A 57,671-nucleotide genomic window follows, 5' to 3' on the forward strand; every position below is an offset into this window, starting at 1 on the left:
CACCCGGCTCCCGCCCCGCGAGCACCGCCTGGCGCCCCGGAGCAAGACCGACAGGTACTCGACGCACCTGCAGGTCGCCATCGACGCCAGCAGCCGCCTGGTCCGGCCCGGGCGACCCGCCGGCCACCCGGACCACCGTCGCGACGACGTGGTCGGGGACCGGCATGTGCAGGCCGCGCGCCAGGTCGGTCGCGCTGTCGTCGCCGGCCAGCAGCATCACCGTCAGCAGCCGCACCTGGGCGGCGGTCGCCAGCGTGCGCCGCTGCCCCTCGATCCAGCCCCGGGTGTACGCGCCCTGGGCGGCCAGTCCCGCGGGAGCCAGCCAGGCGAGCGTGTGCATCGTCGCGGCGATGTCGTTCGGGCCGGCCGCCTCGTACACCTCGCGCAGCGTCAGCCGGGTGTGCACGAGCAGCACCTGCCGCTGCGCGGTCAGGGTGAGTCCCTTCTCGCCGCGCTGGCGGCCCATCGCGGCCATCAGGTCCAGATCCTGCACGTGGAACGGCGCGCTGTCCGCCGCGAGGTCGACTGTGCGCTGACGTAGGAAGACCGCGAAATCGAGCATCTCCGACCGCACCTGCGGCATGGCCGCGAGGTTGCGGTATTCCAGCAGTTCCTCCTGGTAGGCGTCCACCGCCCGGTGGGCGTTGTCGGCCACTCGCTGCCGCCAGAGGCTGAACAGACCGCCCATGCCGGTCAACGGTAATCGATGCGTTCCGGCCACGCCGCCCGGTTGACGCGGACCGGACAGCCTTGCGGACATTCGCAAGAACCGGGGTACGCCGGCGACCCGGTTCTCGCTCTGTCACGAAGACCCGGCCACCGGCACCCTGGAACGCTTCGCCATGGACGTCGGACGACGGCCCGGCCTACTCGGGCGCGACCAGGCACGCGCCCCGGCATCCGCAGATCGCACAGCAATCGAGAGGTGGTTCTGGTTATGACATGGCGTAGTCGGCCCTCCGCCGGAGCACGATCCGGCATTCTCCGCGCATCCAGTCTGCTGTTGGCCGCGACGGCGATGCTCGCCGCGTTCATGGCCGCACCGTCCGCGGCGGTCGCGGCACCCGCGCCGAGCGGCGACGCGGCTGTCGCCGCCATCGGAGCCGAGCGGGCATCGGCGAGCTCCGCCGGCACGTTGAGCGTCACGACGTCGACGGCGGCCGCCGCCTCACCGGCGAAGGGCGGCGGTTTCTCGGTGATGTCGGGCTCCTGCCCGTATGCCGGGCAGTACGTCGACCCGTGGCTGATCGTGTTCCAGGGCTGCACCCTCACCGGCCAGCCGACGACCGCGGTCAGCGCCCGGTGCTCCAACGGGGCCACCCTGGGCCCCGTGCACGTGCCGCCCGGCGTCTACGACATCTATGTCGACTGCTACCCGGCGTTCTTCAGCTCGCTCGCGTTCATCTGATCGGCCCACCCGGCACGGATCCCGTTGCGGGATCCGTGCCGGCGGTGCCGGTCTCAGGGCAGCGCGTCCAGGTGCGGGCCGACCGTGTTGGCGAAGCGGTTGCCGTTCGTCACGTCCCAGTTGACCGACCAGATCATCGCGCCGCAGGACCGACAACGGTCGGCCGCGTCCGTCGACCGCGAGGTGGGTCTTCGTGCTCGGCCCGCCCGCGGGATCGACCGATGCCCTAAAGGGCCGGGTGGACTCGGCCTGCGTGTTGGGGCTCAGCACATTGTCCAGTCCTCGACAGCCAGGACCAGTTCTTCAGCGCGGGCAGCCGAGATGCTGTGCCGTTCGGCGATATCCGCGAGCACTGCTTCTTCGCTGACGTCGACGTTGTCCTCGGTTGCCTGGTTGAACTCGGCGTTGAGCACATAGGCCTGCTCCGTCGGCACCTGGCACTCATCAGGCTGCGACAGCTTGTCGCGAACGACGGCCTGATGCAGCCGGTAGCCCCGCCAGGACGCGGGGTCGCCATCGGCGGCGTCCGTCCAGCGCCCCTCGGGCGCCCATTCGAACACCGCGTAGCTGGGCACCACCTCACGTCGGTCGTACGTGACAACGATTGACAACGCCTGCCACCCCTGCCCGCGATGGCTCTCCACGACGTGCGTCGCCACGTCGACGACCTGCTGACTGTCGACGGGAAAGACGCGTAATTCAACCCGCAGGACTAGACGGCGAGCGCCGGATCCAGAGCTGACGTCCCGACGCTCGAAGGCGTCGTAGGCAGGTAGGCGTTTTCCGGGCGTCGGTGGGCGAGTCGGCTGTGCGGGGGGCGTGGCAGGTTGGCTAGGTAGAGCGGTGGTGCGAGCCGGCTCAGGTGTTCGGGTAGTTGGTGACGGCGTCGGTCCGGCGGCAGAGACGGTCGGAGCGGATTGAGAAGGTGACGCCTCGCCGATGATCAAACCGACAGCGGCAAGAGCGCCCACACCGACACAGCACATGAAGAGTCCACCAACGACTACCACTGACAGGACGATTCCCACCCTCACGCCCGCCCGAAGCTGGGCCCCCGGGACCACCGGCTGCACCGAGGGCCGCCCAGCAGACGGCGACGCGTCGACTCCGGGCGGGTGCTGAGCGGATGGCTCCGACGAATCGGGTGTCTGCTGCACGGCGTCTCCAGTGAGAGGGCGTATGACCATTGTCGTGACCGCCGCAGCCACTTACGCTCCGCCGAACAGTGAGACAGTCAACCCAGCCGAACGACTCACTGGTCGTCGAACGTCTACCACGATAAGGCTCCACCATCTCGAAACCTGCGACTTCTACAGCTGCCGGTGCCGCGCCTCCAGGCTCCTCCGTATCGGCTACCGTGACCGCGGGGTGTGTTGCCAGGCCAGCCCTCGTGGGAACGAGGCGATTTGAACCCACGAGAACCTCATGTAGAGCCTCGTTCAAGGCTTGTCACAACCCCTTGTTACCGACCGCAGCGGGGAGGGTAAACGGGGGCAGGCCGACAGCCCGCCAGAATCCCGCCGCACCCCATTCCCCCACCATGGGACCTACGGTCAACAAGAACGACCCATCGCGGCCCGCCTACCGTAGCGGTGGGGCGGCACGATCTATCGCCCCACGATCGTCGATGCGCTTCCCAACGTCGGCAAGACCTGGAACAGCGTAGGGTCGGCGTGCAGTGAAGGACTTCGCGCCCGCCGCGGGTCTTCCGTCACCTGCACGCCGCGATCAGGCGAGTACCACGCTGCACGTTCACCGACCTGCTCTAGGAGGTTGATCATGTCCAAGGACTCGACGAGCAAGGCGAACGTCAAGAAGAAGGGCAAGACGATCAAGGAGAAGCAGACTGCGAAGCGCCTGAAGCGCGACGAGCAGAACGGGCAATCCTCAAACATCGTGCCCACCGGGCGCTGACGCCGGCAGCGTCGCTCAATTCTCCGAACGCGGCGATGAAGGTGGGGCCTGACAATCGTCGGGTCCCCACCTGCCGCTGCCGCCGTAGAGCTGCGGGCCAGTCGCAGAATCCAGAGGATCCGGCGGGCGCGCCGGGACGCCATCCGAGGACCAGCAGACCAGCGATGATGAGCTACGCCCAGTTCCGAGATAAGAGCCGCAGGCAACACCGCTGCGGTGGAGCTGGCTGACGCAGCGAGCACGAGGTCCCCAACGCCCACCGACGCCGCTCCCGCTCGCGTTGGGCACCTCAAGAATCCGCTGCGGCCTGGTGCTGCGGCGCGAGCATTCTGCCGATCATCTTCCCGTCACAGGCGGATACGAACAGCCCGATCATGAGACCGACATCAGGCTGGGCCACCACCACCGGACCAGCGCCACGCCGCGGCCGCACCCTGGTGGTCCCCGGCGCCGCCGTCGGCGAGACCGTTGACCTCCGCGGGCTACCTGGCCACGATCATTCGTACCACCACCGCGTACGCCGACAGACCGCACCGAATCGCCTACCCGTCAGCTGGACATGCGACGCTCAAGGGCCGCGACCAACGGGCCATGCCGCGTGGCCCCCGGCCAGTACCGCCAAAGCCCGCACAATTCCTGGCATGACAGCACGACATCCCCCAACCCCACACCCCTTGTGCCCGGAGGAACGCAGACCATGGACCACGCATCTCAGCTCATCCAGGAGCGGAGTGCCCCGCCGGCCACGCTGGTGATCTTCGGCGCCTCCGGTGACCTGACCCGACGGAAGCTACTGCCCGCAATCGAGAGCCTGGCTCGGCACGAGCGGCTCCCGGACCAGTTCGCGCTGGTCGGCGTCGCGCGCACGTCGATGACCGACGAACAGTTCGCCGAGAGCGCCCTGGGCGAACGCACCCTCGCCAGCAAGCGCCAACTCCAGGGCGGCGTGCGGTACGTGGCCGGTGGCTACGACGACCCGGAGACCTACAAGCGGCTCGTGGAGACCCTCGACGAGTTGGACGCACAGCGGGGCACGTCCGGCAACCGTCTCTTCTACCTGTCCACCCCGGCCGGGGCCTTCGAGCCGGTGATCAACGGACTGGCCGGTGTCGGGCTCAACCAGCCACGCGAGGGCTCCTTCTCCCGCCTGGTCATCGAGAAGCCGTACGGGCGCGACCTGGTCACGGCCCGCGAGCTCGACGGCGTTGTACACAGCGCGTTCGACGAGCACCAGGTCTTTCGCATCGATCACTACCTGGGCAAGGACACCGTCCAGAATGTGCTGGCGCTGCGCTTCGCGAACTCGATCTTCCAACCCATCTGGGATCGCTCCTGGGTCGACCACGTGCAGATCACCGTCGCCGAGACCCTCGGCGTCGGCAGCCGCGGCGGCTTCTACGAGGAAGCCGGCGCGATGCGGGACATCGTGCAGAACCACGTGCTTCAGGTTCTCGCGCTGGCATTGATGGAGCCACCGGCCTCCTTCGAGGCTGAGGGCCTGCGCAACGAGAAGGTGAAGCTGCTGCAGGCGATCCGGCTCCCCACCGACCGGGACATCGCCGAGGCCGCGGTCCGGGGACAGTACACCCGGGGCGGCACCCGTGAGGAGCTGATGGCCGGCTACCGCGAGGAGGCCGGCGTCGACCCCCTGTCGCGGACCGAGACCTACGCCGCGATGCGGCTCAACGTCGACAACTGGCGCTGGGCCGGGGTGCCGTTCTACGTACGCACCGGCAAGCGCCTGCCGGCCCGGCTCACCGAGGTGGCACTGCAGTTCCAGCGGCCGCCGCACCTGCCGATCCCGACCGACCAGCTCACCGGCCTCGATGCTGACGCGCTGATCCTGCGGATCCAGCCCAACGAGGGCATCTCGCTGCGCTTCGGTGCCAAAGTGCCGGGCCACTCCTTCCGGGTCCGCACCGCCACGATGGAGTTCTCCTACGACCAGACGTTCGTCGAGGAGTCCCCGGAGGCGTACGAGCGTCTGCTCCTGGACGCGCTGATCGGTGACGCGTCGCTGTTCATCCGCAGCGACGAGGTGCAGCAGTGCTGGCGGATCGTCGACCCGATCATCGACAACTGGGAGAAGGACAACTCGCCGATCCCCACCTACGAGGCCGCCTCCTGGGGCCCGACCGACGCCGATCGGCTCATCGGCCGGCACGGCCGCAAGTGGCGCAACTCCGCGTGATGCTGCCACAACGAGTGTGACCGCGCTGCTGAGCCCGATCGCTTGGTCTCACCATCGACGCGCAGCGTGGTCCACTCAGTGGGCGGGTCATCGAAGCCATGGCCGGGCAGCTCGGCGAGGAGTTCCCGAAATCAAGGACCGAGGTTAGTCGACAGATCTACGGACCTGACTCGGTCGTCCTTAGGATCCGGTTCTGCGTCTGGCCGTCCCGACGCTCAGGCTGGGAACTCGCGCGCAGGTAGCTGAGGACGGCCAGGGTCTTGGGGTGTTCCGGGCCGAGCACCCGGGTCCAGCCGGCGTGCACGTGCCGGAACGCCGTCTGCGCCTCCACGTAACGGCCCTGGTCGGCCAGCACCCTGGCGAGGGCGCTGTGGGTGCTGAGGGCGTCGGGATGGTTCGCGCCGAGCAGCCGCGTGCGGGTGGCCAGCAGGTCACGCAGTTCCGCCTCGGCCGCGCTGAATTGGCCCCACCTGAGCAGCACCACCGCAATGCTGTGGCGGGTACTCAGCGTCTCGCGGTGCTCGGCTCCCAGGGTCCGCGCCCGGATGGCCAGCACGGCACGGAACTCCGCAACAGCCTCGTCGTGTCGTCCCTGCTCGTCCACCGCGATGGCGAGGTTGCTGCGAACGATCAGGGTGCTGGGATGCTCGACGCCGAGCGACCGGGTGTGGGCAGCGAGCACCTCGCGCAGTTCCGCCTCCGCCTCGCTGTGCCGCCCCTGCACGCTGAGCACGACGGCGAGGCTGTTGCGCACCTTCACGGTGTCCGGATGCGCCGCGCCCGACAATCGCGTCCACTCGGCAAGCAGTTCGCGGAACTCCGCCTCCGCCGCGTCGTAGTTCCCCTGCTTTTCCAACACCACCGCGAGGTTGCCGCGAACGGCCAGGGTCTGGGGATGTGCCGCACCAAACAGCCCGGTACGGATCGCCAGCAGCCTGCGGAAGACGGCCTCGGCCTCACCGAGGCGTCCCTGCTCGCGCAGCACGACCGCGAGATTGTTGCAGGTGGTGAGGGTGTCGTCGTGTTCCAAGCCGAGCACCCGGGTCTGCGCGGCAAGCAGCTCGCGGAACTCCGCCTCCGCCTGGTCGTAGCGGCCCTGCCCGTTCAGCACGACTGCCAGGCTCAGCCGGGTGTTCAGGGTGTCGCGGTGCTCGGGGCCGAGGCGTTGCATTCGTGCGGCCAGAACCGCACGGAGCTGGGCTTCCGCCTCGTCACGACCCGCCTGCATGTCCAGCACCACGCCCAACCGGTTGCGGGTGTCCAGGGTGTCGGGATGCTCGGAGCCGAGCAGCCGCGACCGCGCGTCGAGGACCCCGCGCAACTCCACCTCGGCTTCGCCGAACCGGCCCTGCTCGCGTAGCGCGGCCGCGAGGCGTTGCCGAACGGCCTGGGTGTCGAGATCGTCCGGGTCCACGTCGGGGTGCGAGACGTACCGCCGCAGGAGCGCAACGTCGCAGAGGGCCAACCGGCTGGTCCGCGCATCCTGCGGGATGGCCTCATTCAACTGCCGCAGCTGTGTCGGGCTGAACCGATCCGCGTGCCGGTCCAGGCAGGACGCGATCGCCTCGTCGACCGGTAGCTCCGCGGTGGCAACGACCCTGATCGCGGCGGCGATCATTCGTGGCGGGTCGCGGTCGAGTACCGCACCGAGCGCCACGATGGCGTCTGGGCTGTGTGCCGCGGCTCTGGCCAGGGTGCCCAGGGCGCGTTGGGTTCGAACCTCGTCCCCGGCGGTGGCGTTGGCCAACGCCTGGGCGAACATCGGGCTGTGGGCGACGGCGCTGACCGCGTAGCGTTCCAGCAATACCGCCGGCAGCCGCGGAGACAGCCAGTCCGGCACTTGCTGCGGGTAGAGCCCTCGGAGCCAGTCGGCCAGCTGGCCCGCCCGCTCGGGGCCGATACCACCTGCTGGGGACCATATCCGGCTGAGCAGTCTGCGGGCGGCATCCTCATTGGCGGCACCGACCAGCACGGCGAGCAGCAGCGCCTGCTCAAGGACGATGCTGGGCAGGTCTTGGAGGTGCGCCTGCCGGGCGGACTCCTGCCAACGCCGCCGCTCGGCGGTGAAGATGTTGGCCACTACGGTGGCGGTGTCGACCGTGCCACCGACATCGGTTCGCGCGGCGAGCGCGGCAGCGGCGTGCAGCAGCGTGATCGACGGAGGCGGGTCACTCGGCTTCAACGTCACGGAGGGAACCGACGCCGACTCCTTCGAGAAGCACAGCAGGGCACGCGTGAACGCTTGCTGCTGGCTCTTCGCGTCGCCCACGATCGCCGGTACCGTCACCTGCGGCCGGTACGGCAGTCCCGCCACCACTCGGGCCGGCTGGCGGGCGCGCACGGCGGCCCACCACGGGTGGTTCACCCTACTGACAACAACCAACCGGATGTCGCTGTCGACGGCCTCAGCCCACGCCTCCAGGGTCGCGGGAAGGTCGTCGCAGGTGTCGGCGTCGTCGACCACGAGCACCACTCGTCGCCGCAGCGCTGCCGCCGCGGACACCGCCGCCGCACCCCTGCCGGGCACCGCCCATGCGCACGGGAGCGCGAGCCGCTCAGCCACCTCGACCAGCAGCCGGCTCTTGCCGGCGCCAGGTGCTCCGTCGACGTAGAGCACGGACGCGCGGGCCGGTGAGTCGGCGAGGGCCCACCGCACCACCTGGCGGGCCGCCGGGTCGTGCAGCACGCTGAAGGGCACGGCCCGCCGGCCCGGTAGCAGCATCGTCAGCAAGCCGACATCGTCACCTTCCTGCCAAGGGTGGCTGCCAGGCGCCGCAGTGGTGGCCGCTCGCCAGGCGTCCTCACGGGCGCGCTGGTCAGTGCGCTGCTGCCACCACACCCCGCCGTAGAGGCCCGCGGCACCGGACGCCACGCCCAGACCGGCCGCGAAGTACCAGGTGACGAAGTTGGCTAGTGCCGCAGTCATCCCGGCAGTTAGCAACAGGGCGGCGCCTGCGACGCTGGCAGCACGTATCCGGAGCCGATTCGCCCAGCGGCCATCCGCCACGGTCGCCTCCTTTCCCGGTGACGTCCATGGTCACTGTGCGTTGCAGACCATCTTCGCCGGATCGTTTGATCGGTTGGAATCGAGCATCCCTATCGCTACAAGTGGGCGGGGACGCCGATTGGGGAGAACGGTCCGGCGGTTGTTCAGCTGACCTAAAAGTTGTTACCGTCGGCCGTCATCCCGACCTTGTCATTAACCGCCAGAAGTGACGCTGAGCTGCACAGACCCGTCGGCAGTCGTCCGCGGCCGGAATGCTGCCCGCACCCGGCAGCACTCGATCAGCAACAAGTCTGGACCGCCCGCACGGTTGCGCGGCTGCGACCTGCTCGCGGGGTGTGAACGGGGAGGCCGCCGGCCGCCACCAAGAGGCGCGCGGCCGCTTCGCCATCTGCAGACCCACCCGAGCAGCCTGAGCAACAAGGTCTGGCATCCTTACCCTCGCTGCAGGAAAGCCAACACTATTCGACTGCTCGTGAACTCCGATATGTCCATAAGTCTCCAGCCCTGCATCGCCAGCAACTCAGCGGCAGCAATGGCGTGTGTCACCTTCTGTACGCCGATACCTCGATCCGACATCACTGCCAGGTAGCGATGGGGATAGCCGCGCAGGTCGACCCGGTGCTCCAGGACACCAGAGGCACTGACCATACGGGAATGGACGATCTGCTCGGGACTTTCGTACGCCGACATGGTCACCACGGTAGAAGCCCGAGCAGGGACGATGGTTGGTCGCGGCTGTGGCTATCCTCTACGTGATGGCAACGTTACCCCGAGCCCTGGGGCGGGCGGCCGCGGTTCTGACGGTCCTCGCTGCTGCAGCCGCCTGCGACGGCACCGTGGACGGTGGTCCGGTCAAGACCGAAGGGCCTCCTCCGGGGACCGCCACTCCCGCCGTGACTCAATCGCTGGTACCTGCTCGCAGCTTCAACGCGACTGGTCTGCGTCTGTGCGAGCACCGCGAGATGCTTCCGCTCGCCGCACTGTCCCTCACAGTGCGGCGAGAAGATCCCACTCCGCCGCTAACGGCGCCGGGGGCTGCCTGTCTGTTCGAAATGGAGACGGCGGACGGCCACGAGGCAAATTTTCGGGTCGAGGCATCGACACCGGCGTCAGCCGAAGAGGCGGTGCAGCTGTACGGCACCGCCCGCCAAGGCGCCAGCATGCGGCGTGAGGGCGGGCTGGAAGGAATCGGCGACGAGGCGGAGGCATACACCCGGCAATCACAGCCCGGATTCAAGTATGCGGAGCACATGGCACAGGCTCGGGAGAACAACCTGGTCGTGCAGGTCTGGCTCGCCGTCGGCGGTGACGAGTTCGTCCCCACGAAGCTTCTGGCCCAGGCGACGGTGAAGGCGCTCCGACGCACACTCGCCCTGGTGCCGACCGCCTGATGCTGCCTGACTACATCATCCAGTGACCATCTGCGGCCACTTGCCACCCGGAAGCTTCGAGCGATCGGTGATCTGTCCCGCGACGTCGCGCATCATTCCTGCGGCGTCAAACTGACGCTGCGCGACCGTGAGCAAGTGGTTGAATGTTCCCTCCACAATGTCGCCAACCGATTCCGCCAGCAGATCCATCGCCCAGGGTATGGTGACCACGCCTGCCACGTCCGCCAGCCCCTGAGCGATTCTGCCGAGCACATCCGTGACGACTTGCGCAAGCCCGATGGCGTAGTCGACGTTGGCTGTGACGACATCGAACAGCCACTTGCTGATGAACTCGGCCCTGCTCGTCACTTCGTCCACGGCTGCCCGCTGGATCGCTGCCCCGGCGTTGTAGGCGTTCGCCGCATCCCCCATCCACTTGGCAAAGTTCCTGTTGTCCGGCTGGACGGTCGCGACCGAGAGATCCGAAATCGGCCGCTTCACCTCGGCGAGCCAGCCGAAGCTGGCCTGTATCAGGGACAGCACCGGAACTTGATGCTCCAAGGCGTACTCCACCTTGCCGATGAGCTGCTCAAGGGCAGCCCGGAGGGTTCCCAGATCCCGCTTGACCATGAAGATCGCCGCTGGTCCGAGCAGCCAGGCCGACTGCTTCACCTCCCCGACAAGCTCGTTGAATTTCGCGATCAGAAGATCCACTGCGGGCTCGATCACCTCGAACGCACCGATGAACATACCGCGCTGCACAAGAATCGATTGCTCTAGTTCTTCCGTAGGTGTCACTAGCAGTGCCCTCCCCCGACGATCTACGACCCAGGCCTATGCCCGATAGATGGCGTTCAAGTCGAGGTCGACGACGGCATCCGCCCGGTCATATGCATTGGCCACCCTGTCAAGCGCCCCAGCAATCTGCTCGAACTCCACGACCGCTCCGGAAATCACATCCAGCATGAACGAGTGGAAGCTGTCGTATGACGTGGAGTGGATGGCCATGTTGGCGTCGCCGATGAAGAAAGCCGTCGGAGCAAGCTCAAGCTGACTCGCCGCCTGCCGCACGTCCGCCATCCGGTCCGACAGCCTGCGCCATCTGACCCCCTCGTCTCGGAGAGCCTCGGTGAGGACCTCGATATCAGGCATGGCCACCCTCCGTCCCTGCATCAGCGCGCAGCCCGGCTTGCTCGAATGCGCCAAGAGCATCGGTGCGCATTCGGTCCGCATCCGCCCTGGCGATCCGTGCGACCTCACCGGTGATACCGATAAGCCCGTTTCCCAGGAGTCGCAACGTCACGTAGCCGTGCGGACCTGACACCGCACGTTCCTCCCGGTCCGCGGAGCTTTCCCGCTCGCTCAGTCGACGGAACTCAGCTCCGATGGCGTCGAGTCGCGCCCACCGGACTCGACGCCACTCGTCATCACCAAGCTCGGGCTCCGGCAGGGTCAAGAAAGTTGGTGACCTGTCAGCCGAACCAGGCATCCTGCGCGCCGCAGCCAGCGCACCGGCCTCAACCGACTTCCGCACGGCGTCGGTGTAAGCCTCAAACAGCGCCAACGCAAATTCGCTGACTGCGAGGCGCTCACGCCAACGACGGCTGATGTCGAGGCTCGTGACCCGCCCGCGGGCGTCGACGACGATCCACACGGAGTCGGACTGGTCCGCGCCCTGATGCTGAGAATCTTCGTGGGGCCCATCGCCTGGCTGGTGGGGCAGCTGTTGGACACGCCCCCGCAGATCCTCCAGATCCCCCAGAAAATCCAGGCTCACCAGCGTCAACCGATCCCCAGAGCTCGTGCGTTTCCGCATCGCGCCCCCCAACGTGTCAGGCAGATGTTCCCCGCTGCTGCTGGCTTGTGTGAAGACAGGACCACCGTACGTGAACCATGAAACCGTTGGGGGGCAAGCCCCTCCCCGAGACCGCAATCCGACGCTGAGGTCACCTCGGTTCCATTAAGGACCACACGCCGCTGTTCGGCTCGTTCGGCTGGCACCCTTGGCCTGATGACCTCTGGAGGACACAATGCCTCCCGTGAACAGGCAGAACCTAACGACGGAAAAGGTACACACGTGGCCTCGCGCCTTGGCCGTGGCCGCGCTCCTAACCTCCACTCTTACCGCTGGTTGGTCGCACCTCGCGCTGGGCAACGTTTCAGGCGTTTGGGTGGGGTGGCTTCCGGCCGTTATCACAGCGATCCCCCTGTTCACTGTGCGTCGTAAACCGTTCGAATACGCCTGCCTGGCAGCTGGAGTCCTGGTGCTTTGCCTGGCGGTCGTGGGCGCATCCCTCGTGATGCTCGTCCCGGCCGCCCTGATTTTCTTGGCTGCGGTTGCGGATCCGGGGCGGGCGCCGCGGCGGGCACGTGCGTCGGTGCTCGTCGGCGTGTTGCTGGCAATCGTTGCAGGCGTGGCGCTGGCCGGGCGAATCTACCCGGCGCTGACGTCCCCGCCAGTTGGGTTCATTGTCCACACCAGTTCCGAGTTCACGGTGACCGAGCCGACGTTCGAACGCGTCGTCCAACCTGCCGCTACCGGCTATGGCGTGGAAGGTGGCGTACGCGTCGACGCGGCGGACGACGATGAAGGCCCCACCATCACCATCCAATTCCGCTCCAACCTTCCCGCAGACGGGCAGGAGCGGCTCCGGCGACACCTGGCGGAGGTGCCAGGTGTGACAAAGGTCTGCTCGTGGTACCGAGACAACCACCTACGCTCCCGGTGCTAGCTACGGCCAACGCACACGCTTGTGACTCGCACTGGGCCCGGGTTGTCTGGGACTCCGCAAACGCCGTAGGGCTCAGGAGCAACAACGACGTAGCCGACCAACGTCACGTCGCTGATCTCCTCGTCGGGCAGTCGCCAGACCGTCCAGCCTCCCCGGACGGGGACAAGGTGAAGCGCCCGGACGAACGACCTTGGCCCCGTCCGGGGAAGCTGGTAGCCCTTGTGGTGCCCGATGAGGTGATCCGCCCCGGCTGATCTCTGAGGAGGGTCGTGGTTCGGGGCGGAGCCCCGTGGTCTTCTCATCGTCTCGCCTTCCAAGCGTGGCCGACCGACCCGGCCGATGCCGGCCGGACGTCGCCAGCAGGCTGGGGCCGGGCCGGCGTGGCCCGCTTGCGGACCGCCTTGATACAGCAAGAGGAGGATATGGCGATCAACCGCACCGGTCGCTGAAGCTTGACTGACGGTCAAGCAGCGCCAGGCCAACTCCAACTGACTGATCTTGGTCCCCAAAACGGCGAAAGGGACGATCCGATTTCCGGATCAGCCCTCTGGCCTGCGTCGGGACGGCCGGATTCGAACCGACGACCCCTTGTTACCGTCTGTAACCATCAGGGCCTTGTCATTGATTATCAGAAATGGGCACTGAACTGCACAGACACGAACAAGCAGTGGTCACGTCTTATCACTGGTTGTCAACCTCAGCCGGGGGTTTTCGGGGGGTAAATGGGGGGCCTACCCAGGACGCGGCCAGGTCTTAACGCACCCGCTTCCTCTGCCGCCGGAGGCCTGCGCGTCTCACGGTGTGCGTACTGACCGAACCTGCGGCAGCCCATCCTCGGCCAGTTCGACCGTCACCGAAACCTCATGCGACGGTGGCCTGCAACCGACGCGGATGCTCATCCGGTGCGGCGGTAATGTCGGCGCCGAGCACGGCGGTGGCCGCCTTGCTGGTGCGCTGCGCGAACGACACGGCGACCTGGCAGTTGTCCCGGATCTTTGTGGGGATCGCGTCCCCGGTGGCCTTCTGCGTGGCGAGGACGACCTGGATGCCGACGTTGCGGCCCTTGCGGATCAGCTCCTCCACCAGCCGGGCGGTCTGCCGGGCCAGCGCGTCCAGACGCTTGGACTCGGCATCGGTGCCCTTGGTCTCGTTGAGGAACGTGTGCGCCTCATCGATCACCACGACCACCAGCGGCCAGGCCGGCGAGGGGCCGAGGTGCCACAGGTTCTTCACCCCGAGCACCGCCCGGATCGCCGGCTGGCGAGCCACCATCAGCTCCCGCACCCGCGCCAGGTGATCGCGCACCAGCTCCGGCTCGTCTTTGGCGTGCAGCCAGGCACGAGCGAACAGGTCGTCGTAGTCCGGACCGCCCTTGCCGTCGATGAGCACGAACTACACCGCCGGACTCGGTGCGAGTTGGCAGTCCGGGCATTGATGAACGAGGTCTTGCCGTAGCCGGTCAGCCCGGCGACCACTGCCCCGGAGACTCCAGCGCTTCGGATGGTCGCGAACGGCCGTCGGCGTCGATCCCGGCTACCCATACCGCCGGAGCAGCCGGCGGCGTCGCCTGGCAGGTCCACTGTGTTTGGTTGGTGAGTGGGTCGGTCAGCAGTGCCCGCAGCCGTACCAGCCCGGGACGGACCTGTTCGGCCCGCACCAGCGGCACGCGCCACAGGTGCGGACTGCCTTCCGGTCGGTCAACGGAGAGTCAGACCGCGCCAGGCCGGTTCACCCGTACATCAGGCGGCGGGCGCTCATCGTCCCGTGGGGGCCTCACTCGCTGCATTCTTCGCCGTTCAGATGCCCCGAACTCTAAGAAGTTTTTCCTAGCGTCCGCCAAGCTAACTTTGTTCGGGGCCCCCCGTAACTCGCTCGCATCGTGATCATCTTGGCCGTCATCATCCCAACCGCAGACCGGACAGACTTCATGCCAGCCACGAGATAGGAGAGTCAGATAACCACAGCATGGACATGCATGCCGCACACCAGGCTTTTCGTCGATTCGGACATTCCTAAACTGAGACATGTCACCACCAGGCCCGTTCACCACGAGCTTTACCTCTCCAGACCCGGTTGGCGCCCCCAATATGCGGCCGGGCCACCATGTGCGTCTGTGATGTCAAAATAGTTAATAATCTTTCCGGTTCTGCGATCCTTGACACCGAATTCGTTCGTCTCCGGGTCCCACCGGTAGACCTTGCCCTCAATCATGGCATCCTTTTCCCGGACGCTTGAGCGGCATGGACCACACATCAAGTCCTTGGAACCTTGATCGTAGTCCCCCTTGGTGTAGTGCCCGAGATTCTCACCATGATCGATATAATGCCGATCTAGGCTGGCCGGGCTGGTCCAGTCGCAGTTGTGTACCAGTACCGGGGTGTTGCCGGCGAGAACATAGTACGTGTGGATGTCGGAAATGGTGAGGTTGTGCATGTACTGGGCGCCAGTGTAGTTACGGACGCTCGCGATTCGCACCTCACCCCCAGCACTCGAGCGCAGCCGCTCACCCGCCACAAGCTCAGCAGCGTCGACCCAGTAGCCACGGGAGACGGACCAGATCGGGTGCTCCCACGTGGTCTCGACATCAGCCATCGCACCAGTGGGCAGCAGCACGACGAGAGTCGTGAGCTGCGAGTCGCGATTCAAATGCACATGAGTCACCGCTTTGGCTGCAGTAACACCAGTGTGGGGGTCGGTCGCCTGCACCAGGTCACCGGCCTGGACTTCACCAATCTTCTCTGTCGTACCATCCGCCATGAGTACCGGCGTGTCCCGACTAAAGCTGTTGCCAACCTTGCACGCCTCGACCACGTCATCGGCTGCCTTCGAGGCACCAGAAAGAAGATCGGCACCTTCGCCGACAAGTTTTGCGGCCTTGCCCACCGGAATTGCTCCGGCGAGATCGAGAACCAGCCCGACGTAGTCGCCGTTGTCAAGTTTTTCCTTGGCGAGAGCAAGGGAGTACGGAATCCCGATGCCAGGAATCCAGCTCATCCACTCGTAGAACTTGAGCTTCGATTCCTTGGCCCGGGCGTCCCGCATAGCGCACTCGCCCTCGACCTCACACATGAAGGCGGCAAGCGACTCCTGGAGTTCAGCCGGAGTGAAGTCGGAAATGTGACACCTGTAATAGCGGTAGCCGCCGAAGCCGCCGTACGTGTCGCAGTCACCGATGTAGCGAACCGTGAAATTGATGTAGGCTTTTCGCCGCTTCTTGACTTCCTCATCACGATCCGGTTGGCCGGCTTTCGAGCCACCGCCACCACCACCACCACCACCGGAACCCGAGCCTCCGTCGTTCCGCTTTACGTCGTCCGGACTTGCCCGACCGGCCCAGACGTCATCCTGGATCAGCCCGGTCGGGTCGCTGAACGTGATCGGCGAGTTGCCGGCGTACGCGTAGCCGTGCCACTGCTGCGGTTGGCTCTGGTCCATCAACGGGTCGACCGACACGAACCTGCCGAGCGTCGGGTCGTACTCCCGTGCCCCGATGTGGGTCAGCCCGGTCGAGTCGATGTCGCCACCGACGAAGCCCTTGCCGTTGGGCCAGGCCGCCTGGTCCCCGCGCGGTGCGCCGTACGGGGTCTGGCGGCGGGTCGTGACCGCCTGGGTCGCCGCGTTCACGCTGATCTGCTGGGTGCCCTGATGGTCGCTGAACAGCCACTGCAGTCCACCGCCGCCCGAACGGCTGGCGATCGACTTGCCGGCGAAGGAGTAGTAGCGGATGGCGGTGTTCTGCGCGGCGCCGAGGTCTCGCCGGATCTCCATTCCGGGCAGGTAGAGGGTGGTGCCGGTGGCGTCCCGGCGGAGGATCCGCTGGCCCTCGGCGTTGTAGACGTGACTGGCCAGGGTGGCGCCGCTTTCGGTGACGCTGGTCAGTCGACCCTCGGCATCCCAGGCCAACGTCTGGTCGGCGGCCACACCCGGCCGGGTGACGGTCTCGCCGGTGGCGTTGTAGCCGTACGACTTGGTCACCGGCGCCTGTCCGGGTGCCTCGGTCCGGACGGACGTCACCGTGTGTGGCCGTACGGAGTTCGCGCCGCTGGCGGGCACCGTGTACGTGTTCGTGGTGTTGCCCGTCGAGCCGTGGCTGGTCTGGGTCAGCCGGTTGCCGATCCGGTCGAACGTCCAGTCGGTCCAGTAGGGGTCGGGTCCGCCCAGGTTCCCCGCCGACGGATCGGTAGCGCACTCCACGCCGGCGCGGGGTGTCCAGGCCGAGGTCAGGCGGCGCAGCCCGTCGTACCGGAAGCACTGGCTCTCGGCCTGCCCGACCCCCGGCTTGTCGACGAGCTGCAGGATGTTGCCGGCGGCGTCGTAGGAGTAGGTGCGGTCGGAGATGGTGCCGGCCGAGGTCTCCGGCTTGATCGTCGTCTGTCGGATCCGGCGGGTGTCCGTCTCGTAGACGTTGTTGTCCTCGACGTACGTCCCACCGGCGGTTTTCCGGGTCAGGACGGTGGGCTCGCCGTACACGGTGTACTGCTGCCCGACGACGTACGACCCGACCGTCGGCAGGTTCGTGGTCAGCGTCTGCGGCAGTCCGGTCGTACCGTCGTAGCCGGTGCTCACCGTCTCCTCGGCGAGGCCCCCGGCACCGGGGTACGTGATCGAGACTCGTGTTCCGTCGGTAGGGGCGAACCCGTACGAGTAGGTCCACTCCTGTCCCAGTCCGGTCACCGTGCTCGGGATGACGTACTGGTCTCCGACCACCTGGTAACGGGTGTTGAAGTTGATCGCCCGCCAGGTGTACGCGTTGGTCGAGCCGGCCGGCTCGTACCGGGTCGACTGGGTCAGTTGTCCGCGTACGGTGACGCCGGTGAAGAGCTGGTCGTACTTCCACTCGGCCCGCAGCTTGCCCGGTGAGACCGCATCGTCGTACTGGCCGGTCCGGCGGCCCATCGCGTCGTAGGTGTAGACGAGCACCTCACCACGGGCGTCAACGCTCTTCTCCAGGTCGCCGTAGAGGGTGTAGGTCGAGAAGCTGGTGCCCTTGTCCGGGTCGCGGGACTCGATCTGTCGACCCCTGATGTCGTACTTGTAGGTCCACTCGTTGCCGGCCGGGTCGGTGATCTTCGTGAGCTGGTTCTTCCGGTTGTACGTGTACCTGACCGCGTCGTACGCGCCAGCGACGCCCGCCGCAGTGGTGTGCTGGCGTACCTCGACGTCGCGGCCCTTGAGGTCGAGGAACTTGGTGGTGGGGACGTCACCGGGGGCCGGGGTGCGGGCGATGCTGTCACCCCGGTAGGACGTGCTGGTCCGCCACTTCTCCACCAGGTTCGTCACACCGTCCCCGGCGAGCGAGACCTCCGCGATCGGGCGGCTGGCGTCGTCGTACTCGGTGCGGGCGACCGCCGGTACCGACCACTCGGGCTCCCACCACAGGGTCCCCGAGGCCGTGCCCGGCTCGGCGTGCGCCCCGTACGCGGCGGCGGTCCGCCCCCAACGGTCGTAGATGGTGTCGGTGACGAGACGACCGCCGCCGATCCCGGAGGACTGGGTCTGCCGGGGCCGCAACATCGCGTCGTAGATCTGGTACGTCGTCTGGTAGTTGCCGGCGGAGTTCAGGGTCTCGGTCTTGACCGACGAGTAGTCGGACCGGGTTGGTGAATAGGTGTACACGTAGCGGGCGGACGGCTTCTGCGGGTTGTCCGCCTTCGGCCAGCCCACCTTCCAGACCTGGGTCGTCCGTCCCAGGCCGTCCAGGGTCACCTCGGCCACGCGGGAGTTCACGTCGGTGGTCTTCCAGGCCGTCCCCCAGTACGGCGAGACCTCCTCGTGACTCGTCCAGTTGAACCCGCTCTTGATGGTCTTGCTGACCCTGGTCACCGGCCCGCCCGCGGCCGGCGTGTACGCGGTCGCGGTGGTCACCGACCGTGCGTCGGTCGTGGTGACCGCCCGTCCGAATGCGTCGTAGGTAGCCTGGCCCTCCGTCTGGAAAACCGTGCCGGTCGTGGCCGTCCAGTCGCGCAGTTGTTCGGTCCGGGAGATGGAGCCGTAGGTCGGCGCGGTGTCCGCGCTGGCCGCACCGTCATAGCTGTAACGGGCGTCGGCAACGACGTCGTCGGCGCTGACCGGTGCCGTCCCACAGGGCAGGGCGTTCGTGGTGATCCGCTTCAACAGCCCGGTCTGGTTCCTGCCCAGGTTGCGGTTGTAGGTCTGGGTGACACACTGCTCGTCACCGACCACGTTGACGTCGCCGTCGTCCTGGGTCCAGTCGAGGGTGCCGTGGGTGTCGTCGAACGCCGACGTGGTGCGGGTGACCCGCCAGCCGGCCGCACCGTCCACGCCGAGCGCGGTCGCGGAATAGGTCAGCCGGGTGTTCGTGAAGCGGGCCGTGACCAGGTCATTGTTGATCGTGCGACTGGCGGTCGGCGGGGACTGCCAGGGCACGTTCACGGTTCTGCTGACCGGCTTGTCGAGGTCGCCGTTGTAGACGGTCTCCTCACGCACCGACCCGGTGCAGTCCTCGTCGTGAACGGTCTCGTTGCCCAGCGAGGCGCCGACGGTGACCTGTCTGGTGCCGCCCGTGGGACTGGAGCGGTCACCGTGCATTCCGCGCAGATACTTGGTGACGGTCAGGGTCTTCCGGCCCTCGGTGTCGCCGACCCGGGTGGTGACCTCCGAATAGCCCCGGAACTGGTTCCAGGTCTTGTACTTCGGCTTGATCAGACCGTCGTCGTCCGAGTAGTGCCAGGCCGGGTTGCCGCCGTACGAGTAGGTGGTGAACTTCGGCGGTGCCTGGTGTCCACCGGCGAGTTGCACGTCCGACTCGGACACGTGGCGTACCACGTACTTGTGCCACCACTCCGTCAGCAGCGCGTCCTCGGCACCGTTGGGGTCGGGTCCGATGACCGGATAGCAGAGCTTGGTGTTGGTGTGCGCTGCACTCGGAACGTTGTCCTTGTGGCATTCCGGCAGGCTGTAGGTGACCTGGATCTTGGCGCCCGTCTCGGCGACGATGTTGGCGATCCGCTGCCAGTTGTTCGTCGTGTTCGAGTCGGTGAGGACCCGGTTCGGCATCGCGGTCGGCTCGAACGTGATCGGCGGCAGGGTGACGGCCGTGCCGACGTGACCGGTGTGCGCGATGGACGAGAGCCACAACCCCGCGTTGGTGCCGTCGCCGGGTGACGGGAACGTGTGGGTGAGGGTCCAGGAGTCGACGTCCTGCCAGTCCGGGGTCGCCTTCGTCGTGTCCCAGACCCGGGTCGTGACCTTCGCGAGTCGTTTCGTGGTCCAGAAGGTCGGGGAGAAGTTGTCGCCGCACTCCGACCCGGTGCACTCCTGGTCCCATGGCACGTCCGGCCAGTTCCTCGCGTTGTGGGTGCCGCAGCTCGACGTGACACACCGGTCGGCCGGGGTGAACAGGACCTGGGCGATCGGGGTGATCGACCGGTCGCTGGCGCCGCGGTCCCAGGTGCCGTAGTCGATCCGGCGGATCATCCCGCCCCGCACGTAGGAGACGTCGGACGCCGCGGTCAGGTTCTGCGCGTACTTGTTGTCCTCCCTGTCGTACCAGTACGACATCGTGTTGCCGCGCGGGTCGACGACGTAGTCGAGGTTCCATCGCCAGGCCTGGGTGCAGTCCGAGTCGAGAAATTCGCTGGCGTGGCAGGGCTCGTTGTCGTGGTTGCCGAACACGGGTGCGGTCCAGGTCGAGTTGGTGCCGCTGCTCTGGCCGGGCAGGCTGTTCAACCCGAAGTAGTACTGGACCCCGTCGGTGGTGGTGACCCGCCAGTGCTCGCCGTTGTTGTCGCCGTTCGTGGCGTTCGCCAGCTTCTCGACCTTCGCGCCCTGCTCGCTGCGCGAATGCCAGCCCTTGCCGTTCTGGAACACCAGTTCCGTACCGGTGCCGTTCAGGGTCATGGTGGCGTTGTCGGAGCGCCAGCAGAGATCGCCGGTCTTCTTCTCGTTGTTCGCGCCGGGGGTCTTGTCGTCGCTGCACGACACATAGCTGCGCTCGATGTAGCCGGGCCAGTAGTCGAAACCCTCGCCGACGAACGACGGCTGGTTGTTCGTGGCGGCCGACCGTCCGTCGACGCTCGCCGACGAATAGGCCAACGAGACCGTCGGACTGGGACCATTCAGCCCCGGCGGGGTCCGCATCGGGTACGCCCAGGAGAACCCGCCGGTGGAGCCGCCGCCGGTCCAGGTGGCCGACGCTGACAGCGAGGTGGCGGTGAAGTCGCCCGCCGACCCCTTGGCGTCGGCGGCCAGCGCGACCACGCTGCCGCCGGCCGTCGACACGTCAGCCGACACACGACCGGTCACGGTGTCGTTCCGGGAAGGCAGTGGGCTGGCCTGGCAGCCCGCAGCCTCCGGTGTGCTCAGGGCACAGGGCGGTAGCTGCCACAGCCGCAGACGGTCAGCCCAGCTACCTCCGTACGCGTGGCGGAATTCGTTGTAGTCGACGGACAGGTTGGCCTTCGCCGGCCCGGCAGTCCGTTGCGCACCGCTCACCTGCAGGACCACGCCGTCCCGCCAGGTCGGTGCGACCGCGTCGCGACCGACGATCTCGACCGTGACGTCGGTCGGGTCCCCGCTCGCGGAGCCAGCGGCCCGGTTCACCCAGACCGGAAGCTGACCGACCCGTACGCCTGGTGTGCCCGACGTGTCCGCGCGCCCGGTCCCGAGCGAGGCCGCCGCCCGGCCCGCCCTGGGCCACACCGGCGCCGGGGCGGGCTTGCCCGCCGGGGTCGGTGTGGGCCAGGCGATCCCGCGTACCTCCCCGCCGTGCTTGTCCACCGGGTCGGCCTGCGACCGCAGGCGCTCCGGGGCGGCGAGCGCGCCCGCCGTCGGCGGCGATGCCACCAGCATCGACCCCGCGACCACCGCGGTGACGATGGCGGCGAGCACCTGACGAGGTCGACCCGGTGGCTTGGCACCCGAGCCTCGTTGACGCGGACCGTTCACTGGATCCTCCGGAATAAGGGGTCGACGAGGTCGGATGTGTGGGACCGGAGCCGGTCAACGGTCCGGCGGTTGACCGGCGCTCAGGGCTGGAGCTCTGCCTGTGCCTGGGACTTGTGCAGTTCGGAAACCGCGGTGTCGGTCAGGGCGCCCTGGTAGACCAGCAGGTCGTCCAGGCCGCCCTGGAAGTAGTCGACGAGGCGGGGCTGCTCGCCGGGGCCCGTGAACAACGCCGCCCCCACCGTCAGCGGCCCCGTCGCGCGGAACACCCCCGCGCAGGGCACGGACCGCTCCAGGACGCCGTTGACGTACAGCCGGATCTCAGTGGCCTGGGCGTCGTAGACGCCGACCAGGTGGGTCCAGGTGCCGATGTCGTCCTCGGTCAGCAGCCGGTTTCCCTCGGCATGGACGCGCACCGGCGTGACGTCGTCGTCCGCACCGCCCACGGTGAACCGCCAGCGGTGCTCGCTCGCGCCGCTGGCAAGGCGGTACTCCCGCAGGGAGAGGTAGAAGGCTGACTCCTTGGTGCCCCGCTGCCCGGCCGCGGTGAAGGTACGGGGCTCGAACTGGTCCGGGCGTACCCAGACCGAGACGGTGAACGAGTCGTCGGTACGCAGCACCGGGGTGTCCTGCCACTGCGGCGGGCTGCCCTCGGCGGCCAGGTTCCGCTGCGACCAGCCGTACTCCAACGTGGACAGGCCGAAGTACGGGTCGGCCGGGTCCTCCACGAAGTGGCGCTTGTCGAGCATCAGGCCGCTGTCGCGGTAGCCGGCGTCGACAGTCGCGCCCTGGGTCAGACTCAACCGCCGGCCCCACGTCGCCCCGTCCGGTGCCTCGCAGGTGGACGGGATGCCGACCTGGTAACAGGGCCTGGCGGCGTTCATGTCCCAGCGCCCGACCTCGATCGGGGCGAGGATGCCGGGTTCGTCGAAGCCACCGGAGTACTCGTCGGTGGCGAGTTGGCCGGTGAAGTCGTGGTCGACAAGCACCCGGTTGAACACCTGCACGTCGGCGATGTTGCCGGTCCACCAGTTCGACGGGAGACCCGCGGAGAAGCCTCGACCGACCACGAACTTACCGCTGGTGGGCCAGGGCGCCGCGACGTAGTCGGTCTCGGCCACCCGGACGCCGTTGACGTAGAGGCGCAGCTTGCCGGCGGTCCTGTCGTAGACACCGGCCAGGTGGGTCCAGCGTGCCGCCTCGGCCGCGGTGAACGGGGTCGGGGCGATCGCCACCCGGCTCGCGCTGGTCTGCGCCGAGGTGTCCTTCATGACGAACGACCAGTGCGGGACCTGCGGGGTGCCCTGCCGGCGTACGCCGAACTCGAACCGGGCGGCGTCGGTGGCGTCCTGGGTGAGCACCTTCATGTCGCTGGTCGGCAGGGCACCCGGCCTGACCCAGGCGGCCACGCTGAACGAGTTGGTGGTGTCGAGCACGGGAGCCGCGGTGGCGGCCTGCGAGGTGGTGCCGTTGAACGCGGCGCTGCCGCCGCCGAGCAGCCGGGCGTCGGCGGCCCAGCTGACGTTCGTCGGGGCCAGCGGGGTGTCACCGGCGACCGCGCCCTGCTGGTCGGCGAGCGCCTGGCCCTGGGTGACACCCGGGTAGGTTTCCAGCCCCCAGCGGGCGATTGCCGGGGCGGGACGGTCGACGACGAACTCGACGCTGCCGTACCCCTCGTTGCGGGTGGCGTCGACGGCCGAGACGTACAGCGTGTTCTGGCCGTACTTCGGGGGTCGCAGCGTCACGGTGGCGCTCTTCGGGGTGCCGGTGGCGGTCACCACCGTGGTCGGGCCGGTCCAGCCGTACTTGAACGACGTGGCGTCGGTGGCGGTCGACTCGATCCGGAAGGTGACCGGTTCACCAGGCCCGCCCGGCGAGCCCTGGAGCGTGACCGTGACCGGGGGAACTGTGGTGTCGGCGGTGAACTGGCACCACGGCGACCAGCCGCTCCACCGCGAGTACGGTGCCGGGTCGACGGCGGTGACCCGGTACGCGTACGTCTTGCCGGTGACGACGGCCACGGCGGCGGTGGTGGCCCGGCCGTTCGCGGGTGCGGACGCGGTCGGCGGCCGGGTCAGCCGGGTCGGGTACGCGTCGGTGACGGTGCCGATGCCGGCAGCCGGCACCTCGATCCACTCGTAGGTGCCGGTCAGGCTCTGGGTGGTGTCGGCGTCCGGATAGACGGCGGAGAACTTCGGGGCCAGCGTGCCGATCGGCAGTACGCCGTCGGGCAGGCAGGCGACACCGGCGACCTGGAGACCGTTCGGCTTGCCCGGAATGGAGTCGTAGTCGACGATCAGCTTGGCGTCGTTCGGGAAGAACTTCTTCCACCGGCCCTGGGTGGACTCGCCGTCACCGCCGCTGTCCCGGGCGGCGAAGCCGACAGTGATCGCGGTGCCGCCCGCGCTGGCGACGGCCTGGACCTTCGAGGTCACCACGCCGGACTCGAAGTTCATGATCATGTCGGGTTGGATGACACCACAGCCACCCGCCTCGTTCGCGTGCCCCGGCGCACCGTCCATGATCGCGTTGAGCTTCATCTTCGACCAGGTCGCCTGCATGGCATGGTCGATCGCCGGCACGTGGTACATGTAGGCCCAACTGTCGTCACACGACCATGAGTGGTCCAGCTTCATCTGCACGTACGCGCTCTCGATGTGCTTCCCCTTCATGGCGGTAAGGGGGAACTGGAAGAACGACCGGTAGAGCTGCCCCTGGCAGGGCCCTTCCGGGCTCAGCCCGACCCGGGCCACGCTGACGTCGGAGTTGGAGCAGCCGTTGTTGGTCGCGTACGCCCAGCGGTTCTGCTTCACCGACCAGGCCGGGTCGATGAAGACCGGGAAGTCGCCCTCGTCTGCGCCGAGCATGGCCGGGTCCGGGGTCAGCAGCAGGTCACCAGTGGCGTCGACGGCGGTTTCCACCAGTACGGTCCGCGCGGTCGCCGCCGGTCCGTCGACCGAGGAGCGCTCGGCGGACGCCGACGCCACACCGGCCCGGCCGGCGATCGTCGTCTGACCCGCGGAGTTCCACATCGTCGCCGGTGTGGCCGTGGCGAAAGCCGTGGCGCCGACGTCGGCCCGCAACGACCCGTCCGGCAACCGGACCGCCCGCGCGTCGCCGCCCAGGTCGAATCGGATCTGACGCAGCGCCGGGTTGGCCGCCGCCGTGGCCGTCTTCACCACCAGCACGTGGGTGAAGCCGGTCCGGGTCGCCTGGACCGCGAGGTCGACGCCGGGCAACACCTCGGGGTACGTCGCGGTGTCGCCGGTGAGCACCGGCGCGGGCAGCGCGGCCGGCCAGCCCACCGTGAGGGTCTTCCCATCCCTGGTCAGGGTCGCCAGCGGAGCCGACCCGCCGCCGGAGAACGCCACCTCCGCCGCCGACGCCGCCGGCCGTACCCGTCCGTCCGAGCCCCGGGCCAGGTCGAGGTCGACGTCCACCCAGGTGCCGTCCGCGCGGCGGGTCCACTGCGGAACCACCCCCGACTCGAACCTGAGCCGACCGTCCGGTTGCGCCGTGACCTGCGCGTACTCGGAGCGGGACGAGCCGACCACCACCGGCCCGGCACAGTCCTTCGCCACGGCCAGTGCCTGCGCCGGGGAGGCGGCCTCCGCCACGCAGGGGGCAGCGGCGGGTGCCGCGGCGGCCGGCCGTTCGGCCAGCACCGGCAACCCCGCCACCGGCATCAGCAGCGCGGTGGCGGCCGCGAGCCAGCGCAGCCGTGCCAATCCGGGCCACCCGTTGGAGCGGCTGCGGCTGGGCAGCCCGCTCGCCTTCGCTGGGCCGGCGGCGACGTGACCAACATGGACAGACATGGCAGCTCCAACCGACCAGGCCAGGCCTGGTCGTCGCTAGGGAGGATCGGGATCTCGTGAGGTGCGCGATGGTCGCGGGGAGCGGCCTGGCAACTGAGCCGCCGTCGGGACCGACGGAACTGGGGCTAGCGCGCGGGTCGGTGGTGACCGCTCGGCGAGCGCGCGTCAGCTTCCGACGCGGATCGGCGGCGTGCAGGGCGTTGACACGTACGGGATCAGCTCGGGCACAACCCGGAGCGCCGTACGCGGAGACGGACGTTCGGCCGGCGCAGTGGGCGTCAGCGGCCTGGATCGTCCAGTAGGCAGTCGTCTCCGGTGGACAGTGGACCGAGAGACATCCGTTGGATACATCATTCACCCCCGTGAATTGATGTGGCCAACGGTATGGGACGTAGGTAAGAGGGGTCAATCCCGATGGCGTGACGAGGAGTGACGGAGGTACGACAGCTCGACCGAGCAGCGGACGGCCGGCACGCCGGGTGGGGTCAGGTTCGCCAGGCGAGCGCCGCGCGGCGTACCCAACGCCACCCCTGCCACCTCACCGGTCCGGACGCCTGCCTCAGCAGGGTCGACGTCCGCCCCTTCCCATAAGCGACGATTACAGCGAAAGGGTGGGCACCCAACCCGTTCTGGCCGCTCATCCTCGGCAAACGAGATCGAGCGACGTTGCCCCGCCGGCGCGCAGGCGGTCCAGCTCAGAGGCCAGCGGCGGAGAACACCCATACCCCTCCGCAACGGCACCAGATCGACAGCTACGCCTCAGCTCGGATCCGATCTTGCCTGAGCCGTTGCTGAGCGGCGACCAGGTTTCCGATCACAGCTGGGTGCGCAGGACGTCGTATGCCCAGGCGGCGAGGGTGGTGGGTGTCGTGGTTCGTATGGTGCGCGGTTGTTCGGGGACGAAATCGTCGCGCAGACCGCTGGACATGCCGATCACGGCGTCGGTGAGCCCTGCCGTCATCCCGCTGGCACGCAGGTTCTCGCGCATGGTTTCGTCGGAGATTCGCTCGACGGTGCACGGTTGCCCGGTGGCCGCGCTGACGATCTCGGCCGCTTGTGCCCAGGTGAGGTCCGTCGGTCCGTGTACGGCTTGCACGACGCGGCCGGACCATGCCGGCGACAGCAGCCGGGTGACAGCGACCTCGGCGATGTCGCGTGGAGCTACCCACGCCATTGGCTGATCGACGGGCAGGATGATCGGGATTCGTCCACCGCGGATCGCGTCGAGCTGAAGCAGGAGGTTTGTGAAGAAGAATCCGCAGCGTAGGTGTGCGACGGTGGTGCCGGTGGCGTCCAGGGCGACCTCGGTCGCGGCGAGGCCGTCTATCTCTCCGGCCCCGTGCCGGCGCTCGGCACCGACGCTGCTCTGGAACACGGTCCGGCGGAGCTGGTTCTCGGTGACCGCGCGAACCACGGCGGTGGTGGCCCGGGCATAGTCGCCGAGCGGGTCCTCGCTGTCTGTGGTCGGGTCGACCCAGTAGAGGGCGTCCGCGCCCCGAGTCGCGGCGACCACGCCGTCCGCGTCGTACAGGTCGACTGCCGCCACGTCGGCTTCGGCTCGCACTGACGGCGGCAGCCGGTCCGGGTGGCGGGCGAGCACCAGCGGCCGCACGCCGGCTCGGATCAGCATGGCAACCACGTGGCGTCCGACGTTGCCGTTCGGAGTGGTGACGGCGATCTGCACAGGGCCCTCCTCAGCGTCGGTAGCCGCTGACCACGCTACAGAGGTTGAACGATTGAGGCTTGATTGATCATGGCGGTTCCGGGTCGAGCGTCATTCCGGTCTGGGCGAGGATGCCGGCGACCGCGCCAGGCACCGCACCGGCTCGCGCGGGTGGTGGCTTGGCCGCGCGAGTCCGGCGCGCACTGGGCTACGCGGTCAGGCGTCGCCGATCGACGACAGTGGGATGCCGAACACCGTGCGCTGCCCGTCGTACTCGGTGAGTGTCCACATCCGCTTGCCCTGCGGCTGGTAGGTCAGGTCCTCGGGTCCTCCCGCCGCGACGCTGGTGTACTGCCGCGAGGTGCCCACGGTAGCGCGGTGGATCCAGGCGGGCTTGCGATCGAACTCGCTGCTGGTCAGCACGAACTCGTCTCCGTGTGTGATCGCGCCGTTGACGTTCGCCCGTGACGTCACGTACACCGCATCGGAGCTGACCAGGCCATCGGACGCCGCGAGTTTGCCCTTACCGTCGAGGTTCCACCGGACGATCCGCGCGTCGGCGGGTTTCGGCGAGTGGACCCCCTCGCGGTCCTCCTTGTACTCCGCGGTAACGAGCGAGTTCGGCGAACTGCTGCGGTCGAGGCTGATCGAGGAAATGCGCAGCGGCAACCGCGTCGGGTCCGGTTGCGGCGTGTAGTAGCCGACCTGCGGGACCGCGTAGCGGTAGTCTGCCGCGTACGCCTTCCCGCCGACCATCCCGATCCGCTTGTGCGAACGGTCGGGAATCGTGCGCCAGATGTTGTGCAGGTCGAACAGGCGGATCGCATTGGTGTCGGCGACGTAGAGCCGATAGCCGACCCAGGTGACACCGCCGACGTGCGACACCGCGGCGTGGAAACTGCCCTTGCGGTCGGGAACGACAAGCAGGACGTGACGGTACTCGGGCTTGTCCGGGTCGTCGTAGTTGACGAACGTGATCCGGCTGCCCCGGTTGGTGCCGTCGAGGCCCTCGGCGTCGTACCAGGTCGCCGCGATGACGCGGTGCTCGCCGAACCGGCCGTCATCGTCGGCGTCCCAGGACCCGGTGAGCCCCTGCGGGATCCACGTGGTGCCTTCGTTGTCCTCGTCGTTCCAACAGAACTGCACGGAGTCGGGGGTCGGCGGCTTGCCGCACGAGGCCTTCGCACTATGGTTCACGTCGCGAATGACATCGGCCAGATGCACGTTCGGGATCTTGCCGTTGAGGTCCGCGACCGACTTCGCGAAGGTCTCCGAACGGTCCTCCAGCGTGTAGGTCAGAGTCGACGGAGTGATTTCGGTCGGCTGGAACTCCAGCACGTTCGTGGTAGCTGCGTGGTGGTTCATGAGACCCTCCCTTGAGGGACGGTCGCCGGCCGGACGGCCGCAACGGGAAGGACGGATCGGCTCGCGGGCCGGTGAGTCCCACGGATTCGGCCGCCGCCGGCGACAACTTGCCAATCAGTTCACCGTCTCCTGCTACGACGTTCGATGCGGTACGCGATCGTCGCGACGAGGAGGATGGCGATGATCGAAATAATCCATCCTGCTCGGTCCATGGATCCACCTCCTTCGCAGGCCGTTTCCGGCACGCCTCAGCCCTAACCGTTACCCGAGGCTGACGGCATCATGCATCGGTGGCCGTGGTTCCTCGCTCGGCGACTCGTCGGCCGCGGTCGGACGCGAGAGTGTCGAGCGAGCGGTGACGATTGACCAAGCCCGTCAGCTGTAGAACGAAGCCGTCGCCGGGTCCCCTCGGGCGAAGCGCGCCATCCTGGTCGAGGAGCCCTCGGACGAGCTTGTCGTCATGCGGGCCTACCTCGACGCGCACGGCAAGATGCCGATCGCCGACGGCGCTTCTACGGCTCTGAGAACGCCCGCCGAACAGCCCTACCCGCCTGGCTACATCACTACAATCACCACCGACCCACACCGCCACCAGCGGCCGGCCACCCATCACCAGGTTGACCAACGCCCCTGGGCAGTACACCTAGAGCCGCTATCGGTTGCTCGCGTGTGCACCGAGCGGTACGTGCGCTGGCTTCAGGACGTGCGGCGCTTCCAGCCTCGACCGTGTCACCTTCGGCACGGACGTCTCGGCGTCGCTGAAGCGCAGCTACACCGGCCTCATCGATCTCGGCTCGCCGTCCGAGGTGTGCGTCACCGCGACCGAGGCCAACGTCCGGCCGCCTTCCGGTCGCTGATCACCCGTGGCTACGTAGCGTGTCGCGGCACACGGACTGAAGGTGTTGGACGGCGTTTCACTCGAACTCACAACGGCGCCGTGCCGACAATCCCGGGTCAGGATCGTCGGCACGGCGCCGTTGTGAGTTCGGACGAGTCCGTCCGAGGACAGCTAGTCTCGGACGGACTCACGGAGGTCCTCCCGCTACTGACCGTAAGCTTTCGCGGTCCAGCCGAGCGAACCGAGGGAGCCACCCTTGATGTCCGTGCCGACTCCGTCCGTCTTCAGGGCGTCGAAGTGCACGGAGGCCGAACCGGCGGCGGTGATCCCGAGCAGCGGCCGGCCGTTGGGGTGCGCGTCACAGTAGCCCGTGCTGAGGCTGGTGAAGGGTCCCCAGCCGCTCGACCGCAGTACCTTCGAGGTGATCGTTGTCGGGGTGGCCCGGTTGACTCGCCACTCCTTGAGCTCCCCGTTGGCCTTGGTACCGATCAGCACGTCCACGGCGGCGCTGCCCGTTCCGCCGCTGCGCTCGTAGGTCAGTGTGTTGACCGTGTCCCAGCCGGTGGTGGTCAGCCTCACCGGCGCGGAGAGCGTGAACACGTCGTCCACGTAGGTCTCCGTGTAGCGGTAGAGCGAAGTGCCCGCCACGCGGTAGAGGTACGGCGACGCCGATGCGAGGATGCGGGTATCGGAGAACCCGTTCTTGAAGCGGCTGGCGGTGATCGCCGTGACTCTCCAGGTGCCGTCGACCAACTCGCCCTGGCGGCTCACCTTGTAGAGCCAGCCGTCGGTCGGATGGGCGGCGTACTCGGTGCTGCGGAAGCTGGTGTCGTCACCAGAGGCACCGATCTGCTGATGCGCCGACGGCACCCAGCCAAGGTTGTCGTTGGCGTAGGCCTTGGTGCTGGTCGTCCTGTCGGAGTACACGTAGCTGAGACGCTGTCCATCGGAACGGTACGCCGCCGTGGAGACGCTACAGTCCGCGGGAACGTCACTGAGCGCCGCAGCCGCCGGCCCGGCGGGCACGACGACTCCAGCCACGGCGAGACCGGTCGCGACAACGCTCAGCGCCGTCGCGGCGGCCACGATGGATTTACGCATGAGGCAAGATCCTCCAGTAGTACGACTGTGGGGCGAGGGTCGCCGCGCGCGGGGTGTGGATAAACGGTCCCGCTTGGGCGTCGTGCGTTGCCGCGCATCCAGGGCGCACGGGGGTGCTCCCCGATGGGCCGGTCTGGACAGCAGAACGGTACGGTGTGGCCCGTACAATCGCCGTACAACTGGCGTATAGACCACCCACTCGCCCCCCGTCATCCGAGTGCGGGGCACCTGGTGACAGCGCCGACATTACGTCGACCGGCTCGACCGCCGGCACAGGGTTCGAGCGCCGTTCCCGATGCGGTTGGTGGGAAGTTACCTCTGGCGGCTTGATCGCCAGCAAGGTTTCGGGCATCGCCGCATTGCTACGGTGACCCTCGTGCAGGACGCGACCGAAGCGAAGCTCGACGACTGGCGCGAGCGGCTCGAGCCGATGCTTGCGGGACTCCAGGATTTCGTCGTCGGACCCGACGAGTCCCTCGATAATTCCGTCGAATCCCTACGCGACCTCGAACACACACTGCTCGCCGAGACACCGGCCGGGCAGCCGCCAGGCGAGGGACTGGCCGAAGCAGCCGGCGGCTACCTTGGGGAAGTATTGCTCACCATCGGCGGAGGCGCCTGGACCTGGGACCCGGACTCCGACCTCCCCGTCACCGACCTCGGCGTCGGCGAAACGGCCGAGCCCATGCGGCTCGTCCTTGACGCCCTTGTACACCGCACCGGGACGGTGTGGTCGGCCACGTACGAACGTATCCGAGCGCTAGCGGCCACGCGCCGGAACGAGGATCGCGTCTGGGAACCGCGCCGTACCGATCAGCCGGCGTTACACACGGAGACCTTGGATGCCGCACCCACCGATCCATGGCTCACACACTGGCTGACCATCCGTGAACAAGGATTCCCCGAGTGGTCCGCCGCCACCGGCCGAGCCGACGATCTGGACTTCAGCCCGGAGTCATTGCTGGCACTGGAGCAGATCGTACGACGCCGGATCCCGGCCAAGGACGCCCTGCGCGAACCGGCGGACGACGACTTCGTCCAGGGGGCGATCTGGTACGTCGGCGAGATCGCCCGGCGCCACCGCGACGCACACTGGCGTTACACCCCCGACCCCACCGGCACCAGCAAGAACCCGTACGTGGGCAGACCATTCGTCGAACAAGACGACCACGGGAACGACGCGATACCCCTGCTCGAACTGGAGGCCGCCGTCTTGTCCGACGAGACCGGCGTACTCCTGGACCGGTTCGAGGTGTTCGATTAGCAGCAGGGAGTCGTCGGCTGTCCCTGGTCCTGGTCTTCGGGAGTTGATCGGTGGACAGTGGAGCGACCTGTCATCGCGTTGGCGGAGGGAACTGCTGGGCGAGCCATCGCTTCGACGCCGCCGGTACGGTACCGACACGGATTGCGTGCGAGGTCATCAGGAGCCGACTTGGTCTGGGCGGGGCACTGTCCCCGGCGCCTTGAACAGTGACAGACAGCGTGAGGCCCGGCTACCGAAACGACATTGGTCGATGCCTTGACTCTATGCGCCGCCCTGCTCATGATTTACTGCGGCGGTTCAACAGTGAGGGTCAATGTGATGACGCAGGTAGAGCCACCGGCGGGAGGCCCCACATCAGCCGTCACTCTCAGCGAGCTTGGACAAACTGGCCGACTCGCGCGCGCCGGTCGAGGCACGAGGAACTGGCTGACACGTGGGGTCCATCGGCGGGAACTGAGCATCGCGAGCCTCGGTTCAGTGCTCCTCGCTGTCGCGATGATCTGGCTGATTCCGCCATACGCGGTTCGCGTGCTGACTGCCGGCGCCAAGACTGTGCCGATCGCCGACCCGGCCCACACCATCGTCGGTGACGTGGGTGACCCGACGGCCCAAGCATGGCTGGTGGGATGGGGTGGCCACGCACTCACCCACGGTCTGCGTGGCCTGTGGGATACCAACGCTTTCTATCCCGACACGTACGGCCTAGCCCTGAACGACAGCCTGCTCGGCTATGCCCCGGCAGGGCTGATAGGCAACGGTGTAGTCGGCGCCGTGCTGCGCTACAACATCCTGTTCGTGCTGGCTTTCGCGCTCGCCTTCCTCGGCGGCTACGCGCTCCTGCGCCAACTTGGCGCGAATAAGGTCGCCGCCGCGGTAGCCGGGGCCGCCCTCGCCTATGCGCCCTGGCGCTACGGCCACGACGGTCATCTGAATATCCTCTCCACCGGTGGTATCACTCTGGCCCTGGCGATGCTGGCGCGCGGCCACGGACTCTCGTTCACCCGCGGCTACCTTGCCGAACGAGTCCGGCCGGGATGGGCGTTCGCCGGCTGGCTCGTCGCGGCCTGGCAGGTCAGCCTAGGCTTCGGCGTCGGGCTGGGATTCGTATACGTCCTCGCCGCCCTCTGTCTGATCACACTGACAGCCTGGCTGATCCACCGCCCACGCCTCAGCCTCCGGCTGATCGTCGCTGATCTGATCGGCGGGCTGGTCTTCACCGCGGTGACCGGATACTTCGCGTACGCGTACCAACACGTGCGCGAGCTCAACCCACATGTCACCCGGGACTGGGACTACGTCGCGCACTTCTCCCCGACACTGCGCGGACTTCTCGTGGCGCCGCAGTCCTCACTGCCCTGGGGCACCCTGCACAACGACGCCCGCACCGCTCTTGGTGGCGTACCGACTGAGAAAGTGCTGCTATGCGGGTATGCACTGTATCTACTGGCCTTCGCCGGCCTGTTCCTATCCCGCTGGTCACTGGTGCAACGGCTTCTGCTGCTGTTTGGGGCGGTCGTCGGAGTGTTGTTCGCGCTGGGCACGAACGGGCCGATCTACCGCCTGCTCTATCTTTATGTGCCCGGGTTCGATGGATCCCGTACACCAGGCCGGTTGATCTTGTGGCCCACTCTCTGCCTGGCCATCCTCGCGGCCGGCCTGGTTACCCAGCTGGCCGAGGTGGCTCGCAGGGGCGCCGAGCCGAAATGGTCGGTGGAAGCGGCACGGCTACTGACCGTTCCGTTGCTGGTCCTCGTGCTAGCTGAGGGCCTACCTGACCTGAACCACCCCCAAACCCCAGCCAAACCGGCCGCGATGGCGCTAGCCTCCGCGCACGCTCCCATCATGGTATTGCCGTCCAACGACGGTATCGACCTCAACGTCCTACTTTGGTCGACCGACGGTTTTCCCACCATGGTCAACGGTGCGGCCAGCTACACCACACCCAACCGTCAGGCGATCCGCGACGTTATGGCGACCTTCCCCAGCGAGCCGGCCTTGGATCGGTTGCACCAGCTCGGCATCCGCAGCGTCGTCCTGCTGCGCGACCGGGTCCAAGGTACCCCGTACGAACCACTGCTTGACATCCCCGACGTACCCGGCATCACCCGCCATGACGTCGGGCCAGACGTGGTTTACACCATCGACACCAACACCAAGAACCCCTAACGAAACGATGTTGGGCGTGTCCTCAGGACACGAGGATCGTTCTGTCTGAACGTGAGGAGGGGTGAGCAGCCGACCCCACCGGATCTACGCCGACCGGCGCTACGACTACGACTGCTAGGCATATTTCAGGTCTGACAGGATCAACGTCCTGTCCAACGGACCAAACCCAGGTCAAGACGGAAATCTACGCAGTCCCGTCTGTAATGGGCTCGTTCGGGTATGCACGGCTGGCCAGCGCTTCGCTCCGAGGTCTGTCCCAGCCTGCGAGGTAAGAATGCCGGAATCATCGCCGTGCCGTGCACGGGGTGGGTGCCACACGCCGGGTGACGTCGTTGAGTTGCGGGTGCACGGCGTGTTGGGTGCCGGCGCGGATGACATCCTGGATCGGCCGCACGTGCAGCGGGTCGCCGGCGACAGCAAGGGCGGCTTCTACCGGCCCCGCCGAGGTTATGGTGACTCCCGAGGCGCCTGCGGCGTGGTGTTGGAGACATACCGGTGGAGCGATCTGCGGAGCGGAGCCGCCGCAAGGACGCTGTCGCTGGTGTTGCTGTTGCCGTTCATGGCATGCAACGCGGCGGCATGGATGCGGCCGCGGGCGAAGGTCAGCGGCGGTGTGGTCTGGGTAGGTTGCAGGCTGGTCGGCCTGAGCCTCACGGCCCTGTACGTCTTGTCTTTCGTCGGTGTGGCGTTGGACCTGCTCGCCTGCAAGTGCATGTCCCTGGGTAGTTGTCTCGGGGGCCGGACCTGGCTGTCCTGGCTCGGCGGTCAACCGGTCGGATTGCGCATTGCGCTGCTAGCGCTGGTGCCCGTCGCCGCGATCTGGGTGTTGTGGCTGGTGGGCTCCCGGTGCGGTCGCTGGTATGACAACTTCATCCCTCCTACGGGTGAGCCGGCCGACACACCACTGGGCGCGATCGGGACACCCAACGCCACGCCGGGAGTGGTGCGACTTCGCTCCATCCATGTGGCGACCGGCCTCGCTGTGCTCGATCTCAGTCTGGTTGCGGCGTTGTGGGCTGCGCGTGGACCGAGCCTTCTCAACGTCCTGCTCACGGTCTGCGCCGTGCTCGTCCTTGTCGCCAGTGTCGTGCTGCTGTGCGTACCTTCGGTGATCGACTCCGTAGCCGGCACCCCGGTGGTCGATGGGGTGGTCCGTGCCCTGCGGTCGACTGCCGTGGTGGTGACGATCGCCGTCATCGGACGGGTCGCGTTCGATCGCAGCGAGTGGCCCGCCGGAAACGGACTGCCCGGTCATGACGTCGCGGTCGTCCTGCTCTTCGGGACGCAGGGCGTCCTGCTGGCGCTGCTCGGGATCGCGGCACTGGTGGGCCGGGAGGGCAGCCTTGGGAGGCTGCGCTGGTCGGGTGCGCCGCTGTTCGCGTGTCTGGCGGTGGGACTGGCGGTCGGCTTCGCCACCGAGTTCAACTACCGCGTATCGGATTACCTCGACCGCGACCTGCCCACCCCCGACGTGCTGCCCACCAGCCCTGTTCTGCCGTACAAGTGGACGATGTTCGGCTTCTTCGTGTCGGTCATTGGCGCAGCGGTCGCGGGTGCGGTGATGGTGCTGTTCACGCGGAGGCATCGACGGCGGGCAGCGGACGGCATCGTCGCGCGTGACTTTCCTGAGGCGGATGCGAGGACGGCCCGACGGCGGACACAGGTGCGCGACGCAATCGCCCGGGCGCAATTCACGGAACGACTGTGCCCGCTCGGGCTGACCTACTGCTGCCTCGTCGCGCTGAGCCTGGCTTTCACAGCTCTGGCCCTCGACGAGCTGCAGCCGAGTCTCGCCGTGGAGAACCTGGTCAACCTGCCGTCCGATTTCGTCAGTGCGGGCACCCAGTTGGGCAGCTACCTGATGGCGTTGCTGTTCGTCGGTCTGTTCTTCGGAGGGCTGTTCGCCTACCGTATGACCACTTTTCGTCGCTACATCGGGATGCTCTGGGACCTCGGGATGTTCTGGCCGCGTGCCGCTCACCCCTTCGCCCCACCGTGTTACGCCGAGCGCGCCGTGCCCGAACTCGCCTGCCGTATCAGCATGCTGGTCCGGCAAGGGAGGTACGTGTTGGTAGCGGCGCACAGCCACGGGTCGGTACTCGCTCTGGCGAGCGTCCTGCAACTAGAGCCGTCCGTGCTCTCCAGGGTTGCCCTGCTGACGCACGGTTCCCCGCTCAGACGCTTCTACAGCACCCTGTTCCCAGCGTACGTGGGCAGGGATGTGCTGAGTGAGGCCGGCCGCCGGTTGGGCTGGCGCTGGGTGAACTTGTGGCGTGACACCGATCCCATCGGCGGCTGGATCTTCACGTCCGGACGCGGGGATGACGACGCCCTGCGACAACGGTCCGAGGTGGACCGCCGGCTTCGGGATCCGCAGGATCTCGATGCCCGAGGCCGTGACACGGTTTGGCCCGCGATGTGCGGTCATCAGCCGTGCGTGACGGACGACCGATACGAGGCGGCGGTCTGCGAGCTGTCCGAGCGGCTCCGGACCGGCTGAGGTGGTGTCGCCGTCGCCGAACCTCGGCGCTGCGGCGTGTGGTTCCACCGGCCTGCGGTGCCCGAAGGGAGCCGCGCTGTGCCGGTCGCCGATCGAGCGGACGAGGTCGCACGAGACGGCGTCCGAGGTTGTCGTAAAGAGCCGGCCGCTGCCCCGTGGGCGCCTCGATCCCGGGTGCGCCGAGCCGCGGTGGCGGTGCGCACCCGAGATTCGCGTGGCACGGCAACGAGCACGCACAGGAAGTTCCCCGAGACTGCCACTATTGTTGTCGTGGCGACGACGGAATGGATTACGCCAAGGACGCCCGATTGGAGTGGCTCCCTCGTCAGGATTCCACGCTGAGACGCGAATGCGAGGTCTGCCTCGATTCAGCGCCAGCAACGGCCTGGTTCTCGGAACAGGGTGGTGATCGGCGATGGGCGAGGCATGGTCGGTTCCGCCGGCGCCCCGCCCCGGACCCGGCCGCGTCGACATGAGCGGTTGCAAGCGCGGGACCGGAATGCCCGACATCAGCCGTGAAGATCGAGGCTAATACTCCAACGTCACTTGGCCTGTCTCCGCTGGTAGTGGGACCGTCGGGCTCGGGCTCGGGCTTGGGATGTTCGTCGTCCTGTTCAAGAGACGCTGGCGCATCGAGCACCACTGAATGAGTGCCGCTGTAGATGACGTTAAGTCGTTCGGTGACAGGTCTCCTTGAAGCGCGTACGCAGCCGGTCCGGTAGTGGCGCCGTGTCATCACCGCATGTGACGCGGTGTCACTGGTCGCGGCCGGTTGCTGACGCACACTGGGTGGTGACCGCGGGATCGCCGCGTTTCACCGAGACGACGCGGTGACGGCTGCGCCCGCACAACTTGGCGACGTCCAGCGACGCGTTGTCCACCAAGTCCTGATAACGGGTCGGCCACCGGAGGCCGGTGAAACCAAGTGATGCATCAACTTGAACGAACCACCGTGGCTTGAGATCCACGCTGAAGACACCTGGAGGAGACATGGCGGTAAGAGTGAGTGATGTGCCCGAGGCCAAGCGATACGAGGCCCGCGTCGACGGAGAGTCCAAGGTCGCGGGGGTCGCGCAGTACATCCGCACCACGGAACTCGTCGCGTTCGTACACACCGAGGTCTCGCCGGAGTACGAGGGAAGGGGAGTCGGGTCAGCACTGGCCCGCACCGCCCTCGACGAGGCGCGCGCCGCGAACCTGCTGGTCCTGGCCACCTGCCCATTTATCGCGGGGTGGATCGCCAGGCACCCCGAGTATCAGAACCTGGTGTACCAGGCCTACAGCAGGGTCAGTGACTGAACCGCCGAGCATCGCGACGACGGAGGCCGCTATGAGCAGCGGAGCCAACAAGAAGGCGTACGAGGGCAATAAGATCACTGTCACGTTCGAGGCGAGGCGTTGCTTGCACGCCGCCGAGTGCGTCCGCGGCTTGCCGGAGGTCTTCGACACGGGCCAGCGCCCGTGGATTCGGCCCGACGGTGCCGAGGCCGAGCGCGTGGCCGAAGTGGTGCGGCGCTGCCCCTCGGGGGCACTGCAGTACGAGCTCGTGGACGGCGGGGCCGAGACACGGACCGGCCCACGTAGATCACGCCCCACTCCGTCGGACAGTTGATCGTGCACGGAGAGCTGAGCGTCGACACGCCGGAAGGCCCACGCGCCGAGACCAGGGCCTTCCTGTGTGCCTGCCCGGCAGAGCCGTCTTCAACCGTACTGCGACCACGCGGGTCACCCCTGCGGTCAGACACCGCATGGCTGACCCGCTACTCCATACGTACGTGCTGCAGGACTAGCGCAGCCCGTGGTGTGGGCAGCCCACGAGAGGCTCGTCGACCCAAATCCTTAGGGCGCCGACCGGGGACGGCCCGCGCGAGGTAGCGCTGCCCGTCCCGGCGTAGGTGCACCTGGCGGGCACCGCCGACGAGGTCCTGCTCAGGCTGCGCCATGCCTGGCGCGGGACAACTACCACGCCGGTGACGGCGTCGGCCAACCTCAGCTATCCGGCACACCAGACCCACGCCGAGCGCTTCCGCACAAGAAAGGAGACACGCGTGACCTCCCCGCCTTCCGCACCGGATGCCGACGCCGAGCCCACCCGTCCTCCACGACGGCGCTGGCTCCGGATCGTCTCCGGCGTCCTCGTGACCGTCGTGGCCGCCGTCAGCGTCGGCGTCGCCGCTCTTCAGCTCGGCCTGCCCTGGCAGATGGGCGAGGGCGACCGCAACCACGTCTACGACGGCGACGCCGGTTCGCAGCGCTACCAGGTCCACCTTCCTCCCCACCACGACGGGACGGCCCGACTGCCGGTCGTCATGGCGATCCACGGCTGCGGCATGACCGGCTACGGGTGGAACTCCATGAAGTCCACGACCCAGTTCAACCGCCTGGCCGACCGGGAGGGCTTCATCGTCGCCTATCCCACGCAACTGATCTCCCGTAACGTGATCGCCTGCTGGAACTCCACCGACCCCCGGGAGCAGCACCGAGACAGCGGCGAACCCGCGCTGCTCGCCGGTGTCGCCCGCCAGGTGGTCGAGAAGTACGACGCGGATCCGGATCGGGTGCACGTGGCCGGCGCCTCGTCGGGCGCGGGGACCGCCGTCATCCTCGCAGCGACCTACCCCGACGTCTTCGCCACGGCGACCTCGGTCGCCGGCGGCGAGTACGGACTCAACCAGGTCGACCCGGACAACCCGGACTCGACGTCGCCACTGGACACGGCACGTCAAGCCTGGGCCCAGATGGGTGAGCGGGCCCGGCGCGTGCCGCTGCTAGTCATCCAGGGCGAGCAGGACGAGGTCGTGCCGCCCCTGGTCGCCACCCGACTCGTCGCACACTGGACCGCCGTGGGCGACCTCGTCGACGACGGACTACCCAACAACAGCCTCGACCCGACCGAGGAGACCGTGTCCGTGCCGGCCGAGGCGGGCCGGCATGCGTACACGCATTCGACGATCACAGCACCGGACGGCTCGCCGATCGTCGAGGCGTACCGCGTCCAGAACATGGGGCACGCTTGGCCCGGCCCGGACGGCGACGGCCGCTACACCGATCACGCAGGCCCCGACGCCAGCCAGATCGTATGGGAGTTCGCCGAGCGGCACCCGATGCGATGAGGATCGCGGCGGCCCGGCCGGGCCTATCGAGGAACGGTCGTCTCCTGGGCCAGGTCGACCTGCCGCACCTTGAGTTTGGTGGCGATGCGCATCAGGGCGCGTCGGTCGGCGGGGGTGAGGGGTCGAGCACGTACCGCTGCACCGAGCGCACATGGGCCGGCGCGGCCGCGACAACAACGTCGTAGCCTGCGTCGGTGAGGGCGGTGATCGTGTAGCGACGGTCCGCCGGGTCGGGAAATCGTGTGACCCAACCTCGTTGCTCGAACCGATTGACAAGGTTGGAGAGGCGGGACAGCGAGCCGTTGGCCAGGTAGGCGAGCTCGCTCATCCGCACGCGCCGGTCGGGTGCCTCCGACATGTGGCTGAGGGTCTCCTCTGCTCGACCTCGGACCGCAGGAGCTGACCACATACATGGAGAACCTGATGCCGACGCAGCAACCCACGCCGTACCTGCCACTGCGCGGCCTGCCCCTCGCCGACGACTACCCCGACTGGCTGCGCAGCCGCCTTCCCGGTGCGCTCGTCGAATCGGCGCCGGCCGTCACCCCCTACCCCCACCTGGCCGACCCTGCCTGGTTCGCGGGGCGGCTGGTCGCCTTCGACGAAGCTGTTGTCCGGTAACGGAGCACGAGGGTCGTCACCGCCGGTCTATCCTCTTCCCAAGGTCAGGCCAGCGACGGGAAGACAACCCACCCGTGTCCCTGACCGACATCGAGGTGTGAGATGCCGTACCTGAGTCCGGTCGCAGTGCAGCGCGTCGAGGGCCTCGTCGTCGCGGCTCTCGCCGTCGTCGTGACCGTCACCGCCGGGTACCCGTGGTGGTCGCTGCTTGCCCTCTTCCTCGTCTTCGACCTGTCCATGCTCGGCTACCTGCGCGGGCCACGCCTCGGGGCCTTCTGCTACAACCTGGCGCACTCCTACACGCTGCCGGCTGCGCTGGGCGCGGTAGCCGTGGCCGCGGCCGGGTTCGGCGACCGGATCGGTTGGCTCGGAGTTCTGGCCCTTGCCTGGGTGTTCCACATCGCCGTCGATCGCGGCCTCGGTTACGGCCTCAAGACGGCCGAAGGATTCGAGCACACCCACCTCGGCTTGATCGGCAAGGCCCGAGGGCCTGACCCGCTTTGACGGACATCCAGGATCAGAAGCCTGATGGGTTCCCGGAGGAAGTTGTCGGCGCGGCGTGATAATTCAGCCGGCGTTGACAGATGTCTGCCGTCTAGAACCAGGCAGCGCTGGTCGCCTCCGACTGCGACCAGCTCAGCTGACCCAGGAGTGGTGCCACTAACATGCCGCGCGGCATGCCCTGGAATCCCTGGTTAACCTCGCTCGACTACATCTCGGAGACGGCCACGGCGACGCGCTCTTGGCTCCTCAGCGACCATTTCCTGGCTGCCTCATCCCCAGGTGGCAACCACAGCGATGCCCTACCGGCGACCAAGGGACAGCCGCAGGCATCACTTACCGCGCAATCAAGAACCAGAATGCCGCTTCATCCAGGACGCAGATGAAGCGGCAGGTCAGAGCGTTTTAAGCGCGCACATCGACGGCCAAGACTCACGCGATTACCGCCAACAAAGATCATCCGTTACCGGATGTTACCGCCGTTACCTGAGAAGATCTTCATCTGCCCAGGTCAATCGGTCGGGACGGCCGGATTCGAACCGACGACCCCTTGACCCCCAGTCAAGTGCGCTACCAAGCTGCGCCACGTCCCGCCTCCGCGTGGTTTCCCCCGCGGCAGCCGGTACAGCTTAGCGCAGCAGCTGCGGCCCGTCCGCACAGGCCCCACCGACATCGCGACGCAACCGAACCACCCCACAGGGAGCCACCACACAACCCCTAGAGCGTCCTAGGAGGGTGGGGTTGGATAGGGAAATGCCGGATGGGCGGGGGCGCCCATCCGGCATTTGGCAGAACTGAACCGCGTCAGCCGTGCGCCTTGCCTCGACCGCCGGGGCCGAGCTTCTTGCGCGGGCGGACCGAGATCTCGATCGGGCTGCCCTCGTACCCGAATTCCTCGCGGAGCTTGCGCTCGACGAAGCGCTGGTAGCCGGCGTCCAGCGGGCCGGTGGTGAAGAGCACGAACCGTGGCGGTGCCACACCGGCCTGCGTGGCGAACAGGATCCGCGGCGCCCGCCCACCACGTACCGGGTGGGGGGTGGCCTGCACCAGCGCGGTCAGCCACTGGTTGAGGTGCGCGGTCGGCACACGGGTTTCCCAGCTGGCCAGCGCCTTGTTCAGGGCCGGTGCCAGCTTGTCCACGGCGCGGCCGGTCATCGCCGACAGGTTCAGCCGGATCGCCCAGGGGATGCGGCGCAACTCCCGGTCGATCTCCTTGTCCAGGTAGTACCGACGGTCGGCGTCGACCAGGTCCCACTTGTTGAACGCGATGACCAGCGCCCGACCGGACTCGGTCACCATCGACAGGATTCGCTGGTCCTGCTCGCTGATCGGTTCGCTGGAGTCCAGCAGCACCACGGCCACCTCGGCGGCCTCGATCGCGCCGGCGGTCCGCAGGCTGGCGTAGTACTCGGTGCCGCTGGCCTTGCCGACCCGCTTGCGCAGCCCGGCCGTGTCGACCAGTTGCCAGGTCTGACCGCCGATCTCGACCAGGCTGTCCACCGGGTCCACAGTGGTGCCCGCCACCGAGTCGACGACCGCCCGCTCCTCGCCGGAGAACCGGTTGAGCAGGCTGGACTTGCCGACGTTCGGCCGCCCGACCAACGCCACCCGGCGCGGTCCGCGCGGACGGTTCTCCACGATCGCCGGTGCCTCCGGCAGCGCGGCGAGAATGGCGTCCAGCAGGTCGCCGGAGCCGCGTCCGTGCAGCGCGGACACCGGGAACGGCTCACCGAGGCCGAGCGACCACAGCGACGTGGCCTCCATCTCGATGGAGTTGTTGTCGGCTTTGTTGGCCACCAGGATCACCGGCTTGGCGCTGCGCCGCAGCATCTTCACCGCTGCCTCGTCCACGTCGGTGGAGCCCACCATCGCGTCGACCACGAAGAGCACCACGTCGGCGGTGACGACCGCCGTCTCGGCCTGCGCCGCGATGGCCGCGGCCCGGTCCTTCGCGTCCGGTTCCCAGCCGCCGGTGTCCACCACGGTGAACGCCCGGCCGTTCCACTGCGCGTCGTACGGAACCCGGTCGCGGGTCACGCCAGGGACGTCCTCGACGACCGCCTGCCGGCGGCCGATGATTCGGTTGACCAGCGTGGACTTGCCCACGTTGGGGCGACCGACCACGGCCACCACCGGCTGCGGGCCGCTCGGTTCCTCGACGACGACGTCGGGCTCCCGCAGCTCGACCCACCCACCACCATCGCTACTCATGCCGTTCCTCCGCTTCGCTCCGGAGCGTCATGAGACACAACCCCGATGATTCGCTCGCTCATGCCACGCCCCGCTCGGTGAGCAGGTCGCGCAGCCGCGCCACGACCTCGTCGATGCCCAACTCGGTGGTGTCCAGCACCACCGCGTCGGGCGCCTGCGCCAGCGGGTTGACCTTGCGGGTCGAGTCGAGATGGTCCCGCCGGGCCAGATCGGCGGCCGTGGCCGCCACGTCGGCGGCGTCCTCGGCGCTGCGCCGGGCGGCACGGGCCGCCTCGGAGGCGGTCAGGAAGACCTTCAGGTCGGCGTCCGGCGCCACGACCGAGCCGATGTCACGACCCTCGACCACCATCCGACCGGCATTGGCGATCATTTCGCGTTGGCGGGCGACCAGCAGCTCGCGGACCGCCGGCATCGCGGCGACGGCGGAGACCGCCCCGGTCACCTCCGGGCCGCGGATATCGGCGTCCACGCCGACCCCGTCGATGGTCACGGCGTACCCCTGCGGGTGGGTGCCGATGCGCAGGTTGACCTCGCCGGCGACCTTGGCCACCGACGCGGCGTCGGTGAGATCCACGCCGGAGCGCAGCACGGCCCACGTGATCGCCCGGTACATCGCCCCGGTGTCCAGGTAGCGCGCACCGATGCTCGCGGCGAGCCGCCGCGACACGGTGGACTTACCCGAACCGGACGGCCCGTCCACAGCGACCACACATCGCCCGGTCCGTACGTTTTCCTCCACCGTGTCCTCCTCAGCCCGTACCTCACGGATCGCCCGGTGATCTGGCGCCGCAAGCGGTTGTCAATCGTCATCAATCATGCCCGGGTGCGCTAACGAACCCGCGCGCGACGCCGCCGGAGGCGACCCACGCCACCCGGGCGGCCGCGTCCGGCCATCGGTAGAGCCTACCGGCTGCCGTACCCCGAACTCGGGGGTCAGTCACCCACCACGTTGAACAGGGCGGCGACCTCGGCGTTGGTCAACCGACGGATCCGCCCGGTCCGCAGGTCACCGAGCCGGATCGGCCCGATCGAGGTACGCACCAGCCGGGTGACCGGGTGACCGACCTCATCCATCAGCCGCCGGACGATGTGCTTGCGCCCCTCGTGCAGGCTCAGCTCCACCTGGGCGGATTTACCGAGAGTGTCCACCACCTTGAACGAGTCGACCTTGACCGGCCCGTCCTCCAGCTCGACACCGGCCAGCAGCCGCTTGCTCAGGTTGCGCGGGATCGGCCCGACCACCTCGGCGAGGTACGTCTTGAGCACCTGGTACGAGGGGTGCATGAGCTTGTGCGCGAGGGTGCCGTCGTTGGTGAGCAGCAGCAGGCCCTCACTGTCCGCGTCGAGCCGCCCGACGTGGTAGACCCGCTGCTCCAGCCGGGCACCGATGAAGTCGGCCAGCTCGTTGCGTCCCTTTTCGTCCGCCATGGTGGTAACCACCCCACGCGGCTTGTTCATCGCCACGTAGACCAGGCGAATGTCGACCTGGAGGCGCTCACCGTCCACGTGGATCACGGAGGTGGCCGGGTCGACCTTGTCGCCGAGCTTGGCGACCCGCCCGTCCACCGTGACCCGGCGGCGGAAGATCAGGTCTTCGCAGGCACGCCGGGAACCCACGCCGGCGGCGGCGAGCACCTTCTGCAGGCGCTCAGCCCCCTCGTAGACGGGCGCGTCGGCTTTGGGGGAACGGTTATCGGGTCGCATCAGCAAGCTCTTCTACGTCGTCGGGCAGGAAGGGTGCGAGGGGCGGCAGCTCGTCGACGGTGTTCAGCCCGAGCTTCTCCAGGAACAACGTGGTGGTCCGGTAGAGGAACGCCCCGCTGTCCGTTTCGGTGCCGCACTCCTCGATGAGGCCACGGGTGACCAGCGTACGGATGACCCCGTCGCAGTTCACACCCCGGATGGCTGAGATTCGCGAACGGGTCACCGGCTGCTTGTACGCAACCACGGCGAGCGTCTCCAGCGCCGCCTGGGTCAGCCGCACGGACTGCCCGTCCAACACGAACCGCTCAACGTACGTAGCGTATTCCGGCCGGGTGTACAGCCGCCACCCGCCGGCCGCCCGGCGCAGCTCGAACCCGTGCCCGGCCGCCGTGTAACCGGCGGCGATCTCGTCGAGCATCGGCCCGACCCGTTCGGCGGGCTGCTCCAGCACCTGCGCCAGCACCAACTCGCTGACCGGCTCGTCGACGACCAGCAGGATCGCCTCCAACGCGCCGCGCAGCTCGGGATCGGACAACTCGGGCGCAGGCTCCGGCGCGACAGTCGCCCGCCGCCGCCCCGCCAGCTGTCGCCGGGGTACGCCCCCAGCGCCACCCGACTCCCCCACCGTGGCGTCCGTCACCCCGCCGAGGTCCGGCCCCGCCGAACCCACTTCGTCCGCAGCCGCCTCAACGCGATCTGGCTCACCCGGGCCCACCTCGTCCGTGGGGGTGTCGGCGGCGGGCGGGCGGGGGCGGTCCCACGGGGGGACCCAGGCGGCGGCCTGGTCGGCCAGCGAGTCCCGACGTTGCTCGTCACTCATCCCGCGCACCCTCCGTCGTTCCCGTCCCGTCCGGCCCGCCGGCCTCCCCCGCCGGCACAAGGTCAGCCCCTGCCGGCGCAGGCCCAGTCCCCGCAGGTTCTGCCCCCGCCGGCACAAGGTCAGCCCCCGCCAGCGCAGGCTCAGGCTCCGGCGACTCCGGGTCGGCCGGGGTGCCGGCGTACTCGTCGACGTGCAGCTCGGTGTCACCGTCGACCGGGCCGGTCCAGCGCACTGTCAACTCCTCCAGGGCCTGCTCCTGCACGAACGACACCAGGCCCTCCCGGTACAGCTCCAGCAGCGCGAGGAACCGGGCCACCACCTCCAGGGTGGCCTCGCAGTCCGCGCAGAGCAGCGAGAACGTGGCGGTGCCGGCCCGGCGCAGCCGGGCGGCGAGGATCGCCGCGTGTTCCCGGACACTGACCCGGACCATGTGCACGTGGGCGATGGACACCTCCGGCACCGGCTTCGGGGTCATCGCCTTCACGGCCAGCTTCAGCAGCCGCTGGGGGCCGATGCCGAGCACCAGGTCGGGCAGCGCCTCGGCGTAGCGGGCCTCCAGGCTGACGGCACGCGGATAGCGTCGGCCGCCGACGGCCTCCAGTTCGGCGATGTGCGCCGCCGCCTCCTTGTACGCCTTGTACTGCAACAGCCGGGCGAAGAGCAGGTCCCGTGCCTCCAGCAGGGCGAGGTCGGCCTCGTCCTCCACCTCGGCGGCGGGCAGCAGCCGGGCCGCCTTCAGGTCGAGCAGGGTCGCGGCGATGAGCAGGAACTCGCTGGCCTCGTCCAGGTCCCAGTTGTCGCCCATCGCCCTGATGTAGGCGATGAACTCGTCGGTGACCGTGTGCAGGGCCACCTCGGTGACGTCGAGTTTGTGCTTGCCGATCAGTTGCAGCAGCAGGTCGAACGGGCCGGTGAAGTTGGCCAGCCGCACCGTGAACCCGGTGGCAGCCGGGTCAGCGGGCTGCACACCGTCGACCACTGCCGCTTCGGCGGTCTCGGGTGGGTCGAGGGGTGGCGCGGTCACCGGACGACCGTAGTCCACGAGTCGGGCACCGGGCGTTCCGGCTACCGCTCCGACTGGGCGGCGATCACCTCGCGGGCCAGCTGACGGTAGTTACGTGCCCCGGAGGAGGCCGGGTCCATCGTCGTGATGGGGGCACCGGCCACGGTGGACTCGGGGAACTTCACCGTCTTGGTGATGACCGTCTGGTAGACCTTGTCGCCGAACGCCTCCACCACCCGCTGGAGGACCTGGCGGCAGTGCGTGGTGCGGCTGTCGTACATGGTGGCGAGGATGCCTTCGAGCTCCAGGTCGAAGTTGAGCCGCTCGCGCACCTTGTCGATGGTGTCCAGCAGCAGTGCCACACCGCGCAGGCTGAAGAACTCGCATTCCAGCGGGATGAGCACACCGTGCGCGACGGTCAGCGCGTTGATCGCCAGCAGGCCGAGTGACGGCTGGCAGTCGATCAGGATGTAGTCGTACTCCTTGCGGACCGTGCGCAGGACCCGGGCCAGGGCCATCTCCCGCGCGACCTCGTTGACGAGCTGGATCTCGGCGGCGGAGAGGTCGATGTTGGCCGGCAGCAGGTGCAGCCCCGCGACGTCGGTCTTGATGACGACGTCCTCGGCGAGGATGTCGTCCTGCATGAGCAGGTTGTAGATGGACAGGTCGAGGTTGTGCGGGTTGACGCCCAGCCCTACCGAGAGCGCGCCCTGCGGGTCGAAGTCGACCAGCAGCACCTTGCGGCCATATTCCGCGAGCGCGGCGCCCAGGTTGATGGTGGTGGTGGTCTTACCGACGCCACCCTTCTGGTTGGCCATCGCGATGATGCGCGCGGGGCCGTGCCGATCGGTGGGCATCGGCTCCGGGATGGGCTTGCGCATCGTGTAGGCAGCCGGGTCCGCAGGACCCAGGTCCGCGCCGAGCGTGGCCTGCTGCTCGCGGAGCTCCGACGTCCAGGTCTCGGCACGGTCACCGTTGCCAGCCATGTGCTCGTTGCCCCCTCCCGACGACCCACCCGGCGTCGGAGCCGTCCGACGTCCTTCGCGGCGCCGCTGCGCACCCCGGTCGTGTCGCTCCAGGAGGTCCGCGCCGATGCCGACTGTACGCCACCGACCAGCAGGGGGTTCGGCACCGGCCCGGCGTGTCGGCGTCGACCGCGACCGGTTCAGCCCTGGGCGCGCGGATGCGCGGTGGCGTACACCTCGCGCAACCGCTCCACGGTGACCAACGTGTAGACCTGGGTGGTGGTCACCGAGGCGTGGCCGAGCAGCTCCTGGACCACCCGGACGTCGGCGCCGCCGTCGAGCAGATGGGTGGCGTAGGAGTGTCGCAGGGTGTGTGGGGAGACCGCGGCCGGCCCGTCGACGGGCAGCCCGGCCCGGTCGGCGGCGCGGCGCAGGATGCCCCAGGCGCCCTGGCGGGACAGCGCGCCGCCGCGGGCGTTGAGGAACACCGCCGGGGTGCCCCGGCCGCCGGCGGCCAGCCCGGGACGGGCCCGGACCAGGTAGGCGCGGACGGCGTCGACGGCGTACCCGCCGATGGGCACCAGCCGCACCCGGCCGCCCTTGCCGCGCAGCAGCACCGTGCCGTCGTCGGTGTCGAGGTCGTCCACGGCGGCGCCGACCGCTTCGGAGATGCGCGCGCCGGTGCCGTACAGGAACTCCAGCAGCGCCCGGTCGCGCAGCGCGAGGGGCGCGTCGTCGCCGGTCGCGGTGATCGGGCCGGCGGTTTCCAGCAGCCGGACCACGTCGTCGACAGGTAGCGCCCGGGGCAGCCGCCGGGGCGGCGTGGGCGGGCGGACGTCGCGGCTCGGATCGGCGCCGGCCAGGCCTTCGCGCAGCGCGAAGCGGTGCAGGCCCCGTACCGCGCTGGCCGCGCGGGCGGCGGAGGAGACGGCGAGGGGCGGGTGCGCGTCGTCGCCGGCGCGCAGCCGCGCCAGGTGCGACTCGACGAGGCCGGCACCGACCGACGCGAGTTCGGTGACGCCGGCATGGGCCAGGGTGGCGAGATAGCGGTCCAGATCCCGACGGTACGAGGAGAGCGTGTTCGCGGAGAGGCCACGTTCGACGGTCAGGTGGTCGAGGTAACCGCGAACGGCACGGCGCAGCGCCGGCGTGGGTGCTGTGCCCACGCCGGCGGTGTCCGTGCCGCCGGTCAGCCCGCCACCGTTCAGGCCAGCGCGTCGGCCAGCGGGAGCACGTCCATGCCGTGCGCCTCGGCGACGGGGCCGTAGGTGACCTGTCCGGCGTGGGTGTTGAGGCCCAGCGCGAGCGCCGGGTCGTTGCGCAGCGCCTCGCGCCAGCCCTGGTTGGCCAGCTCCAGGGCGTACGGCAGGGTGACGTTGGTCAGGGCGTAGGTGCTGGTGTTCGGCACTGCGCCGGGCATGTTCGCGACGCAGTAGAAGATCGACTCGTGCACCTTGTAGACCGGGTCGGCGTGCGTGGTGGGGCGCGAGTCCTCGAAGCAGCCGCCCTGGTCGATGGCGATGTCGACAAGCACGCTGCCCGGCTTCATCCGGGAGACCAGCTCGTTGGAGATCAGCGTCGGGGCCTTCGTGCCGGGCACCAGCACCGCGCCGATGACCAGGTCGGCGTCGAGCACGGCGCGCTCGACCTCGTAGGCGTTGGAGGCGACGGTCTGCAGGTGGCCCCGGTAGATGGCGTCGGCCTGCCGTAGCCGGGCGACGTTCTTGTCCAGCAGCAGCACCTCGGACTGCAGGCCCAGTGCGATGGCGGCGGCGTTCATGCCGGAGACGCCGGCGCCGATGACAACGGTCTTGGCCGCGTACACGCCGGAGACACCGCCGGGCAGCACACCGCGCCCACCACCGGTGCGCATCATGTAGAAGGCGCCCATCTGCGGGGCGAGCCGGCCGGCCACCTCGGACATCGGGGCGAGCAGCGGCAGCGACCGGTCGGGCAGCTCGACGGTCTCGTACGCGATGCCGGTGACCCGGCGGTCGATCAGCGCGTCGGTGCACTCCTTGGAGGCGGCCAGGTGCAGGTAGGTGAAGAGCACCTGCCCCTCGCGCATCCGGTGGTACTCCTCGGCGATCGGCTCCTTGACCTTGAGCACCAGCTCGGCGGTCTCCCACACCTCGTCGGCGGTGGCGAGGATCGTCGCGCCGGCGGCGGCGAACTCCTCGTCGGTGATGCTGGAGCCAACCCCGGCGCCGGACTCGACGAAGACCTGGTGGCCGCTGCGGGTGAACTCGTTGACACCCGCTGGCGTGATCGCCACGCGGTACTCGTGGTTCTTGACCTCGCGTGGGATTCCGACCTTCACGATGCAGACACCTCTCTTCGGGGCTGCTCTCCCCCGACTGCTCGGTGCCACGACGGCCCCTTTGCCATCGCGGTACACCGGTCCTGCGGCGGCAGTCTAGGCGCGCCCGGCGCTGCCGCGAGCCAGCACAGTGACACCCGGTGCCCGGGTGTCCTGACGAAGTGTCAGGGCGCCGCCGGGATTCGGCGGACGAGCGTCACCTCAGCCGACAGGACAGTGTTTCACCATTATCGTCCCATCTGCCGGGCGGCGGTGCGGACAGCCGGCGAGTGGATCACTAATGTGTCCGCCCATGACCACTCCTCCTTACCAGCCCGGTTACCCCCAGCCGGGGTACCCACAGGGCGTCTCCGACAAGAGCAAGATCGTCGCGGGCATCCTCGGCATCCTGCTCGGCACCTTCGGTGCCGGTCGGTTCTACACCGGACACACCAAGATCGCCGTTCTCCAGCTCGTCGTGAGCCTGGTGACCTGCGGCGTCGGCGCTCTCTGGGGCGTCGTCGACGGCATCCTCATCCTGGTCAACGGCGGCACGGACGCCCAGGGCCGTCCGCTGCGCGACTCCTAGACCAACCAGCGAGAGGGGCCCCGCGGCTGACCGCGGGGCCCCTCTCGTGCGTACTCCCCCACCGGGCTGGACCGGCGACGACGCTCAGCGCGGCAGCGGCGCGTCCGACCGACGCAGCTGCGCGAAGCCGGTGTCCCGGGCGCGGGCCGCGGCCAGCAGCCCGGCCACCGCGGACGCGTTGGTGATCTCACCGGCCAGGACCATGGCGACCGCCTCGTCCAGGTCGATCCGGACGACCTGGAGGTCGGCCTCCTCGTCGTGGCGCTCGTGCCGCTCGTCGGCCGGCACGTCGGCGAGGTCGCGGGCCAGGAACACCCGGACGATCTCGTTGGTGAACCCCGGCGAGCTGTGCAGGTCGACAAGCACGTCGACCTGCCCGGCGGTGAGGTCGGCCTCCTCGGCCAGCTCCCGCAACGCGGCCACCGGCAACTCCTCACCGGAGACGTCCATCAGACCGGCCGGCAGCTCCCACAGGTGCCGCCCGACCGGGTGCCGGTACTGCCGGATCAGCACCACCTGGCCGGCGTCGTCGAGCGCCACCACTGCCACCGCCCCGACGTGCCGGACGAGGTCCCGCAGCCCGGTCCCACCACCCGGCATGGTCACCTCCTCGGTGACCACGTCGAAGATCCGCCCCCGGTACCGCTCCTCCCGGGAACGCACCTCGTAACGGTGCTCCAGGTTGCTCACGAGGTGGACGACGCCTTCGTCGCGGCGCCGTTGCGGGCGGCCTTACGCGTCGTCGGGGCCTCCGCCGCGTCCAGGTCGACCGGCAGTTGGTCGGCCTGCGAGTACGCCACAGCGGCCTTGACGAACGAGGCGAACAGCGGGTGCGGGCGGGTCGGGCGGCTCTTCAACTCGGGGTGCGCCTGGGTGGCCACGAAGAACGGGTGCAGGCTCCGGTCCAGTTCGATGAACTCGACCAGCCGGCCGTCCGGCGAGGTGCCGGAGATGTGCAGGCCCGCCTTGGTCAGCGCGTCCCGGTAGGCGTTGTTCACCTCGTACCGGTGCCGGTGCCGCTCGCTGATCTCGGTGCTGCCGTACGCCTCGGCGACGATCGAGCCCTCGGTCAACGTCGCCGGGTACGCGCCCAGCCGCATGGTGCCGCCCAGGTCGCCGCGACCGGCGACGATGTCCTCCTGGTCGGCCATCGTGGCGATGACCGGGTGGGCCGCCTGCTCGTCGAACTCCAACGAGTTGGCGCCGTCCAGGTCGGCCAGGTGCCGGGCCACCTCGATGGTCATGCACTGCAGGCCGAGGCAGAGGCCGAGCAGCGGGATGCCGGCCTCGCGGGCGTACCGGGCGGTGCCGATCTTGCCCTCGATGCCGCGGACGCCGAAGCCGCCGGGGATGAGGATGCCGTCCACGCCGGCCAACGCCGCGGCGGCGCCGGCCGCGGTGACGCACTCGTCGCTGGGCACCCAGCGCAGCTGCACCCGGGCCCGGTGGCCGAAGCCCGCCGCCCGGATCGCCTCACTCACCGACAGGTACGCGTCGGGCAGGTCGACGTACTTGCCGACCACAGCGACGGTGACGGTGTGCCGGGGACGGTGCACCCGCTCCAGCAGGTCGTCCCAGCTGGCCCAGTCCACGTCCCGGAAGGAGAGGCCCAGCCGGCGCACCACGTACGCGTCGAGCCCTTCCCGGTGCAGCACCTTCGGGATGTCGTAGATGCTCGGGGCGTCCGGGGCGGCGACAACCGCCTCGGCGTCCACGTCGCAGTAGAGCGACAGCTTCTCCTTGAGCTTCACCGGGATCTCCCGGTCACAGCGGAGCACTATCGCGTCCGGCTGGATACCGATGTTGCGCAGCTGCGCCACCGAGTGCTGCGTCGGCTTGGTCTTCAGCTCACCCGAGGGCGCCAGGTACGGCACCAACGAGACGTGCAGGTAGAAGCAGTTGTCGCGGCCCAGGTCGTGGCGGACCTGACGGATCGCCTCCAAAAACGGCAGCGACTCGATGTCGCCGACAGTGCCACCGACCTCGGTGATCACCACGTCGGGGACCTGGCCGTCCTCGTCCGGATCGGCCATCGCCAGGATCCGCGACTTGATCTCGTTGGTGATGTGCGGGATGACCTGGACGGTGTCGCCCAGGTATTCGCCGCGCCGCTCCTTGGCGATCACGTCCGAGTAGATCTGACCGGTGGTGACGTTCGCCTTGCCGGACAGCGCCCGGTCGAGGAACCGCTCGTAGTGCCCGACGTCGAGGTCGGTCTCGGCGCCGTCCTCGGTGACGAAGACCTCACCGTGCTGGAACGGGTTCATCGTCCCCGGGTCGACGTTCAGGTAGGGGTCGAGCTTCTGCATCACCACGCGCAACCCGCGCGCGGTCAGCAGGTTGCCGAGGCTGGAGGCGGTGAGGCCCTTACCCAGCGAGGAGGCAACGCCCCCGGTGACGAAAATGTGCCTGGTCGTCCGTGCTGATGGGGCCAAGGCCTGCTCCCGTGTCGTCTGTCGCGGTCATGCAGACCGCCGTGCTTGATCAGCAAAGTGATCACGCGATCCACGGGATTCGACGGTAACACCTCCCGGGCGGGTACCCGCAGGCCGCACCCCGGCTGCGACACCTCCGGGCCATCCGGGCGAGGCCCGCCGCTCAGGACGCGGCAACCTCCGTCGATGACCGGGAGACCTGCCGGGGCGCTACGGGCACCGTCGGCTCGGCGTCCGGCGTCGAGCCGCTCGCTGTCGGCCCGGCCGGTTCGTCGGCGTCCCCGCCTCGCTCGCCCGCAGTGTCCGACGCCGGTCGGGCGACCTTCGCCGGGGCGCTCGGGGGCGGGCCGGTGATCGGGCGGGGGTGCACGGCACCCAGTGGCCCACCGCCGCCGGTCGGACCGTCACCCCCACCGACCGGGCCGACCCCGCCGGACCCCGAGTCGTCGTCGGCGCCGTTGGCGCGGGAGCGGCCCGCTGCCGGGCGGGTCCGGTCCGCGGCGTGCCCGAGCACCCGTAGCGACGCCAGGGCGGCCATCGGCACCACCAGGGCGGCGGCAGCGCCCATCACGTCCAGGGCCGCGCCGTCGAGCACACCACCGAGCACCGCGGCGACCACAGTGCCGGCGAGCGCGGCCCGGACCGCCGGGTAGATGCCGAACAGCCGCATCAGCCCACCCCAGGGCTGCAACAGGGCGAACCACACCAGCAACCCGCCGGCCAGCGCCAGCACCGTCAGCGGGCTGTTGACCAACGTCTCGAAGTTCTCCGTGCTGGACCGGTGCACGGCGAACCCGCCGGTGCCGTCACCGAGCGCGGAGAGGAACCGACCGAGGCTGCCCCGCTCCGCCGCAGGACGCCGCAGGTCCACCACCGCGAACCCGATACCGACCGCAAGCGCGGCCATGGTGGCCCAGGCCAGCCGGCTGATCGTCAACCAGCCGCCGGCGCTGATCACGGCGGCGACGCTCACCCCGGCGGTGAGCGCGATCGCGCCGACCGGGTCGGCGCCCAGGTACGGGCTGCCGACCACCACCACGGCGAGGCCACCCACCGCCACCATCACCGCCGGCCGCCAGCCCCGATGCACCCGTTGGGCGAACCAGCCGCCGGTGACCAGCGCACCGGCGAGGAACACTCCCAGCCCCACGATGCTCAGCCCGGCGTACCGGCCGCCCTGCAACGCGGAGTAGCCGACCACGCTGTTGAGCTGGAGGCGGGCCCCGGTGAGCACGTCCAGCCCGACCACGAGCGTGGTGAGGCCGGCCACCGCTCCGAGCGGCCCGAGGGTGTTCGCGTACCCGGGGGCGAACCGCACCGCCGCGGTGCCGGCGGCCACCAACAGCGCCGTCACCCCGGCGAAGATCCACCCGGGGTGCTCACCGCGCCACCAGGGCACCGCGTCGGCCAGCAGCGCCGCCGGCACTGTCAACGCCGCGGCGACCAACAGCAGCTCCATCACCGCCACGATCCGCCCGGAGACGGGCGTCGGACCGGCCGGGCCGGCGTGCGGACGGGCCCGGCGCAGCAGCGGCAGCATCGCGAACGCCAGCAGCACCTGCACCCCGGCGAGCAACGTGAAGAACGCCCCGGACACGGAGCGCTGGGCGGCCGCCTCCCGGTCGGCGTTCGCCGGCGCGTTGATGGCCTCGGTCAGGTCGGCGGGACGGCCGCCGGTGCTGATCGCCGGACGGCCGAGGAAGAGCCGCTCCGGCATGGGCCGACCCAACGCGGCGAGGGCGGTCGGCGCGAGGTCGACAAGTTGCAGGTACCCGTCCCGGCCGGTGCTGGCCGAGGTGAGCCACCCCCGCTCCCAGCCCGGCCCGTCGGCGACCGCCACGTGCAGCCGGGCCGGCTGGGTGGTGTCAGAGATCCCCGCGACCAGCACCAACGACCGTGGGGGTCGCGCCGCCAGCACCCGGGCCAGTTCGGCGTCCGCCGCGCGGGCCTCCTCGGCGCGGGTGGCCGGGTCGGCCCCCTTGACGGTGCCGAGGTCGACGATGCTCAGCACACACGCGCCGAGCAGCGGCCGCGGGTCGGCCGGCAACCCCGAGGCGTACCGGTCGACGCGGCCGAACGGTCGGGCGGCGGCCACTGCCGCGCCCGGGCCCACGGCGACGGAGCACCGCACCGACTCGGACAACGAGCCCGGCATGGCGCCCCAGGGCAGCCGCTGCTGGTTGTACTGGACCACGCTCTCCTGGTCGGGCAGGTTCGCGCCGATGCCGTCCGGTTGTTCCACAGTCACTGCCGCCGACGGGCAACCGTCGACCGACCGGCTGCCGTTCCACGCGGCGAAGCTACCCGCGCCCAGTGTCAACCAGCCGTCCACCGGGCAGGTGGGCCGGTGCGCGGAACGCACCGACAGTGAGCCGATCGAGCCGTCCTGGGCCATCCGCCACAGCGTCGGAGTGCTCTGCGGATCCACGTCCTCCCAGCGCAGCCCGGCGATCCCGGCGAGCACCACGAAATCGGCGGTGCGTTGCGGGGTGCCCTGGGGTGGGCGGGCGGCGAGCGCGGTGACGCCCAGCGCCACCACGAGCACTGTCAACAGGGCGGGGGCGAGTCGGCGCAGCATCACCGGTGTCCCGTTCTCGGGGCGTCGGAGCCCGGGGCGGCCGCCGGACCGCCGGGATTCCCGGCCAGCTCGGCGTAGAGGGCGGCAAGCGTGGCGACGGTGTCCGCCTCGGTCGGCCACGTCGCCGCCCGTTCGGCGCCACGCCGGCCCAACTCCGCCCGCGCCGCCGGGTCGTCCAGCAACGCGCGTACGGCCGCGTCGACAGCGTCCACGTCACCGGCGGGGACCAGCGTGGCGGCGTCGCCGACCAGGTCCGGGAGCCCGCCGACAGCGGTGGCCACCAGTGGCACGCCGGCGCGCAGCGCCTCCTGGGCGAAGAGTTGCCGCGCCTCCCAGTCGCTGGTCACCACCGCCAAGTCGGCGCCGGCGAGCAGGTCGGCCACGTCGGTGCGGTGCCCCAACAGGGTCACCGGGGCGCGGGCGGCGGAGGTCCGCGCGGCGAGCGGCAGATACGCCGGCCCGCTGCCCGCGATCACCACGACCGGCGGCGGGGTACGCGTACGCCAGCGGGCCGCCGCGTCGATCAGCACGTCGTAGCGCTTCTGCGGGTGCAACCGACCGACCGAGACGATCAACGGCTGGTCCGGGCGGACGCCGAACTCGGCGCGTACCGCCGCCGGGCGTCGACGCGGCGCGGGCAGTGTCGGCGCGGCGACCGGGGCGAGCCGGGCGTCGGCGGCGCCCACCTCGGCGGCCCGTCGCACCAGATCCGCGGAGGCGCCGAGCGCCACCCGCACGCCCCGGGCGACCACCCGTTCGACGAGCCGGGACACCCCGCCCCGCAGTCCCCCGGCGAGCACCGCGTTGTGCCAGGTGACGATCAGCGGGGCGGCCGGACGGGCCAGCACGGCGACCAACCCGGCCCGCAGGCCGTGCGCGTGCACCACGTCGACGTGAGCGGCGGCGAGCGCCCGGCGCAGCGCGAGCACCGCCCGCCCGTCGGCCGGAGTCGGGCTGGCCGGGATCTCCACCGGCTCGAACCGCGCACCCACACCGGTGAAGTCGAACTGCTCCTGAGTGGCGGCAGGCCCGCAGACCAGAACGGTGGCGCCGCCCGCGACGAGGCCACGGGCCACCGAACGGACATGCTGGCCCACCCCGCCGGTGCTGGACGCGAGCACCAACGCGACGGTGCCCGACCAGCCGGCAGGCAGAGCTGGCTCAGTCATCGCGTCGCCGTCTCCTTCCCGTCGCCCCGCTCCGCGGAGCCCGCGCCCGGTGTCGGCGCACCGCCGGACGGCCCCCGCCGGCCCAGACGCCGCAGCACCCCGGCGAGCAGTGGCTGTACGTCCCGCCGGTCGACGAACCAGACCACGGCGAGGAACACAACCCCAACCAGAACCCCGGACAGCATGCCCTGACCGAACGCCGCCGCCGTCGTCGGGGTGCCGCCGTCCGACTGGTCGAGCCAACGGCTGAGGCCCAGCCCGGCGAGCCCGGCGAGCACACCGGCGAGGCCACCTGCCGCCCCGGCCCGTGCGGCTCCCGCGAGGGCGGGACGGCCGGCGCTGCGCAGCACCGCCACGAGCAGCAGGGCGCCGAGCACCAGCATCCCCACCGAGTTCGCGGACGTCACAGCGAGCACCCGGTCGGCGGTGGGCAGCAGCACCGTCAACGGCAGCGCCACGGCCGGAACGACCAGCCAGCCGAGGGTGATCGCCACCGTCGCCGACCGGGTGTCGCCGCGCGCGTACAGCGCCCGGGACAGCACCGCGAACAAGCCGTAGCCGAGCAGACCCGGCGCGAACCCGCTGATGGCCGCCGCGGTCGACGCCGGATTGTCCGGGTAGAAGAGGGCGGCGATCGGCTGCGCGGTGCCGATCAACGCCGCGACGCCCAGGCAGCTGAAGAGCAGCACGCCCCGCACCGCGCCGGAGAGGGTCCGTCGATAACCGTCCTCGTCGCCGGCGGCGCTGGCGGTGGCCAGCGTGGGATAGGACGCCACCGCCAACGGCACGGCGAGGACCGCCCACGGCAGCAGGTAGATCGCCTGGGCCAGGTTGAACACCTGGGGGGAACCGGTGGGTCCTCCAGAGACCCGGTTGAGGACCACCAGGAGCGCGACCTGCTGCGCGGCCACCGTCACCGCGCCGGCCGTGGCGAGCCCGCCGATCCGCGCCCGCGCGTCGGCGGTGAAGGCGTACCCGAACCGGGGCCGGAGCCGCAGCCGTCGCAGCGGGATCAGCAGCGAGAGCGACAGCACGACCACGCCCAGGGTGGTGCCGCCGGAGAGGAGCAGTTCGCCGCTGCGGCCGACCTGGGCCACGGACACCCCCCGCCCCTGAGCGGCCCCGAAGGCCACGTAGACGACGACCACGGTCAGGCTGGACAGCAACGGCGCGATGACCGGCCAGGCGAAGCGTCGGTGTGCCTGCAGGACGCCGGTGAGCACGATGCCGATCCCGTACAGCGGCAACTGCGGGGCGAACACACGCAGCATCCGGGCGCCGGCGGCGAGTTCCGCCGCCGATCGTCCCTCGCTGATCAGCGAGATGATCGGGTCGGCGAACAGGGCGACGAGAACGGCGAGGGGAACCAGCAGGCTCACCGTCCAGGTGAGCAGGGCGCCGGTGGTCGCCGCCACCGTCCGCCGG

At 69.0% G+C, this 57,671-nt stretch carries 42 protein-coding genes, 1 tRNA gene and 3 pseudogenes (1 of these 46 running past the window's edge); 15 read left to right on the forward strand and 31 right to left on the reverse strand.

Translation table 11 applies throughout. The features are described 5' to 3' along the window. The coding region (locus tag KBX08_RS34920; protein ID WP_374101956.1) for a hypothetical protein at positions 1 to 688 on the reverse strand (688 nt) is incomplete at its 3' end. Between the two features lie 315 nt (positions 689 to 1,003). On the opposite strand from KBX08_RS34920, the gene KBX08_RS18930 reads away from it, so the two are divergent. Next, complete coding sequence (locus tag KBX08_RS18930; protein WP_196922387.1) at positions 1,004 to 1,408, forward strand: hypothetical protein; 405 nt, start codon at positions 1,004 to 1,006, stop codon at positions 1,406 to 1,408. A 143-nt stretch (positions 1,409 to 1,551) separates the two neighbouring features. On the opposite strand, the pseudogene KBX08_RS34925 reads toward KBX08_RS18930, so the two are convergent. Both KBX08_RS34925 and KBX08_RS18935 read right to left on the reverse strand, forming a co-directional pair. Further along, positions 1,552 to 1,631: pseudogene (locus tag KBX08_RS34925) on the reverse strand (IS5/IS1182 family transposase); the annotation flags it as partial. 40 nt (positions 1,632 to 1,671) lie between these two features. Beyond that, positions 1,672 to 2,067: a hypothetical protein gene (locus KBX08_RS18935; RefSeq protein ID WP_210784795.1), complete on the reverse strand. Its 396-nt coding sequence runs from the start codon at positions 2,065 to 2,067 to the stop codon at positions 1,672 to 1,674. Between the two features lie 1,120 nt (positions 2,068 to 3,187). Between KBX08_RS18935 and KBX08_RS34450 the strand changes: the two genes are divergently transcribed. Next, positions 3,188 to 3,322, forward strand: a complete 135-nt coding sequence (locus tag KBX08_RS34450) for a hypothetical protein (protein ID WP_255750547.1) — start codon at positions 3,188 to 3,190, stop codon at positions 3,320 to 3,322. 697 nt (positions 3,323 to 4,019) lie between these two features. Further along, on the forward strand, positions 4,020 to 5,513 hold the full coding sequence (zwf, locus tag KBX08_RS18940) for a glucose-6-phosphate dehydrogenase (protein WP_210784796.1): 1,494 nt from the start codon (positions 4,020 to 4,022) through the stop codon (positions 5,511 to 5,513). Between the two features lie 157 nt (positions 5,514 to 5,670). Here the strand turns inward: zwf and KBX08_RS18945 are convergent, their stop codons facing one another. Both KBX08_RS18945 and KBX08_RS18950 read right to left on the reverse strand, forming a co-directional pair. Beyond that, positions 5,671 to 8,439 (reverse strand): tetratricopeptide repeat protein, encoded by a 2,769-nt coding sequence (locus KBX08_RS18945; RefSeq protein ID WP_210784797.1) that lies wholly within the window; start codon positions 8,437 to 8,439, stop codon positions 5,671 to 5,673. Between the two features lie 513 nt (positions 8,440 to 8,952). Beyond that, positions 8,953 to 9,210, reverse strand: coding sequence for a transcriptional regulator (locus KBX08_RS18950; RefSeq protein ID WP_210784798.1), 258 nt, complete (start codon positions 9,208 to 9,210; stop codon positions 8,953 to 8,955). Positions 9,211 to 9,572: 362 nt separating this feature from the next. Between KBX08_RS18950 and KBX08_RS18955 the strand changes: the two genes are divergently transcribed. Beyond that, positions 9,573 to 9,911: a hypothetical protein gene (locus KBX08_RS18955; RefSeq protein ID WP_247669655.1), complete on the forward strand. Its 339-nt coding sequence runs from the start codon at positions 9,573 to 9,575 to the stop codon at positions 9,909 to 9,911. 15 nt (positions 9,912 to 9,926) lie between these two features. Here the strand turns inward: KBX08_RS18955 and KBX08_RS18960 are convergent, their stop codons facing one another. From KBX08_RS18960 to KBX08_RS18970, 3 genes are read right to left on the reverse strand one after another with little or no spacing between them, the layout of a single operon-like run. After that, complete coding sequence (locus KBX08_RS18960) at positions 9,927 to 10,688, reverse strand: hypothetical protein (protein WP_307850578.1); 762 nt, start codon at positions 10,686 to 10,688, stop codon at positions 9,927 to 9,929. A 36-nt stretch (positions 10,689 to 10,724) separates the two neighbouring features. Next, a complete protein-coding gene (locus KBX08_RS18965; RefSeq protein WP_210784799.1) occupies positions 10,725 to 11,042 on the reverse strand; it encodes a hypothetical protein in 318 nt (105 codons plus the stop codon). Next, on the reverse strand, positions 11,035 to 11,676 hold the full coding sequence (locus KBX08_RS18970) for a hypothetical protein (protein WP_210784800.1): 642 nt from the start codon (positions 11,674 to 11,676) through the stop codon (positions 11,035 to 11,037). The genes KBX08_RS18965 and KBX08_RS18970 overlap by 8 nt, the downstream gene beginning before the upstream one ends. Before the next feature lie 253 nt (positions 11,677 to 11,929). Between KBX08_RS18970 and KBX08_RS18975 the strand changes: the two genes are divergently transcribed. Then, a complete protein-coding gene (locus KBX08_RS18975; protein WP_210784801.1) occupies positions 11,930 to 12,622 on the forward strand; it encodes a hypothetical protein in 693 nt (230 codons plus the stop codon). Positions 12,623 to 13,498: 876 nt separating this feature from the next. Here the strand turns inward: KBX08_RS18975 and KBX08_RS18980 are convergent. The 6 genes and pseudogenes from KBX08_RS18980 to KBX08_RS19005 form a co-directional block, all read right to left on the reverse strand. After that, positions 13,499 to 14,312, reverse strand: a pseudogene (locus KBX08_RS18980) (hypothetical protein); the annotation flags it as partial. A gap of 18 nt (positions 14,313 to 14,330) precedes the next feature. Next, the gene (locus KBX08_RS18985; RefSeq protein WP_210784802.1) at positions 14,331 to 14,648 is read right to left on the reverse strand and encodes a CPCC family cysteine-rich protein; all 318 of its coding nucleotides are present in this window, start codon (positions 14,646 to 14,648) and stop codon (positions 14,331 to 14,333) included. A 29-nt stretch (positions 14,649 to 14,677) separates the two neighbouring features. After that, positions 14,678 to 21,472 (reverse strand): RHS repeat-associated core domain-containing protein, encoded by a 6,795-nt coding sequence (locus KBX08_RS34755; RefSeq protein ID WP_210784803.1) that lies wholly within the window; start codon positions 21,470 to 21,472, stop codon positions 14,678 to 14,680. Positions 21,473 to 21,609: 137 nt separating this feature from the next. Then, entirely contained in the window at positions 21,610 to 25,341 is a 3,732-nt protein-coding gene (locus KBX08_RS18995) for a LamG domain-containing protein (protein ID WP_238689296.1), read from the reverse strand. 814 nt (positions 25,342 to 26,155) lie between these two features. Then, positions 26,156 to 27,025 (reverse strand): NAD(P)H-binding protein, encoded by an 870-nt coding sequence (locus KBX08_RS19000; RefSeq protein WP_210784804.1) that lies wholly within the window; start codon positions 27,023 to 27,025, stop codon positions 26,156 to 26,158. A gap of 195 nt (positions 27,026 to 27,220) precedes the next feature. Then, the gene (locus KBX08_RS19005) at positions 27,221 to 28,369 is read right to left on the reverse strand and encodes a hypothetical protein (RefSeq protein WP_210784805.1); all 1,149 of its coding nucleotides are present in this window, start codon (positions 28,367 to 28,369) and stop codon (positions 27,221 to 27,223) included. Positions 28,370 to 28,876: 507 nt separating this feature from the next. Here KBX08_RS19005 and KBX08_RS19010 point away from each other — a divergent pair. Next, positions 28,877 to 29,016, forward strand: a pseudogene (locus KBX08_RS19010) (IS481 family transposase); the annotation flags it as partial. Between the two features lie 395 nt (positions 29,017 to 29,411). Here KBX08_RS19010 and KBX08_RS19015 read toward each other — a convergent pair. Further along, positions 29,412 to 30,308, reverse strand: coding sequence for a hypothetical protein (locus KBX08_RS19015; protein WP_210784806.1), 897 nt, complete (start codon positions 30,306 to 30,308; stop codon positions 29,412 to 29,414). A 376-nt stretch (positions 30,309 to 30,684) separates the two neighbouring features. Between KBX08_RS19015 and KBX08_RS19020 the strand changes: the two genes are divergently transcribed. From KBX08_RS19020 to KBX08_RS19030, 3 genes are all read left to right on the forward strand, one after another. After that, the gene (locus KBX08_RS19020) at positions 30,685 to 31,572 is read left to right on the forward strand and encodes a hypothetical protein (protein WP_210784807.1); all 888 of its coding nucleotides are present in this window, start codon (positions 30,685 to 30,687) and stop codon (positions 31,570 to 31,572) included. Between the two features lie 477 nt (positions 31,573 to 32,049). Continuing rightward, positions 32,050 to 33,738 carry a hypothetical protein gene (locus KBX08_RS19025; RefSeq protein WP_307850579.1) on the forward strand — a complete coding sequence of 563 codons (1,689 nt, stop codon included), beginning with the start codon at positions 32,050 to 32,052 and terminating at the stop codon, positions 33,736 to 33,738. Between the two features lie 352 nt (positions 33,739 to 34,090). After that, positions 34,091 to 36,238: a hypothetical protein gene (locus KBX08_RS19030; RefSeq protein WP_307850580.1), complete on the forward strand. Its 2,148-nt coding sequence runs from the start codon at positions 34,091 to 34,093 to the stop codon at positions 36,236 to 36,238. 755 nt (positions 36,239 to 36,993) lie between these two features. On the opposite strand, the gene KBX08_RS19035 is transcribed toward KBX08_RS19030, so the two are convergent. Beyond that, positions 36,994 to 37,206, reverse strand: a complete 213-nt coding sequence (locus KBX08_RS19035) for a hypothetical protein (RefSeq protein ID WP_210784809.1) — start codon at positions 37,204 to 37,206, stop codon at positions 36,994 to 36,996. Positions 37,207 to 37,228: 22 nt separating this feature from the next. Here KBX08_RS19035 and KBX08_RS19040 point away from each other — a divergent pair, with 22 nt between their 5' ends. From KBX08_RS19040 to KBX08_RS19050, 3 genes are all read left to right on the forward strand, one after another. Beyond that, the gene (locus tag KBX08_RS19040) at positions 37,229 to 37,537 is read left to right on the forward strand and encodes a GNAT family N-acetyltransferase (RefSeq protein WP_210784810.1); all 309 of its coding nucleotides are present in this window, start codon (positions 37,229 to 37,231) and stop codon (positions 37,535 to 37,537) included. Positions 37,538 to 37,568: 31 nt separating this feature from the next. Continuing rightward, positions 37,569 to 37,850, forward strand: a complete 282-nt coding sequence (locus KBX08_RS19045) for a (4Fe-4S)-binding protein (RefSeq protein WP_210784811.1) — start codon at positions 37,569 to 37,571, stop codon at positions 37,848 to 37,850. Positions 37,851 to 38,286: 436 nt separating this feature from the next. Next, complete coding sequence (locus KBX08_RS19050; RefSeq protein WP_210784812.1) at positions 38,287 to 39,351, forward strand: PHB depolymerase family esterase; 1,065 nt, start codon at positions 38,287 to 38,289, stop codon at positions 39,349 to 39,351. A 91-nt stretch (positions 39,352 to 39,442) separates the two neighbouring features. Here the strand turns inward: KBX08_RS19050 and KBX08_RS19055 are convergent, their stop codons facing one another. After that, positions 39,443 to 39,709, reverse strand: a complete 267-nt coding sequence (locus KBX08_RS19055; protein ID WP_247669656.1) for a MarR family winged helix-turn-helix transcriptional regulator — start codon at positions 39,707 to 39,709, stop codon at positions 39,443 to 39,445. A 65-nt stretch (positions 39,710 to 39,774) separates the two neighbouring features. On the opposite strand from KBX08_RS19055, the gene KBX08_RS19060 reads away from it, so the two are divergent. Continuing rightward, positions 39,775 to 39,972, forward strand: coding sequence for a hypothetical protein (locus KBX08_RS19060; protein WP_210784814.1), 198 nt, complete (start codon positions 39,775 to 39,777; stop codon positions 39,970 to 39,972). Between the two features lie 102 nt (positions 39,973 to 40,074). Next, positions 40,075 to 40,476, forward strand: coding sequence for a DUF4260 domain-containing protein (locus KBX08_RS19065; protein ID WP_210784815.1), 402 nt, complete (start codon positions 40,075 to 40,077; stop codon positions 40,474 to 40,476). A gap of 516 nt (positions 40,477 to 40,992) precedes the next feature. On the opposite strand, the gene KBX08_RS19070 is transcribed toward KBX08_RS19065, so the two are convergent. From KBX08_RS19070 to ald, 9 genes are all read right to left on the reverse strand, one after another. Continuing rightward, positions 40,993 to 41,066 (reverse strand) — tRNA-Pro (locus tag KBX08_RS19070). Between the two features lie 211 nt (positions 41,067 to 41,277). Beyond that, positions 41,278 to 42,684 carry a ribosome biogenesis GTPase Der gene (gene der, locus KBX08_RS19075; RefSeq protein WP_238689286.1) on the reverse strand — a complete coding sequence of 469 codons (1,407 nt, stop codon included), beginning with the start codon at positions 42,682 to 42,684 and terminating at the stop codon, positions 41,278 to 41,280. 58 nt (positions 42,685 to 42,742) lie between these two features. Then, positions 42,743 to 43,423 (reverse strand): (d)CMP kinase, encoded by a 681-nt coding sequence (cmk, locus tag KBX08_RS19080; RefSeq protein WP_210784816.1) that lies wholly within the window; start codon positions 43,421 to 43,423, stop codon positions 42,743 to 42,745. Positions 43,424 to 43,617: 194 nt separating this feature from the next. Then, positions 43,618 to 44,388, reverse strand: a complete 771-nt coding sequence (locus KBX08_RS19085; RefSeq protein WP_210784817.1) for a pseudouridine synthase — start codon at positions 44,386 to 44,388, stop codon at positions 43,618 to 43,620. Further along, a complete protein-coding gene (scpB, locus tag KBX08_RS19090) occupies positions 44,375 to 45,208 on the reverse strand; it encodes an SMC-Scp complex subunit ScpB (RefSeq protein WP_210784818.1) in 834 nt (277 codons plus the stop codon). Before scpB ends, KBX08_RS19085 begins: the two co-directional genes overlap by 14 nt. After that, entirely contained in the window at positions 45,201 to 46,232 is a 1,032-nt protein-coding gene (locus KBX08_RS19095) for a segregation/condensation protein A (protein ID WP_307850581.1), read from the reverse strand. The genes scpB and KBX08_RS19095 overlap by 8 nt, the downstream gene beginning before the upstream one ends. Positions 46,233 to 46,273: 41 nt before the next feature. Then, positions 46,274 to 47,197, reverse strand: a complete 924-nt coding sequence (locus KBX08_RS19100) for a ParA family protein (protein WP_124817891.1) — start codon at positions 47,195 to 47,197, stop codon at positions 46,274 to 46,276. Between the two features lie 179 nt (positions 47,198 to 47,376). Then, positions 47,377 to 48,342, reverse strand: coding sequence for a site-specific tyrosine recombinase XerD (locus KBX08_RS19105; protein WP_210784820.1), 966 nt, complete (start codon positions 48,340 to 48,342; stop codon positions 47,377 to 47,379). 38 nt (positions 48,343 to 48,380) lie between these two features. Further along, entirely contained in the window at positions 48,381 to 49,496 is a 1,116-nt protein-coding gene (gene ald, locus KBX08_RS19110) for an alanine dehydrogenase (RefSeq protein ID WP_196927225.1), read from the reverse strand. 280 nt (positions 49,497 to 49,776) lie between these two features. Here ald and KBX08_RS19115 point away from each other — a divergent pair, with 280 nt between their 5' ends. Further along, a complete protein-coding gene (locus KBX08_RS19115; protein ID WP_372492730.1) occupies positions 49,777 to 50,064 on the forward strand; it encodes a TM2 domain-containing protein in 288 nt (95 codons plus the stop codon). A gap of 84 nt (positions 50,065 to 50,148) precedes the next feature. Here KBX08_RS19115 and KBX08_RS19120 read toward each other — a convergent pair whose 3' ends face one another. From KBX08_RS19120 to murJ, 5 genes are all read right to left on the reverse strand, one after another. Then, positions 50,149 to 50,754: an NUDIX hydrolase gene (locus tag KBX08_RS19120; protein ID WP_210784821.1), complete on the reverse strand. Its 606-nt coding sequence runs from the start codon at positions 50,752 to 50,754 to the stop codon at positions 50,149 to 50,151. Beyond that, entirely contained in the window at positions 50,751 to 52,499 is a 1,749-nt protein-coding gene (locus tag KBX08_RS19125; protein WP_210784822.1) for a CTP synthase, read from the reverse strand. The genes KBX08_RS19120 and KBX08_RS19125 overlap by 4 nt, the downstream gene beginning before the upstream one ends. Before the next feature lie 163 nt (positions 52,500 to 52,662). After that, positions 52,663 to 55,077 (reverse strand): hypothetical protein, encoded by a 2,415-nt coding sequence (locus tag KBX08_RS19130; RefSeq protein WP_210784823.1) that lies wholly within the window; start codon positions 55,075 to 55,077, stop codon positions 52,663 to 52,665. Then, positions 55,077 to 56,246 (reverse strand): glycosyltransferase family 4 protein, encoded by a 1,170-nt coding sequence (locus KBX08_RS19135; RefSeq protein WP_210784824.1) that lies wholly within the window; start codon positions 56,244 to 56,246, stop codon positions 55,077 to 55,079. The genes KBX08_RS19130 and KBX08_RS19135 overlap by 1 nt, the downstream gene beginning before the upstream one ends. Beyond that, positions 56,243 to 57,671, reverse strand: partial view of a murein biosynthesis integral membrane protein MurJ gene (gene murJ, locus KBX08_RS19140; protein WP_210784825.1) — the 3' portion only. The gene runs 257 nt beyond the window's last position; only the last 1,429 of its 1,686 coding nucleotides appear in the window; the start codon falls outside the window, past its right edge — the gene reads right to left on this strand; its stop codon occupies positions 56,243 to 56,245. Before murJ ends, KBX08_RS19135 begins: the two co-directional genes overlap by 4 nt.

Origin of the sequence: Micromonospora sp. H61 (assembly GCF_018070325.1) — a bacterium.
GTDB lineage: Bacteria > Actinomycetota > Actinomycetes > Mycobacteriales > Micromonosporaceae > Micromonospora > Micromonospora salmantinae.

Bases quoted from the DNA above. Each gene is read 5' to 3' on its own strand.
- KBX08_RS34450 (WP_255750547.1), top strand. From the start codon at position 3,188: ATGTCCAAGGACTCGACGAGCAAGGCGAACGTCAAGAAGAAGGGCAAG.
- zwf (WP_210784796.1), top strand. From the start codon at position 4,020: ATGGACCACGCATCTCAGCTCATCCAGGAGCGGAGTGCCCCGCCGGCC.
- KBX08_RS18945 (WP_210784797.1), bottom strand. From the start codon at position 8,439: ATGACTGCGGCACTAGCCAACTTCGTCACCTGGTACTTCGCGGCCGGT.
- KBX08_RS18950 (WP_210784798.1), bottom strand. From the start codon at position 9,210: ATGTCGGCGTACGAAAGTCCCGAGCAGATCGTCCATTCCCGTATGGTC.
- KBX08_RS18955 (WP_247669655.1), top strand. From the start codon at position 9,573: ATGGAGACGGCGGACGGCCACGAGGCAAATTTTCGGGTCGAGGCATCG.
- KBX08_RS18965 (WP_210784799.1), bottom strand. From the start codon at position 11,042: ATGCCTGATATCGAGGTCCTCACCGAGGCTCTCCGAGACGAGGGGGTC.
- KBX08_RS18985 (WP_210784802.1), bottom strand. From the start codon at position 14,648: ATGTCTCAGTTTAGGAATGTCCGAATCGACGAAAAGCCTGGTGTGCGG.
- KBX08_RS18995 (WP_238689296.1), bottom strand. From the start codon at position 25,341: ATGTCTGTCCATGTTGGTCACGTCGCCGCCGGCCCAGCGAAGGCGAGC.
- KBX08_RS19005 (WP_210784805.1), bottom strand. From the start codon at position 28,369: ATGAACCACCACGCAGCTACCACGAACGTGCTGGAGTTCCAGCCGACC.
- KBX08_RS19015 (WP_210784806.1), bottom strand. From the start codon at position 30,308: ATGCGTAAATCCATCGTGGCCGCCGCGACGGCGCTGAGCGTTGTCGCG.
- KBX08_RS19040 (WP_210784810.1), top strand. From the start codon at position 37,229: ATGGCGGTAAGAGTGAGTGATGTGCCCGAGGCCAAGCGATACGAGGCC.
- KBX08_RS19045 (WP_210784811.1), top strand. From the start codon at position 37,569: ATGAGCAGCGGAGCCAACAAGAAGGCGTACGAGGGCAATAAGATCACT.
- KBX08_RS19055 (WP_247669656.1), bottom strand. From the start codon at position 39,709: ATGTCGGAGGCACCCGACCGGCGCGTGCGGATGAGCGAGCTCGCCTAC.
- KBX08_RS19060 (WP_210784814.1), top strand. From the start codon at position 39,775: ATGCCGACGCAGCAACCCACGCCGTACCTGCCACTGCGCGGCCTGCCC.
- KBX08_RS19065 (WP_210784815.1), top strand. From the start codon at position 40,075: ATGCCGTACCTGAGTCCGGTCGCAGTGCAGCGCGTCGAGGGCCTCGTC.
- der (WP_238689286.1), bottom strand. From the start codon at position 42,684: ATGAGTAGCGATGGTGGTGGGTGGGTCGAGCTGCGGGAGCCCGACGTC.
- KBX08_RS19085 (WP_210784817.1), bottom strand. From the start codon at position 44,388: ATGCGACCCGATAACCGTTCCCCCAAAGCCGACGCGCCCGTCTACGAG.
- scpB (WP_210784818.1), bottom strand. From the start codon at position 45,208: ATGAGTGACGAGCAACGTCGGGACTCGCTGGCCGACCAGGCCGCCGCC.
- KBX08_RS19100 (WP_124817891.1), bottom strand. From the start codon at position 47,197: ATGGCTGGCAACGGTGACCGTGCCGAGACCTGGACGTCGGAGCTCCGC.
- KBX08_RS19115 (WP_372492730.1), top strand. From the start codon at position 49,777: ATGTGTCCGCCCATGACCACTCCTCCTTACCAGCCCGGTTACCCCCAG.
- KBX08_RS19130 (WP_210784823.1), bottom strand. From the start codon at position 55,077: ATGCTGCGCCGACTCGCCCCCGCCCTGTTGACAGTGCTCGTGGTGGCG.
- KBX08_RS19135 (WP_210784824.1), bottom strand. From the start codon at position 56,246: ATGACTGAGCCAGCTCTGCCTGCCGGCTGGTCGGGCACCGTCGCGTTG.